Consider the following 54,531-nt stretch of genomic DNA (forward strand, 5'->3'; position numbering starts at 1 on the left):
GAGATGCGTCGGCAGATGGGTAATGTCCTCACCGTCGAAGATCACCTGACCGGCGCGCGCCTGCGGGCTGCCGCAAATGGTCATCATCAGCGTCGACTTGCCGGCGCCATTGGCGCCGATCAGGCTGACGATCTCACCCTTGTTGACCTCGACATCAACACCGGCCAGAGCCCGGATATTGCCATAATAGGTTTCGACACCCTGGACTTTGAGAAGCGATTCACCGGGCATCAGGCCGCTCCTCCGTCGAGTTCTTCCGCAATCACGTCTTCCACTTCATCATCCTCGACACCCAGATAGGCGGCGATGACCTTCGGGTCGTTCTTCACATGGTCCGGCGAACCGTCGGAAATCTTCTGGCCATATTCCAGAACCACAACATGGTCGGAAATCTGCATGACCACGGACATGTCGTGCTCGATCAGAAGCAGCGACGTGCCTTCATCGCGAATGCCGCGCAGCAGCGCATTGAGCGCCAGCGATTCCTTCGGATTGAGACCGGCGGCCGGCTCATCGAGGCACAGAAGCTCCGGCCCCGTGCACATGGCGCGGGCGATTTCCAGACGGCGCTGCGCGCCATAGGGCAGATCGCCGGCCGGATCGTCGGCGCGGTCGGTCAGATCGGCCTTGTCCAGCCAGTATTTGGCCTTTTCGATCGAGTCGTCCACCGCCCGCCGGTAAGCGGGCAGGCCGAGAAGACCGAGAATGGTGTAACCCGAGGCCTTCATCAGCGCATTGTGCTGCGCCACCAGCAGGTTTTCCAGAACCGTCAGACCCGAAAACAGGCGGATGTTCTGGAAGGTGCGCGCCACCTTCGCCTTCTTGGTGATCTCGAAATCCGGCAGGCGCTCGAGAAGATGCGCCTCGCCACTCTGCTGGCGCATGGTGATCATGCCCATGGTCGGCTTGTAGAAGCCGGTGATGCAGTTGAAGACCGTGGTCTTGCCCGCACCGTTGGGGCCGATCAGCGCCGTGATCTCGCCGCGCTTCGCCTCGAAGGAGAAGTCGTTGATGGCCATCAGGCCGCCGAAGCGCATCGAGAGATGTTCGACCTTGAGGATCGTATCGCCAGTGGTGTTTGGTGTCATGTTCGTCATTCCGGAAGCCATCAACCGTGACCTTCCTTGGTAAAGCTGCCGGAGACGGCCTTGCGTTCTTTAAGGAAGGCCGTGGGTTCACGCGAGCCGACGAAACCGCGCGGCTTGAACAGCATGACGATGACCATGGCGAGACCGAAGAGCAGCATGCGGTAAAGTTCCGGCGTGAAGTCAGGCCCGAAGACATGCTTCAGGAACTCCATCTCACGCAGAAGCTCGGTGCCGCCGACCATGACGAGCGCCGCAATGGCGATACCTGTCAGCGAGCCCATGCCGCCAAGTACGACGATGGCGAGGATGACGGCCGATTCCAGGAACACGAAGCTTTCCGGCGAAACGAAACCCTGCCGCGCGGCGAAGAACGAACCGGCGAAACCGCCGAACATCGCGCCCGTGGCAAAGGCGGTGAGCTTGGTGATGACGGTGTCGATGCCGAGCGAACGGCAGGCGATTTCGTCCTCGCGCAGCGCTTCCCATGCACGGCCGATCGGCATGCGGCGCAGCTTGATGGTGACGTAAGCCGTCAGCATGCACAGAAGCAGGATCACGTAGAACAGGAAGATCTTGTAATAGGCCGACGACATCGACAGGCCGAAGGCCTTGGCGAAATTGTTCGGCGCGGCGACATCGAAGGACCAGATGCCGAAGACCGAAGCCTTGGCGATGCCGGAAATGCCGAAGGTGCCCTTGGTGACGGCCGTCCAGTTCAAAAGCACGAGGCGGATGATCTCACCGAAGGCCAGCGTGACGATCGCCAGATAGTCGCCGCGAAGGCGCAGAACCGGGAAACCGAGAATGATGCCCCAGAAGCCGGCGAGAATGCCCGCCACCGGCAAAAGCACCCAGAAGGACAGGCCGAAATGGCTTGACAGCAGCGCGTAGGAATAGGCGCCGACCGCGTAAAAGGCCACATAACCGAGATCGAGCAGGCCGGCGAGGCCGACGACGATGTTCAGGCCCCAGGCCAGCATCACATAGATCAGGATCTGGATGCCGAAATTGTCGACGAATTTCAGCGAGCCCTGAAAGCCGAACAATTGCACGGCGATAACAGGATAAAGCAGCAGCAGGACGAGCGCCAGCTTCAGGAAGTGCTTGTGGAAAAATCCTTTTTCCTCGGAGATTTCCAGAATGCCACTTTTCGCCTTGGCAAGCCGGCGGCGGTCCAGCGACGGCTTGATGAAGCCGACCACGAGAAAGCGGCCGACCGCGGCAATGCCGACGAAGATCGCCAGAAGCCCCCAGCGGGTGCCCCAGATCAGCTGGTTGTTGATATCCTGATAGGTGACGATGCCGACATAAAGAATGAACATGCCGAACGAGATGAGGCCCGCAATCAGGCCCTCCTTCAGGGCCGTCGCCATCAGGCTCGGGCTGGAAGCGGCGTTTTCGGAAGCGATATTGGTCATGGGATCACACCTTCTCGACTTCCGGACGACCGAGAATACCGGTCGGCTTGAAGATCAGCACGAAAGCCAGAATGCCGAATGCCGCGACATCCTTGTAGGCGATGGAGAAATAGGCCGACCACAGCGATTCAATGAGACCGATCAGCAGACCGCCGAGAACAGCGCCCGGAAGCGAGCCGATGCCGCCGAGAACGGCCGCGGTAAACGCCTTGACGCCGGGAATGAAGCCGTCGCTGAACGAGGCAACGCCATAATACATCAGATACATGGTGCCCGCGACCGCAGCCAGCGCCGCACCCATGATGAAGGTGATGGAGATGGTCTTGTCGACATCAACGCCGAGCAATGCGGCCATCTTGCGGTCCTGTTCGGTGGCGCGCTGCGCCCGGCCGAGCGGGGTCTTGTTGACAATGTACCAGAAGGCGAAGAGCAGCACCGAGGTGACGACCATGATGATCAGCTGCTTCAGCGAGACGGTAATGGCGCCGAAATGATAGCTTTCCGTCACCATGGACGGGATCGGCTTGTTGCGCGGACCCTGGGTGACCTGGATGAAGTTGGACAGCGCGATCGACATGCCGATGGCAGTGATCAGCGGCGCCAGGCGGAACGAACCTCTGAGCGGGCGGTAGGCGACGCGCTCGATCACCCAGTTCCACAGGCCGGTCATCAGCATGGCGACGACCATCATCAGAAGCAGAAGAAGCGCCACCGGAATGCCGGCGACAAAAGATGTCACGATCAGGAAAACGATCAGGGCGGCGAAGCCGCCAAGCATGAAAATATCGCCATGGGCGAAGTTGATCATGCCGATGATGCCGTAAACCATCGTATAGCCGATAGCGATGAGGCCGTAGATCGATCCAAGAGTCAGCCCGTTGATGAGCTGCTGGATAAAATACTCCATGTCTTTCCCCCGGGCACGACCTCGAATGGGTCACGCCTCGTTATGTTAATTATAGGGGAAGCCTTTCAGGCAGACCCCCACCCTCAAAATGCATATCGTGTTCGTTAAAAATGTGAAGTCAAAAACGGGCGATCCTGCACAAAATTTGGAATTTCCACATGGACTGCCGCTTTCCCGGTCAAAAGAGCCATGATTTTGGCAGGAAGTGCTGAAAAAATGACGGTTGGATGCTTATTTTAGCATTGTCCAATGCCATTATTTGACGGGCAGCGGGCAAAGGAGTAGCGAATATCGGAACGGCGATATCCCGCAGACGGGATACAATTGGCAAAGAGATGATCGACATATTGACGAAAGCGGCGCTGGACGCCGGGCAGGCCATCATGGCGGTCCATCGCGCCGGCCCACATGTGTCATACAAGGACGACTGTTCGCCCGTGACCGAGGCCGACCAGCGTGCCGAGGTGATCATCCTTGCGGCGCTGGTCCTCCATTTTCCTGACATCCCCGTGGTGGCCGAAGAGGCTGTCTCAAACGGCATCCTGCCGGAAACCGGTGCGGAATTCTTTCTCGTCGATCCGCTTGACGGCACCAAGGAATTCATTGCCGGCAAGGACGATTTCACCGTCAATATCGCGCTCATCCGCAATGGCGTTCCGGTGGCCGGCGTCGTTTACGCCCCCTGCCGTGGACAGGCGTGGACGGGTGACGAAAACGCCGCCGAAAAGCTCGCAATATCAGGCGAAGGCGCAATCCTTTCGCGCCACCCCATCCGGGCGCGTCAGCGCGGCGCTTCACCCGTGGCGCTGATCAGCCGCTCGCATTGCACGGCGAAAACGGAAGCCTTCGTGGCCGAACACGGGCTGAAAGACTGCATTTCCGTCGGCTCCTCGCTGAAATTCTGCATGCTGGCGGAAGGCGCTGCCGATATCTACCCCCGCTTCAGCCGTACCATGATGTGGGACACGGCCGCCGGCGACGCCGTGCTGCGCGCCGCAGGCGGCAGGACGCTCGATTGCGAGGGCAGGCCCCTTGTCTATGCGGTGAGGGGCGATGGCGAGGATGCGCTGGCCAATCCGGACTTCATTGCCGAGGGGGCGATGGCGGTGGAACACGCGGGGTAACAGGCGCTCGGCGCGTTTCCTCGGCTCTTGCAAAGCGCGGATCGATCTCCGCTTCGGCGTATGAGGCTTCACCCCCCTCTGCCCTGCCGGGCATCTCCCCTTCAAGGAGGGAGATCAGCCGGAGGCACTACCACCACTTCATTCGCAAATGCTGAGATGGGCGAAGCCTGCCCGCGAGTCTATCTCCCCTGTTGAGGGGGAGATGCCCGGCAGGGCAGAGGGGGTAAGCCGCGCCCACCAAGGCCCAACAAAAAATAATCCATCCCCACTCATCCCCACCCCACGTCCCCCCGTCACAATGCCCCGCAAGGAAACACCACAACGCGGAAGGCACATCATGACGGAACAGACGGCGAGACTTCGGCTTCCTTACATCCTGCCCTCACAGGCCCAAAAACACGTCACCCACAACGAAGCCCTGCAAAGGCTGGATGCAATCGTGCAGCTCACCATCAAGGCTGCCGTTGCCGCCCCGCCCGAAAATGCGGCCGAGGGCGATTGTTTCCTGCTGACGCCGGACGCCGCCGGCGACTGGGCCGGCAAGGGCGGCAGGCTCGCGTTCCGGCAGGATGGCGCGTGGCTCTTTATAGTACCGCAGCCGGGCTGGACGGCATGGTTTGCGACCGAGAGCAAATATCGCCTGCTGCAAGACGGAAGCTGGCGCGACATGCCGCTGCCGGCCACCGGCCGGCAGGAGCGGCTGGGGATCGGCGCGGAGGCCGATGACACCAACCGGCTGGCGCTTGCCTCCCCCGCCAGCCTCTTTACCCATGCCGAGGAAGACGGCAGCCACCGCATGACGATCAACAAGGCGGCAAAAGCCGATACCGCCACGCTGCTGTTCCAGTCCGGCTGGAGCGGCCGGGCGGAAATGGGCCTTGCCGGCCATGACGGGTTTTCGATCAAGACCAGTGTGGATGGCACCTCCTGGCACACGGCGCTTCTGTGCAGCGGCGATGGCCGGGTCTCGATGCCCAACCGCCCACTCGCCGTCGCCGGCATGCCCTCTGGCACGACGAAACCCGCCAATGGCTCGGCGGCGGGTTTTTCCGTGCTCTTCATCGCCGAGGGCGGATTTGCGCTCGGGGAACCCGTGGGAACCGGCGGGCGTGAACTCGTCGTTCCGGCAAAGGGCCTTTATCTGGCAGCATTGTCGCTCGCCGTGGCCTCCTCCTCCGGCCACCGGGTGACGCTTTTCATCAACGGTGCGGCGGCCAGTTTCGGCATGACAGGAAATGCATCGACCTCAGGCACACAGCAGTCGGCAACATCGATCCTTCCGCTCGATGCCGGCGACCGCCTGCGGCTGCAGCATGAGGGAACGGCGGAATTTACCCAGGGCAGCGGGAAAACGTGCCTTTCGCTTGCGGCACTCTGACGGAAACAACCGATGAGAGAGAAAAATTGCGATTTTTGGAAAAATTTTTTCCCGGCAAAATAAGGCGACTCGAACAAATCAGGCGAAACCGTTCAAATTCTTAATAAATTGTCACGAGCTGCTTAGGCAATTTTTAAAGGTACCGGGATAGAGTTCCCGTCATATGGTCTTGAGTTTGTATAGAGTGTCCAATGACCGAAATGATACGCCCACGAGTTAAATATGTCATCGGCCCCGATGGCAGCCCTCTGACGATTGCGGATCTTCCGCCTGCCAATACCCGTCGCTGGGTCATTCGCAGAAAGGCGGAGGTGGTTGCCGCGGTACGCGGAGGACTGCTGAGCCTCGAGGAAGCCTGCGAGCGTTATACGCTCACCGTTGAAGAATTCCTGTCCTGGCAGTCCTCGATCTCCGATCATGGCCTCGCCGGTCTGCGCACCACGCGCATTCAGCAATATCGCCACTAAACAGTGCGCCGGCGCGGTAACGCGCCCCAAACCGAATTCCAGAACGCCCCGCCGGATCATCGACGGGGCTTTCGGTTTGATTTCGGATTTCTCCTGAAAACTGCCCGACAGAACCGGTGATTGTCGCCGGTTTGTGTCCGCTGCGTTCGCTATCGCGCTGTTTCAATTCAGGCGCAAGCCGTTAGAGTGGCGAAAACGAACAGCAATGCGGAGGCAGAGACCATGGACATCAAGACCACCGAAACCGGATCGCACGGCGAATATTCGGCGACAATCGACGGCCACAAGGCGGAGATGACCTATTCGCGCACCTCCCCTTCCCTCATCATCATCGACCATACCGGTGTGCCCGATGCGCTGCGCGGCAAGGGTGTCGGCCAGGCGCTCGCCGCCCATGCGATTGATGAAGCCCGCAAGGGCGGCTGGAAGATCATTCCGCTCTGCCCCTTCTTCAAGGCCCAGACATTGCGCCATGCCGAATGGGCGGATGTGATCCAGGGGTAAAATGGCAGACATAAAGAGCGTAATGGCAGCTATCTACGGGTGTTTTGGCCAAAACGGAGCATCCACACTCCGTCACCCCGGCCTTGAGCCGGGGTCCAGCAAGCTCAGTCATTGAGCTGAAAAGACTCTTCTCGTTGCGCAGGCGCGCGTCGGCTGGATGCCGGATCAAGTCCGGCATGACGGCGGAGAGATTTTCAGGTGTGCCAGCAATCACGCCACCTTCAACGGCGGCGTCCCGGCATGCATGCTCCGGCGGACTTCTTCACGGAATTCCAGCGTATCCTCTGCGCCATGCACCGCCACGGCATGTTGCACGGCCGCTTCCATAAGCTCTTCTTGAGAATCGGCGGAAATGGCAACGGTGCATCTGCTGTCACTGGGGAATTCACGGCAATCGATATATTGGCGGGCCATTTTTTCCTCCCTGCAATAGCCGCCCGCGCCTGCACGGGGCGCGTGCGCGTAAAAGCCTCCGGCTCACGGTCGGAACCCCCGTAAAATACGCCTTTCCCAACTTCCGGACAATCGAAATCGGGCATGACCGTCCCGGCGGGAAACACCGGCGACGCCGCAAAACAAAAGGCCGCCCTTAAGGAGCGGCCTTTTAAAAAAATGCATGGCGTCCCGTCATTGAAAGCCGCCTCCTGATCCACCGGCAGCCGTCAATGAGGACGATCATTCGTCAGCTTTTGCGCCTGTGGTCAGGCGCGGGCGCGGATGGCTCCGTCGCGGTTTTCCAGTGCGGCGGCCTTTTCATATTCGGCCTGCACCTCTTCCAGCGAAGCCTCGGCGGCCTCCTGCTGGGCCTTCAGCTCCCGGATCGAGACCTGAAGATTATCCGCCCGCTGGCGCGCGGCCTTGGCGAAGGTCGGATAGGCGAAATGTGTCGGATCGGTAATGCCCGACTTGCTCTCTTCCAGAGAGATCTGATGCACCAGTTCCTTTGCCATCCGCTCAAACTCGGACATCATCTGCTGCAGCTGGTTAAGCTGCCGGCGTTTTTCATTGACCTGAAATTCCTTCAGGCGAACCAGGCTGTCACGCGACTTCATACGCAATACTCCATGGATAGCGAGACCCGGATCAAAAAAGGCACTATGCCCCCTGACCGGCCCGTTTAACCCGCCCGTTTTTCCGTAAGGGTTGACCCCTGTCCCGGAATGATTCCCAAAAGTTACCCGACGTTAATAAAAAACCGCCGTCGTTAACCTTTCGTTTACGGGCATCGTTAATGATAAACACGATCATTTAAGGGTCGGTAAATGCCAGGTCCAAAAAAACGGGCCAGACGATGTAAGAGTCGATTGAATCACTTAGCGGGAAATCCTCACGTTGAGCTTCAATTTTGGCGATGGTGGATTCACGTGCAAAAACAGCGAAATGCCTTCTTTGCTTAATAAATTCGATACACCTTGCCAAAGGCAATTAGAATTTGTTAACCATTTGGTGGCAGCCTGCAAATCAGGCAACGTCTGGATCCGCATCGCGCGAGGCAATGATTTACCGGTTCGCGGGCGGCAAAGGGGATAATTATGCGGGTTCTACTTATTGAAGACGACAGCGCAACAGCGCAGAGCATTGAACTGATGCTCAAGTCGGAAAGCTTTAACGTCTACACGACCGACCTCGGCGAGGAAGGCGTGGACCTCGGCAAGCTCTACGATTACGATATTATTCTTCTCGACCTCAACCTGCCCGACATGTCGGGTTACGAGGTTCTGAGAACGCTTCGCCTCTCCAAGGTCAAGACGCCGATCCTCATCCTGTCCGGCATGGCCGGCATCGAGGATAAGGTTCGCGGCCTCGGCTTCGGCGCAGACGATTACATGACGAAGCCGTTCCACAAGGACGAACTTGTTGCCCGCATTCATGCCATCGTCCGCCGTTCCAAGGGCCATGCGCAGTCGGTCATCGCCACCGGCGAGCTTATCGTCAATCTCGATGCCAAGACGGTTGAAGTGGGCGGCCAGCGCGTTCACCTGACCGGCAAGGAATATCAGATGCTTGAGCTGCTTTCGCTGCGCAAGGGCACGACGCTGACCAAGGAAATGTTCCTGAACCACCTCTATGGCGGCATGGACGAACCGGAACTGAAGATCATCGACGTCTTCATCTGCAAGCTGCGCAAGAAGCTCGCAAACGCCGCCGGCGGCGCAAACTACATCGAAACCGTCTGGGGCCGCGGCTATGTTCTGCGCGAGCCTGACGGCGCCACGGAATTCCTCGAAACCGCCTGATCCAATCCGGAACAGGACAGTTTTTAAAAGACCCGCTGGAAACGGCGGGTTTTTTGTTGCGATTTTCTCTCCCTCATTGCTGTGCCTGTCACAGGAATCCAGCCATCCCAAGTCCTTGGGTTGAAAGGACTCTCCGCCGCGCAGACGCGTCGACCGGATTCCTGTGACAAGCACAGCAATGAGGAGAGAAAGACCTGGCCACGCATCGCCAAAGGACGCCGGTACATGAACCACGCCATCCCAACCCTCAAGACGGATCGCCTGACGCTGCGCCCGCTGACCATGGCGCATTTCCCCGCCTATCGGAACTTCATGACGTCGCCGCGCTCCATCGGTGTCGGCGGACCATACGACCTGCCCTCAACATGGGGCGTGTTCTGCCACGATCTCGCCAACTGGTACTTTTTCGGCCATGGCGCGCTAATGATCGAGCTTGGCGAAACGGGGGAATGTATCGGCCAGGTCGGCATCAATCACGGTCCGCTGTTTCCGGAAAAGGAACTTGGCTGGCTGCTTTACGAAGGCCATGAGGGGCGCGGTTATGCCGCTGAAGCCGCCTCGGCGCTGCGCGACTGGGCCTTCAGGACCCTGAGCCTGCCCACGCTTGTTAGCTACGTCTCGCCGCAAAACCGCAAATCAGCGGCCGTCGCCGAACGAATCGGCGGAAGGCTCGATCCGGCAGCACCTCGTTCCGATCCCGAAGACCTCGTTTATCGGCACTATCAGGTAAACGCTGTTTGAAAGAGGGACGCCTTGCGGCCATTACGGTCGCGAGGCGTCCCGAAAATCCAACTTAGCGCATTTCCACTTTCAGAAAGCCGAGGATTGCCTCCGCGATCTGCGCATGGATGGCCACGCGGTCCCTGCCGCCGCCATCCCGGCAGACGAAACCCTCACCCGGTGAAAGTTCCTCCACGATCTTTTCGCCGTTCGGCTTGCAAATCTGCATGAAGCTGAAATGGCTGGCATCCGGTATGTCCCGATAAACCGTCGTCGCCTTTGGCAGATGCCGGGCGATATATTCGGAATCGGCCTTGATAGCGGCGATCTCTGGTGTCTCCACACCTGCCGCCAGAACCAGAACCGGTACGCTGACGGCCTGCAGCGTTTCCGGCAGGAAACCCGCGGCCGGCCCGAGATCCAGCGCGATGGCAGCGCGGATGCGGGCATCCTTCAAATCCATCGAAAGCCGCGGATCGGCCTTGCCGTCACCGACAACCCCGACTTTGGCTAGCAGCCGGGGAGCCTTGCATTGCGGCGGGCGCTTCTCTGCGCCGCAATCCCTCAGGGCAAGATCGGCGCTGTATCGCGCGCCAACCAGTTCCATCGCGGTCCAGCCGCCGAGGGAATGGCCGATAACCGCGATGCGCGTCCCATCGATCCTGCCGGCGAATCGATCATCGCCAAGCAAGGCCGTCAGCGTTCTGCTGATGTCGCGCGGCCGTTCCCACAATGGAACGATCTCGGTCGCATTTTCTTCGGTAAATGATTCGCCGCCGTGATCCGGAGCGGCCACGACATAACCTTCCCGAACAAGCTCGCCGGCAATCCAGTTCAGGTTGCGCCAGCTACCGCCAAAACCGTGCGACAGCAGCACGAGCGGACGAGAATCCTTAAGAAAAGAGGCACCCGGTTGAACCTCAAGACCGTAAAATGCGGCATTTTCGCCGACGATCTCGCTTTTGCCCGAGGGCGCGGCCGGGTACCATAATGAAACGGCAAGCGTTCTCGCGCCCCCCTCATCCGGCAATTCGATCTGTTTAAAGCCGATACCGCTTTCCGCCCTTGCGGCCTGAGCAGTGGAAAAGATGACGAGTATCGCCAGAATGAAATAGCGCATGGGATGCTCCAGGAGTTGATATGGACCAACCCTTGGTTCAAACCGCCGCCTGCCGAGACCTCAAACAGGTTTCAGGTCGTCCTGAAACGCAATCGAGACAGCGGCTCGCTCGCAAACGCTTCCTGTTATGCCGAGCGCTAGATATCCGCGATCCGCTCGAAAAGCCGCACGGGACTGTCGCGGAAGGTCGTTTCCCGGAAAGGACAGAAGCCGAAACGGGCGGCGATCGCGAGCGACGGCGCATTCAGCGGATCGATCATGCAGACGATCCGGTTCGATATGCCCTTGGCATCAAACCAGCCAAGGGCGGCCTGTACCGCTTCGCTGGCCACACCCTTGCCGGTCAGATCCCTGTCAATCTTCCACATGGCCTCCGGCGCGGTGTCGAAATCCGCGCCATGTCCACGGCGCATATGGGCCAGCCCCACCTCGCCGACGATTCGTCCCGTGGCGGTTTCCTCCACCACGAAGGGGCCGAAACCGAAGACGGACCAGTGGCCGATGAAACGCAGAAGCCGCGCGAAGGCGAGTTCGGGATCGAGCGGCGCGATCGAGCTCACGCCCGGGATCGGATGAACATCCGCGCTCCAGAAGGAGCAATAACGTGCTTCGTCCTCGATGGCATGCGGCCGCAGCAGGAGACGCGCGGTTTCGACACGGATCATGAGACCTCCTCCTCTGAAAAGAAAAAGGCCGGGCACTGGCAAAAGCCGGCCCGACCCCTGATGGCGTCACTGTCGCATCGAAACGATCACTCCGTAATCGTCTTCGCCGTAAACACGATGCGATCGTCATGCACCTTGTATTCCACCGCCATATTGGCCTCTTCGGCCAGAAGCAGCGTGTAATAGGGCTGGACGGAATGGGCGTCGACCGCCTCTTCCAGCCTGCCTTCATAAATTTCCGCGAACTTGGCCGGCACGCGCATCATCCGGCCCTTGACGGTGATTTCGAACCTGGCGTCGCCGTCGGGGCTTTCCAGCAGCACATCCACATTGCCGCCACGCGGAATGGCGCCGTAAGCCACGAGGAAAAGGTTGAGCAGAAGTTTGACACGATTCTTCGCAACGATGGCGCGCGGGCCGTTCCAGCTCACTTCCGCCTTCTTTTCGGCGGCAGCGAAATCCTGGGCAGCCTTTTCGGCCTCACCGGTGTCGATGGACGCGCCGGCGGAGCCGGAAGCACCGAAAGCAAGGCGGGCGAACTTCAACCGCACGGATGCGTTAAGGGCTGACGTGCGGATGAGATCGAGCGCATCGTCATCCGTGCCGCCCTCGTCCAGAAGTTCGAGGCCGTTATTGATGGCGCCGACAGGAGAAATAACGTCATGGCACACACGGCTGCACAGAAGAGCCGCCAGATCGGGACCGGACAGCGTGATATTGAGTTTGCTGGTCATAAAATTCTCTCCTGCGCAAGGGAGGCGCGGACGGTGTGGAAATTGTTAAGCCATAATGACACCATATTTGGTAAACCGATTGTTAATAGGATGGTTTCAAAATGCCAAATGCCTTAACAGGCCACACTGGAGCCCCGTGTATCCGCAAGGATGCGCGAAACATGCTGTAGAACTTTGACTCTGCGCGACCGGCCCTTTCGAAAACCGATTCGGATTTTCGGGCTTATGCGCTAACGAAACAGACGGACGGACATGACGATGCGCCTTACGAAAACCCGCACCATTGCACGCCTCGGACTGGGAAAGATTGTCGCGCTCCTTGCGAGCCTCTTGATGTGGGTCGCACCGGCCTCGGCCCAGAACAGCGATCAATATTCGTTCCAGGAAGTCGTGGATGCAGGCCACGGATTCTTCGGTGAAACCACCGGCGGTCTTGCCAAGGTGGTGGAGCGCGCCTTCCAGCAATACGGTCTTCCAAACGGTTACATTCTCGGGCAGGAAGGCTCCGGCGCTTTCGTCGCGGGCCTCACCTATGGCGAAGGCACGCTTTACACCAAGAACGCCGGCCAGCACCCCGTCTTCTGGCAGGGCCCGTCGCTCGGCCTCGATTACGGCGGCCAGGGCACCCGCGCCATGATGCTGGTCTATAACCTGCCCTCCGTCGATGCGCTTTACCGCCGTTACGGCGGTGTGAGCGGCTCCGCCTTCATCGTCGCCGGCGTCGGCATGACCTATCTGAAGAGCAGCGACGTGACCCTCGCGCCCATCCGCACCGGCATCGGCGCGCGCCTCGGCATCAATGTCGGCTACCTGAAGCTCACCCAGCAGCCGACCTGGAACCCCTTCTGATTCGCTAAAGCCGGGGCGGGAGGAAATAACGGGCCGGTTTTGACGGTGCGACACCCCTCCCCACGGTTGCAATAATAGCGTAACGTGCTTTCGCGCCCCTCTTTCCGAATGCGCGCGTATCTGAGTTTCGGAGACTGTCCCGCGTGATCGAATATGCCATTCTCTTCGGATTGGGTTTTCTCACCGCAACCCTGCTGGCCCTGCTGATCGCACCCGCGATCCATCGCCGCATCGTCGCCTATACGGAAAACCGCATACGCGCGACAATGCCCATCAGCCCGCAGGAAGTCCGCGCCCAGAAGGACATGGCGCGTGCGCTCTACGCCGCCGAAAACGCCAAGGTCCGCCAGGAACTGGATACGGAACGGGAAAAGAACACCTCGCTGCGCCTCGCCAACGAAGCCGCTTCCAGCGATGCCTATCGCCTTGGCGAGCAGAATCGCAGCTTCTCCCTGAAAATCGAGGAGCTGACGCTGGAAATCGGCGAATTGCGCGCAGCGCTTGATGCCAGCGAAGAACGCGCCGGCATCATACAGGCGAACCTCGCACAACAGGAGCAGGCCGCCAACGAGCGCGCCAGCCAGATGTCCGATCTCACCGCCCGCCTCACCAATCTGACGCGCGAACTGGATGATTCGAAAATCCTCGCTGCCACCCGCGATCTGGAGGCAGAACAGGCCAAGCAGAGCGCCACGCGCTTCCGCAAGGAAGGCGAGACGGCGACCCGTGAACTGCAGGACGTGGCGGCCCGTAACAAGGAAGCCATGACGGCGGTTGCGCGCGAAAGCCGCAAGGTCACCCGGCTGGAAGAACAGGTCGCTACGCTCATGGCGAAAAACGCCGATCTCGACACGATGCTGACGCTGCGCAACCAGGAAGCCGCCCGTCTCAAGGAACAGCTTGCCGCAACCGGCGGCCGCGCCAACGACATGATCATTCGTCTGCCGAACCCTGCCGTGCCGGTTGAGAAGGCGGTAAACCCGCCGCCACAGCCGGCCCCAGCCGCCGCGCTTGAAGTCGCACCCGTCGCCGAAGCAGAGGCGACACCGGCGGTCGCCGCCGAGGAGGCAGCCATCTCACCGGTTGAGAAGACAACGGCGCCGGCGTCAGAAGGTCTGGAACAGGAAATCGAGGATATCCGCAATCAGGGCACCGCGCTCACCGAGCGCCTGCTGAATGTGCGCGGCACCGGCAATGACGAACCGATCCGCCGCGAAATCGCCCGCATCGCCGCTGAGATGATCGCGCTCACGGCGGCGCAGGAGGGCGAGACATCGCCCATTCCAGGGCTGCTTGCCAAGGCCTCCGGCTCATCGGGGCGGGACAGCCTTGCGAAGCGGGCGAAGGTGGTGATGGAGAAGCGGAAACACTGAGGGTGTGGTTTTACCCCCCTCTGCCCTGCCGGGCATCTCCCCCTCGGGGGGGAGATCGGCAAGAAGCACTAACATCACTTCATTCTCAAACGTCGAGATGGCCGAAACCTGGCCGCTTGTCGATCTCCCCCCTTGAGGGGGAGATGCCCGGCAGGGCAGAGGGGGGTAAACCACACCCACCGATGGCCTAAACCCGCCCGATCACCCCCGCCATCTGATAAAGCGCCAGCCCCGAAGCCGTCCCCGCATTCAAGCTATCCAGCTGCGGCGACTGCGCGATCCGTGCCGTATGAAACCGCGAGAGCACCGATTGCGGCAACCCCTCGCCTTCCGTGCCGATGACAAGCGCCATGCGCTCGGAGCGGGGGATATTGCGGATCTCGGTCTCGCCACCAGGCGAAAGGCTCCAGATCGCAAACCCGGCCTCAGAAAGCCGCTCCAGCATCTCCACCGCACCGCCGCCGCGATGATAGGGAACCGAAAGAACTGATCCGACGGAAACACGCAGCGCCTTGCGATAGAGCGGATCGCAGCAGGTCTCGTCGAGAAACACCGCATCGGCATAAAAGGCCGCCGCATTGCGGAACATCGCCCCGAGATTATCGTGATTGGAAATGCCGCAGCCCACGAGCACCAGCGAAGACGGAGGAAGCGCCGCCGTCATTTCGGTGAGCCCGCGATCCTGAACCCGGCGGCCGAGCGCCAGAATGCCGCGATGCAGGTGAAAACCGACAATGCCGTCAAGCACCGGCGCTTCAGCCACGTAAACAGGCACATCATCAGGGAAATCGGCAAGAATATCCGCAACACCGGACAGCCGGTTGCGCAGGATGAGGATGCTTTCCGCCGCAAAGGCACCGCCCGCTTTGTGGGCGGCGGCCAGCATGCGCAGCACCACCGTGCCTTCGGCAATGAAACGGCCCTGCCGGCCGGTGAGGTCGCGCTCGCGAATATCGCGAAAGGCGGCGATGCGCGGATCGGCGGGATCTTCGACCGGGATCAGCGCCCGCCCATCCAGCCGGTCAGCGCCCTCACTGGCCATCAACAGTCACATCGGCAAGGAACCGGCCGGCCGCGACGTTGAAGACCAGCGCCTTGCGGGTGCCATTGGCCAGCCGGCCGTAAAACAGCATGTCGCCGCCGGAATAGCTGACATTGTCGATCACAAAGCCTTGCGGCAGGCTCGCGGTGACGGCAAGCGGGCCATTACCGGTCGGGACGGCAAGGTTTGGCGCTTCGTTCTGGGTCTGAACCGCTTTCGACGGCCCCATCGCCTTGTAGACAACCGCACCGAAGACGGCCATAAGGCTGATAAACATCACGGAGCCCGACACGATCTGCAAACGGATCATCTTGCGGCGAACTTTTTCCATGGCCGGATCAAGCGGCTTGTCTTCCTGTTCGTCTTGCTCGATCTGCGTCATCGGGTTCCCTGAAATGCTGATGGATCGGAAAAATAAGAATGAACGACCCCTTTAAACAAGGCGGAGACGCAAGGAAAGTCCTGATTGCCGGGGAAGACGCCGAAGGCCGCCTCGATTCCTGGCTGGCGGGCGAGGTGAGCGGCGACTTCTCCCGCAGCCGCCTGAAGGCCCTGATCGAGCAGGGCGCGGTTTCTCTCAACGGCCAGCCGGTGACGGAGCCGAAAAAGAAGGTGCATCCCGGCGATCGCATCGAGATCGTGATGCCGGAACCGGAAGACCCGGAACCCAAGGGCGAGGACATTCCGCTCGACGTGGAATATGAGGATGAAGACCTGATCGTGCTCATCAAGCCCGCCGGGCTCGTCGTGCATCCGGGCGCCGGCAACTGGACGGGAACGCTGGTCAACGCCCTCATCCACCATTGCGGCGACAGCCTCTCCGGCATTGGCGGCGTCAAGCGGCCGGGCATCGTGCACCGGCTGGACAAGGAAACGTCAGGCGTCATGGTCGTGGCGAAGAACGACAATGCCCACCGGCATCTCGCCGCGCAATTTGCCGATCACGGCCGCACCGGACCTTTGGAGCGGGCCTACAAGGCCATCGTCTGGGGCCGCCCGCGCACCCTGCGCGGCACCATCGACGCAGCACTCGGCCGCAGTGCCGACCGCACCAAACGCGCCGTCAAACACGAGGATTCGGATGACGCCCGCGAGGCGATCACCCATTATGAGGTGATGGAGCGTTACCATGAACGACCGGACGCCACCTGCCTCGCCTCGATGGTGGAATGCCGCCTGGAAACCGGCCGCACCCACCAGATCCGCGTGCATATGGCCCATATCGGCAATCCGCTGATCGGTGATCCCGAATATGGCGCCGCCTTCCGCACCAAGGCGAACCTGCTCGAAGAACCGGCAAAAAGCACCGTTGGCCGCTTTCCGCGCCAGGCGCTGCATGCCTATCTGCTCGCCTTCGAACATCCCCGTACAGGCGAGGTGATGGAGTTCGAAACCGACCTGCCGGATGACATGGAAGCGCTGCTCGCCGCATTGCGCGGCTGAAAAACCTGCATGGCGCGGTCAAAAAAACTGCGCCATGTATTTCGCCGGAAGCCCCGGATAATAAAAAAAGATTAGCGGATAGCGATATTCCGCAGTCGGTCCTTTTTATAGACCGCCCCAATTTCGCTTCAATCGTCACACCTCCTCGGCCCCGCAAAGCTTGAAACCGCCGCCGTGAAAACCGTGGCCGCACAAGAGCTTGGCGACCACTGACGCCGCAGGAAACGCCGAACGTTCAATTCGCCTCCCTCGAACGGAACCGGCATGATGACGGGATCTCTCGCGAATGAATATCGAAGACCGCCGGTTTATATTTCAGGAGTTGCGCAGCGTCGAAGGCTATATCGATCCGCCCGATGCGCTTGTCTTCAAGGCGCTGTTGCAGGCGCAGACGAGCCGGGGGCTCGATGGCGGCATGGCGGAAATCGGCGTTTATTATGGCCGCTCCTATTTCCTGCTGCGCAAATTCGCCCAGGCACAGGAAAAGGTACTGGGCGTCGACCTGTTCGATCTCGACCCGCCCGAAGATGGCAGCCTCGATCAATATGAGCGCCTGATGGAAAACGGCCGCCGGCTGGGTTTTGCGATGGATAAGGAACTGATCATCAGGGGTGACAGCACCCGGCTGGCACCCGCCGACATCACCTCGAAGATCGGCCCGGCCCGTTTCTTCAGCATCGATGGCGGCCACCACCTGCACCATGTGCTGGCCGATGCAAAACTGGCGATGGAGGTGATCGCGCCGCACGGCGTCATCGTCTTCGACGACACCTTCAACCCCGCCTGGCCGGAGGTGACGGTGGGCGTCGCCGATTTCCTTCGCACCCATGGCCATAACCTCGTCTGCTTCGGCATGACCAAATACAAGACCTATGTCTGCCGGCGGGAATTTCACGCGACCTATGCCGGCGCGATTGCCGCCGATCCCGATCTGCAGGGGTTGGGCCATGTCGAGACGCAGTTCCTCGGCTCGAAGGTGGTTCGCCTTCATAATCCCATGCGCCGGCGGGTCATGTATGAGCTGATGGTGCGCTCCGGCCTTGGCGGTTTTTCGGAACGAATCTACCGTTCGAAAGTTAAACAGGTCAAAGAGGGTGTCGCCCCAACATAACGCATGTGTGAACGCAGCGTTCGCTTGAAACGCGGCGGACGCGTACATATCTGTCACATGGGTTCGTGCGGGGTCGGTAACGACCCGCCACTAGCGGTGTGCCTTGGGCGAGTAATCGCCAATCCATGAGGGTGCCGTTCCAGACCATAGATAAGGGGGTGCTTTATGGCCCGCAATAGTTTGCCTACGATTACGGCCGGCGAAGCCGGTCTCAATAGATATCTCGACGAAATCCGCAAATTCCCGATGCTGGAGCCGCAGGAAGAGTACATGCTTGGCAAGCGTTACGCCGAGCATGGCGACCGCGACGCCGCCCATAAGCTCGTCACCAGCCATCTGCGTCTCGTCGCCAAGATCGCCATGGGTTACCGCGGTTACGGCCTGCCGATCGGCGAAGTCGTCTCCGAAGGCAATGTCGGTCTGATGCAGGCGGTCAAGAAGTTCGATCCGGAACGTGGTTTCCGTCTGGCCACCTATGCCATGTGGTGGATCAAGGCTTCGATCCAGGAATATATCCTGCGCTCGTGGTCGCTGGTGAAGATGGGCACGACGGCCAATCAGAAACGCCTGTTCTTCAACCTGCGCCGGCTGAAAGGCCGCATCCAGGCGATCGACGACGGCGATCTGAAGCCGGAGCACGTCAAGGAAATCGCCACCAAGCTGCAGGTTTCCGAGGAAGAAGTCATCTCGATGAACCGCCGCCTGCACGGCGACGCGTCGCTGAATGCGCCGATCAAGGCGTCCGAGGGCGAATCCGGCCAATGGCAGGATTGGCTGGTGGATGACCATGAAAGCCAGGAAGCCGTGCTGATCGAGCAGGACGAACTGGAAACCCGCCGCCGCATGCTGGCCAAGGCCATGGGCGTGCTGAACGACCGCGAACGCCGCATCTTCGAGGCCCGCCGGCTTGCCGAAGACCCGGTGACGCTGGAAGAACTCTCCTCCGAGTTCGACATCAGCCGCGAACGCGTGCGCCAGATCGAGGTTCGCGCCTTCGAGAAGGTGCAGGAAGCGGTGCAGAAGGAAGCGCTGGAAGCCGCGCGTGCTTTACGCGTGGTGGATGCTTAAGGCGGCACTCTCTTAAGGAGAGCACGCCATCCACGAACGACATCATCCTCGGCCCTCGGCCGAGGATTTTTTATGTGTGAAAGCCAAACGGGGATAAATGTCCGGCAACGCCCGTTGCCAACCGTTGAGTCCTCACCATGACAACCCATCGACCGTCATACCGGCCTTGAGCCGGAATCCAGCCGACGCGCGTCTACGCGGCGAGAAGAGTCCTTTCAGCCCAAGGGCTAGGGCTGGCTGGATACCGGCTCAAGGCCGGTATGACGGAAGAGGGAATCTCGCCGGGCAATAAGCCAGTGCTTGGATATGTTGAAATGTTAAGGGCGGCCTGAGCCGCCCTTAAATCATCACTGTCCGGTCGCCGGCGCTGCCGCCGCCCATTCGCTGAGCGCCTTGTCGAAGGCGGCGATGCCGTCATTGCCCTTTTGCAGGGTCAGCAGCGCACGCCGGCCATTGCGGTACGACACCGGAATGTCGATCCAGTTGCGGCTCTTCAGCAGCTCCAGATTGGTCTTCATCGCATCCGGGAAGTCGTTGAGCGCGATCATGTGGAAATCGTCGGTGATCTTGGCCGGAACCGCGATCAGCGCGTTGCCGCGATCCTGCTCGGTGCTCTTCATCGCAATGCGCTGGACACTGTCGATGGCCCCACCTTCGAAGCCGGGCGAAACCGAGAAGACGATCTCGATCAGATGGCTCGCCGGCAGCGACGGATCGGTATTGCGCTTGAAGGTGATGAGCGCGCTGAGGCCACGGCCAGGAACCGTGATCTGGCCCTGCACGGTGGGCGAAGGTTTGCCTTCGCCGTCACTTTCCTGCTGCAGCGACCAGGAAACGCTGCCCTGAATGGCGGTCGGCACCGTCTGGCCCAGCACTTCCTCATAAAGGAACATGCGGTCACCGGTGGCGGCAGCGGCAGGCTGCTGTGCCGGCGGCGTACCCGCTGGGGTTCCGGCGGGTACGCCGGCATTATTGGCCGGAGCCTCGCCCGCGGGCGGCGGCGCGACATTCTGCTCATAGACCGACTGGCCTTCGGCCGTCACCGGCTGGCCGTTCGCACCGGCGGCAGGTCCCTCGTCACGCTCGGTGCCATCGGCCAGAAGCCGCTGGGTAAACTTGGTGCCGGTGACGGAGCCGTCATCGCCATGGGTCGGGGTCTGATGGTTGGTCGGGGTTGTCGGCTGCTGCCCGGTGGCGGGCGGCTGCTGGGTCGCCGGCGGTGTCGGCGTCTGCGCCTCACCCGTGCCGTTCGAAGAGGTCTGAGTGTTGCCGCCGTTCTGTGCGGAACTGACCAGCCCGCCGACCATATCGTTCAGCGCATCGCGGTTCATCCACACGGCATAACCGCCGCCGGCAAGCAGCGCCACGCCGACAAGGGCAAGCACCAGCGACGCATAGTTGCGACGCGGCTTCTTCTTGACCATATAGGCGGGCGTCGCGGCGGCAGCGCCCACGCCATTCGTTTCGTCCGAAGCCTGACGGGTGGACGGCGACGCGCCGTCATAACCGATCAGCTCGTCCAGATCGTCCCAGGGTGTGCGTTCCTTATTGTCCTTTGCCGCGGCCTGATCACCGAAGGGATCGTTATCCGCGCGCGGCAGCGCCGGCGCGTCCTTGGCGGGAATGGCAATATCCGCATCCTGGAAATAGGACGAGAAATCCTCGACCACGGCTGCCTTTTTCGGAGCCTGCTCTTCCGTCTGGCGATGTTCGTCAAAATCGTGCCGGCCACCAAAGGCGGGCGCGTGCTCCACGGCGGCAGGGCCCAAATGGTCGTCCGCCTCGCGACGCTCATCGTCTTCGTAAGGGGCCGGCTCGAAGCTTACTTCCGGTTCCTGATAATGCTGCGCAGCGTAACCGGCAACGAGCGGACGTTCGTCGGTCTCGTTGCGAACCTCTTCATATTCCTCGGCGGCCGGACGCAGATCGTCATCCCGCGCTTCATCGAGCTTGCGCCAGTCATCCTCATCCACCGGCTGTGCCCAATGGGAAGGAACGGAATCATCGGCGGGGCCGGGCGCCGTTTCAGGCTCCGGCTGTTGAGCCGGCTCTTCATCCGCCCGCGTGAAATAGGTGCCAACGGCCTCGTCGGAAACGTGTACCGGGGCCGGAGCGGCATGAACCGTTTCCGGCGCATCATAAAGCTCTTCCGGCTCGTGTTCGCCGTGACGCTGCTCCTCATCGGCAACGGCTTCGACGTGCCGGGGCTCTTCCTCTTCAGCCGGTTCTTCGTAAACCGGCTCCGGCTGTGCAGGCGCGGGCTCTTCATAGACCGGCTCGTGCCGTTCCTCTTCCTGCTCAGCCTGTTCCACAGGTTCGGCAGCGCGGGCCTCGTCTGCGTCGGCAGCATCCTGCTGGTAGTAGGATGCCGCCGTCTCTTCGGCTGCCGGGGAGATAGCGTCATCATCCTCAAGCGCGGGAAGCGCCTCGGCATATTCGCTGTCCACCTCGGCGATGGCGGCGTCCAGCTTGGCGATCTGCCGGCGCAACAATTCTTCCGGCGGACGTGGCTTCATATTCTCGAGTTGGCGCACAACCGCACTGCGCGCCTTGTCGTAAACCTTCGCCCGGTTTTCGGGAGTATTGTTCGCCAAGCCATCCACGGCCTTGCGAATGACTGCTACAAAATCCGCCATAAGCACTTTCTCGTCGTGACCGGCGACGTACCGGCCCGATATGGTTTATGAATCTAGATCGCCGAGGACATTAATCCTCAAACGGATCAGTCACAAGTATGGTGTCGTCACGCTCCGGACTTGTCGACAGAAGCGCGACAGGCGCCCCGATCAATTCCTCGACCTGACGGACATATTTGATTGCCTGAGCAGGCAAATCCGCCCATTTTCGGGCACCGACGGTAGATTCCTTCCAGCCTTCCAGCGTGACGTAGATCGGCTCGACGCGCGCCTGCGCGCCCTGGCTGGCCGGAAGATGATCGATTTCCTGCCCGTCCAGCTTGTAGCCGACGCAGATTTTCAGCTCATCGAGACCGTCAAGCACGTCAAGCTTGGTGAGTGCGATGCCGGTAATACCATTGGTGGCGACCGACTGGCGCACCAGTGCGGCGTCGAACCAGCCGCAGCGGCGCTTGCGGCCGGTGACGGTGCCGAATTCATGACCCTTTTCGCCCAGGAACTGGCCGATCTCGTCATTCAGTTCGGTCGGGAACGGGCCTTCGCCAACACGGGTGGTGTAAGCCTTGGTGATGCCGAGAATGTAACCCAGCGAACCCGGCCCCATGCCCGAACCGGCAGCGGCCTGGCCGGCAACCGTGTTGGAAGAGGTCACATAAGGGTATGTGCCATGGTCGATATCGAGCAGCGAGCCCTGCGCACCTTCAAACAGGATGCGCGCACCGGCGCGGCGCTTCTTGTCGAGCAGCAGCCACACGGTTTCGCTGAACGGCAGGATGCGATCGGCAATCGAGCTCAACTCTTCCATGATGGTTTCATGCGACACTTCAGCGGCGCCGAAACCACGACGAAGCGCATTGTGATGCGTCAGGATACGATCGACCTTGGCGGAAAGCGCCTCCATGTCGGCGAGATCCATGACGCGGATGGCGCGACGGCCAACCTTGTCTTCATAGGCCGGGCCGATGCCGCGGCGGGTGGTGCCGATCTTGGTGCCGCTGTTGGAGGCGGCGTCTTCGCGCATGCCGTCCAGTTCGCGGTGCAGCGAAAGAATGAGCGTGGCATTGTCAGCGATACGCAGGTTTTCCGGTGTCACCTTCACGCCCTGCGCTTCCAGACGGCCGATTTCGGCGATCAGCGCATGCGGATCGACCACGACGCCATTGCCGATGACGGCAAGCTTGCCGGGACGCACGACGCCGGACGGCAGAAGCGAAAGCTTGTAGCTGACACCGTCGATGACAAGTGTATGGCCGGCATTATGACCGCCCTGATACCGCACGACGACATCTGCCCGCTCGGACAGCCAGTCGACAATCTTGCCTTTGCCTTCGTCGCCCCATTGCGAGCCGACCACCACAACATTCGTCATTTCTTGCTTTCCTGCTCATGGCGCTTGCGCGCCCGATAACCCGATGGGAAACCCAAACCCGCGAATGTATACTGTGTTGTTTTACGGAAAGCGACCCTGTTTCTTATGGAGAATTTTGCTTTTTCCGTGACAAGGCGCGGATTTCCCGCATTATCTCGCCCCGTGGGGGCCAAGCGCGGGCGCAAGACCGCCATTCACCCCTTAGCCGTTTTCCCGCCCCGTGAAGAAGCGAAACATCAGCGTGCCCTCCAAAGCCTATATCGCCCTCATCATCGCCACGCTCTGCTGGGGCGGCAACACCGTTGCCGGCAAGCTCGCCGTCGGCCACATCAGCCCCATGGCCTTCACCTTCCTGCGCTGGGTCTTTGCCGTCGCCATCATCTTCGCCATTTCCGTGCCGCAGCTCATCAAGGACTGGCCGGTGGTGAAAAAGCGCCTGCCCTATTTCCTCGTGCTCGGCAGCGTCGGTTACACAGCCTTCAACGTGTTTCTCTACACGGCCCTGCAGCACACCTCGGCCATCAACGCCGCCGTCATCCAGGCCGGTATTCCCATGGTTATCTTCGTGCTGAACTTCATCCTGTTCCGCACCCGCGTGCTGTTCGGCCAGATCGCCGGTTTCTGCCTCACCATTTCAGGCGTGGCGCTGCTCGCGTCGCATGGCGATCCGGTCTCGCTGCTGCAGCTGGAAATGAATGTCGGCGACGCCGTCATGCTGCTCGCGGTTCTGGTCTATGCCATCTACACCGTCATTCTGCGCTGGAAACCCACGGTTGACTGGCGCACGCTGATGGCCATCCCCGCCTTTTTTGCCCTTCTCACCTCCGTCCCGCTGGTTTTCTGGGAAATGTCGCGCGACAGCGTCATCTGGCCGGATCAAAAGGGATGGGTGCTGGTGGTCTATGCCGCCATTTTTGCGTCCCTCATCGCGCAGATCCTCTACATCAAGGGTGTGGAACAGATCGGCGCCAACCGCGCCGGCCTCTTCATCAACCTCGTGCCCGTCTTCGGCACGCTGCTGTCCGTCTTCGTGCTCAGTGAAACCCTGCACACCTATCAGATCATGGCGCTCATCATGGCGCTGGCCGGCATTGCCGTGGCGGAACGAAAAAAATCGCCGGCTTCCTGAACCCATACGGGTCAGGAAAACCGGCGTAGTCTGGCAGGCATGAAAGAATGGAGCATCGGATCGAAAACTGTTTCCGATGCTCAAACCAAAGGTCAGAGCGCGGTTTCGCGCTCAGCCGGAGAAAGGACGGCGTTGCCGAGGACGATATCGCCCTTGTCGGTGGTAACGATCAGCACTTTTTCGAGCGATCCGTCATTGTTCAGCGAAAAGGCAAGGCGCAGGGCGCTCGAAGACCAGCCGGCGCCGGCGAGCGCAGCACGCTTGATCGCGGCGCAATCACCGCAATCGCCAAGGCTTAACGACGGCGTTGCCGGAACATCGGCTGCAAAACCGGAAAAATAATCATCGAGCGCACCCATTGTGGCGTTCACATCGCGGTTGACGCGCAGCAGTTCCTCGCGACGCTCGCCCGTCAGCGGCGCGGCGATGGTGGAAACGCATTGGCCGGCGGAAAGAACGCAGCCATCAAAACCGCCCTGCGCGGAAATGCCGATCTGTGTCACGGCGGACTTCTCGACGGCGGCAAAACCACGGGCAAAACCGGCAGCACCGGCCGCATCGGCATGGGTGGACATGGAAGCAACGGCAATTCCGCAGATGGCGGCAGCAATAATCTTCTTCAGCATTTCATACCCCGTTTTGCGATCCGCCGGCTTGTGCCGGTCTCGATTTCTGTTTCGTGGAAGCGTCTCTTTCAAAGGCCGCTCCCCGTCTGTGATCCCACAATGGCACACGACTGTTTTCAGCCGCTTTAAGCCGATTGCTACAATTTTATCGGTTTTCATTTTTGTACAGAGAACGCTTTTTTCGAATATGCGCCGGTATCGTTGCCGCGAATTCCGGGGCAACGTCGGGAAGCGATAAAGGGGCCGCATCGCTGCGGGGGTATCAAAGGGTAGTGCAGGGTTTGCAGACGATGCGGCCCCGGCTTCACATATGACCCGCCCGCCAAACCGGTTCCTGTTTGGAGGATGGGCATATGCCGGCCGCCTCAACCGTGACATCGGGAAACTCCCCGGTTTCGGCCGCCTGCCCCGCCCATCCTGCGCCGCGCGCACGCCTGATGACCGGGATGGGCCGAGTATAGCCGGGCCGGCGGGACCGGGGATGCGCGGGGATAAACGCATCTTGAAAAAGGCGCTCGGGAGGCGGTTTCGCCCCATCCCGGACACAGGAATTTTCAGCGGGTTAACAGGCCCTTGATCGGCGGCATTTGAATTAACCTTGTCTTAAAACCCGACGTTAATGGTTAGCAATTTAAGAATAGCGGAACGAAAGGGTTCCGTTATGCGTGGCGTATCTGCCGTTGTTTTCCTGATGCTCGTTCTCGCCGGCTGCGCCACCGCACCGTCGCAGGTGACCAATGCCTGTGCGATTTTCGAGCAGCGGAACGGCATCTTCAACAATTGGCGGCGCGATGCAAAAGCGGCCGAGCGCGAGTTCGGCGTGCCCGTGCCTGTCATGATGGCGACGATCTACACCGAATCCGCCTTCCGCCCCTATGCACGGCCGCCCCGCACCAAGCTTCTGGGCTTCATTCCGTGGAAACGCCAGTCGACGGCCTATGGTTATGCGCAGGCGCTTGATGGCACATGGAGTGTTTACCAGCGTGAAACAGGCCGCTGGTCGGCGAGCCGCACCGATTTCACCGACGCCATCCACTTCGTCGGCTGGTATCACGCCAAGAGCCGGCGCGAAAACGGCATTTCGCTGAACGACCCCTACAATCTCTACCTCGCTTATTATTCCGGCCATGGCGGTTATGCGAAGGGCAGCTGGCGCAACAATTCCGCGGTCCAGAAGGCCGCCCGCCGCTCCGCCAACATGGCGATGCGTTACGAGGCGCAGCTGCAGCAATGTGGATATCGCTGAGGCTGGGGCGGGAATAGCCTAGTCTGCGGTTGCTAGTGCCCAAACCTCTCCTCCGTCGTCCTCGGATCAAGCCCGAGGATGACGTCGAGTTTGTGTGACGCTTTGTCAGGAACTGACATGCGCCTGAGTTCCCCACCTGAGGGAGAAAGCCGATAGTAGCGGCGCACTTTACGCCCCATAAGCCGCCAGAAAACCCCTGACCGCATCGATCTCGCCGGAGCGGATTTCATGCCCACCCGGGTGCCACACGGTTTCCACCGTGCCGCCCTGCGCCTTGAGGTTCTGTTCCAGCGCCTTGGTCAGCGGTACGGGGCAGATCGGATCGCGCTCACCGGCGGTGATCAGCACCCGGCGCGTGGCTTTGGCGGGGGAGGTCTTCGGCTCGAACGGGATGAGCGGATGCATCAGCACCGCAGCATCGAAAAGCTCGGGCTGTTCGATCAGCACATTAGCAAGAATATTCGCGCCATTGGAAAAACCGAGGCCGATGACCGGACCGGCCTGATAATGCTCCCGGTTCGCCTTGACGAAATCGGCGAGCTTTTCGGTTGCGCGCTGAAGGTCGGCCATGTCGTAGACGCCCTCGCCCGTACGCCGGAAAAACCGCGCCGCGCCGTGTTCGGAAACATCGCCGACCGGCGAGAGAATGGTGGCCTCAGGCAACAGACGCGAGCCGAAATCGAAGAACTGGTTTTCATCACCGCCGGTGCCGTGCAGCAAGACGAAAAGCGGAGCACCCGCAACGCCGGCGCGGGATTTGTGGAAATAGCTGTCCTTGGTCATGGGAGAATCCTTTCTGAAAGGAGGAGATTCAACGGCTTCCGCGCGGCCTCTTCGGCCAGGCGGGGCGATCAGATGGAGCAAACGGATGCGGCTTGTTTCTTCTCCCCGCCGGGGAGAAGGTCGCGGCAGCGGGATGAAGGGGGCACGGGTGCGATCTATAGCTGACGTTGCCCCCTCATCCGACCCTTCGGGCCACCTTCTCCCCAAACGGGGAGAAGAAATACGTGGCAATGTCCTGCCAAACGCTATCGAGCGGTTAAACCGCCTTCTCGTCGCCCAGCGGCTCCAGATGCTCTTCCAGCACGGAGCGCAGATGCGCATGCTGGGTCGGCAGCTTCAGCGCCTCGCCGAGATGGGCGGTGTCCTCGTCGCGGTCGAAACCGGGCTCGTTGGTGGCCACCTCGAACAGCACGCCGCCCGGGGTGCGGAAATAGATCGCCCAGAAATAATCGCGGTCGATGACAGGCGTCACCTGATAGCCGGTATCCATCAGCGCTTTGCGCACCTCCAGCTGCTTTTCGCGGTTTTCGACCGCAAAGGCGATGTGGTGCACGGACCCTGCACCCAACCGCGCGCCAGAGATATTCGGCATGGTTTCGATGTCGATAAAGTCAGCACCGTTACCGCCGGGCATACCGAGGCGCAGAACGCCGTCCTGGCGATCCACTTCCTGATAGCCCATGAATTTCAAGAGCTCGGCCGTCGCACCTTCATCGCGAAGTCGCAACGAGGCACCCTGAAAGCCGTGGATCGCCTGATCCGCGCCGACGCCGTTGCCGATCCACTGCGCACGATTGTCGTCCCTGACTTCAACCAGCGCAAAACCGTCTCCATCGGGACCTGCGAAATGCAGGCGCTTGTTGCCAAAGGCTTCATCGGCCTTCAGGCCATCCACGCCGGCCTTGGAAAGACGGTCCTGCCAGTAGCCGAGCGATCCCTCGGGAACGGAAAACAGCGTCGTGCCCACTTCGCCGGTGCCGGGACGGCCACGAGCGATATGCGGGAACGGGAAATAGGTCATGACGGAGCCGGGCGTGCCGACTTCATCACCATAATACAGGTGATAGACGTCAGGCGCGTCGAAATTGACCGTCTTCTTCACCCGGCGCAGGCCGAGCGTATCGGTGAAAAAACTGTTGTTCTGACGCGCGCTCGCCGCCATCGACGTGACGTGGTGCAGGCCCTTGATCTGGTTGAGCATGATAAACCCCTTTTTGCCTGGCGAGCCTCATGGTTGGGCCTGCCCTGTTCATGGCGTAAAGATGGGGTAACAGCGCTCTCAGGCATAGAGTGGACAACGGGAACGGATTGTTCCCGAATGGTGAACGATAAAACCGACTGTTCAACGAGCCCGATGGGGCAGTTCAATGATCGTCAGCGACGCCCAGGGTCCAGTAGCCGACGGCGCGCAGCGACGCTTTCGGGAAAGAAATCTCGTCGGTGAGGAAGGATTTTGCCGCCCTCGCCTCGGATTTTTCGCAGGCGACAAAGACGTGCAGGCCTTCATGATCCGCGCTCCAGGCATGGTCGCGCAACGCCTTTTCAATGAGGCCGGCGGTGCCGGCGGGCTTGCCGCGGCGATAAAGCCATGTCCACTCGACATTCGCCGCGCAGACGATCTCCTGCCGCTCGGCTTCGTCATCGACTTCAGCATAGACGTTGAGCTTTTTCCCAGCCGGCATTTCGGCTGCCATGCGCAGCATCACCGGCAGCGCCGTCTCGTCACCGGCGAAGACATAACGCCCGGCTTCCGGGCAAACACCGCTCGGGCCGATGATGCCGAGAACATCGCCGGGCTTCGCCGTCGCACCGAAGGTCGCGCCCGGCATGTGGTCGCCCTCATGCATGACGAAGTCGATATCGACTTCACCACGCGCGATATCGCCAGAACGGATGGTGTAGACGCGCCGTGTGAGAAGATCATCGCCCGCCGGCCAGACGATCGCCCCGGTGGGCGCAAGATAAGGCCAGACCGGTGCGCGGGCCTGATCCGGCACCAGAAGCAGGCGCACATGCATGCCGCCGGTCAGCAGCCTTTCGATGCCGCTTTCGACCGATACCACCAGCCGGCGCATATGCGGTGTCAGATTATAGGCGCGGGCGACCTTGCCGACGAAAAGATTGGGCAGTTCACGCTGCTGCGCGCCATGGCCGCTCCAGCGGAAATCCAGCCCCGTCTCGCCGGAGAATTCGACGATATGCTCGGCCACCATGGCCTTTACCGACATCAATATATGTTCGGAAATGCAGCTGACCCTTGCAGCGAAATGGCCGCCTTCGGCGCTGAAGCTGCCATGGCCATATTCGGTCTTGAACCGCACTGTCGCACCGTCGCGTTCCATCTCCATATGCTCGGAAAAATGATCCTCAAAAGCATCGACGATCGACAGCGGATCGGACAGCGAGACAGAGGTTTCGGCAGACAGGAGAGACACGGGCATAATCCTTCACTTTGTAGTCCGGTTATCTTTAATCCCGACAACCGCAAAGCGTAAAGACATTTTATGAGTATCTAGAGAAGGTTTTTGTCACTGCCCGCCGTTTCAGGCAATTGCCAGTCGATCGGCTGGCGGCCATGGGAGACGAGAAAGGCGTTTGCCTTGGAAAAATGGCCATTGCCGAAAAAGCCGTTATGGGCCGAAAGCGGGGACGGATGCGGCGAGCGCAGCACGAGGTGCTTGCGCTGGTCCACGAAGGCCGCCTTCTTCTGGGCATAGGAGCCCCAGAGCAGGAAGACGACATGGTCGCATTCGTCGTTGACAGCGCGGATGACGGCGTCGGTGAATTTTTCCCAGCCCTGCCCCTGATGCGAGGCGGCGCGGGACTCTTCCACTGTCAGCACGCTATTGAGCAGAAGCACGCCCTGTTTCGCCCAGCTTTCCAGAAAGCCGTGACCCACCGGGCGAATGCCGAGATCGGCCTGCAATTCCTTGTAGATATTGACGAGCGAAGGCGGAATGCGCACGCCTGGCTGGACGGAAAAGCACAGCCCATGCGCCTGGCCAAGCCCGTGATAGGGATCCTGGCCTAAAATGACGACCTTCACCTCATCGAGAGGCGTGAGATCGAGAGCGCGGAAATATTCCGCGCCCTTCGGGAAGATGCGCTTGCCGGCGGTCTTTTCGGCAAGCAGGAACTCTTTCAGCTTGAGCATGTAGGGGCTGGCGAATTCGCCGGAAAGAACGCGCTTCCAGCTGTCTTCGAGTTTGACGCCTGCCTCTGCCATGCCTGCCTCCATCAGAGCTTATTTGAACCGGTTGCCGCGCTGCAGCACTTCGATCTTGTAACCATCGGGATCGCAGATGAAAAAGTATTTTGCGAAAGGCTGGCCCTTATAATCGGCCTCGATGATCTTGCCGGGAGAAAGGCCGACCTCGATGAAGCGCTGGTGTTCGGCGTCCACATCGGCAACGCTGACGGCAAGGTGGCCATAACCGTCGCCCAGCGCATAGGGCACTTCGCGGCCACGGTTGACGGTCAGTTCCAGCTCGAAATCGCCCTCGGCATTGCTGAGATAGATCAGCGTGAAATTCTCGAACTCGGCGCGTTCCGCAATTTCAAGGCCGAAAGCCTGTTTGTAAAATTCCACCGAACGCTTTTCGTCCAGCACCCGGACCATCGAGTGGATCAGCTTGGCCATGGTGTTTTCCTTCTTCTTCCTGTTGACGGCCCGGTTATGCTCCGGGCATCGCGGCCCAAGGGGATAAAGACTGAGCGTCGCGCTTTCAACCCTAAAGGCACTCTGCGACAGGACGTAGCGGCCCGATCACGGCAAATGTGATGGCAAAAAACCCTTGGTTTTTCAGGTGCGGCCGGAACCTGCGGCAACGGGACCGCATGGTTTTGGGCCCGCCGCTCTATCCTGAGTGCTGAACTCATGATACCGGCTAGGCATGCGCCTTTTATACCTCTGTCTTGGCTGGCTAATGGTCGCGACCGGCATTGTCGGCGCGTTTCTTCCCGTTTTGCCCACCACGCCGTTCCTGCTTCTGGCGCTCTGGTGTTTTTCGCGCTCTTCACCAAAACTCGAGGCGTGGCTGCTGGCCCACCCCAGATTCGGCCCTTCCCTGCAGCGATGGCGCGAACGCGGCGCAATCGCCCGCAACGCCAAGATCGCGGCGCTTTCGGCCATGTCCGTCAGCTACGCCGCTTTCTGGTTCCTGAGCGAGCCGCCGCCGCTACGGGCAGCCATCGTCGCCGCCGTCATGCTGGGCTCTGCGCTCTTCATCGCCACGCGCCCGGAAAGCTAAGAGCGCTCCTAACGATGCCGCGACTGCGGCAGCACGTAGGGAATACGCCGCGCGGGCAACCGGCCGACGACGCCGCCAATGCCATAAACCCTGGCGATGGTCTCGTCGTTGATCGTTTCCAGCGAAGGACCGCTCGCCGTCACCCGGCCGCCATGCATGACGATAAGTTGATCGGCAAATTCCGCCGCAAGATTGAGATCGTGGAGGATGGCGAGCACCAACCCACCGCCGCTTGCAAAGTCGCGCGCCGTTTCCAGCACGGCGATCTGGTGGCCGATATCGAGGCTGGCCGTCGGCTCGTCGAGGAAGAGCGCCCGCGCCTCACCATTTTCCACCGGAAAAGGCACCTGCGCCAGCGCCCGGGCAAACTGCACCCGCTGCTGCTCGCCGCCTGAGAGCATGTTGTAGGACCGCTGCTCGAAACCGCGCAGCCCGGCCTTGGCAAGCGCCCGGCGGGCCTGCTCTTCCGGCGCGCGCGACCCCTGTGCGACAGCCCCCATGCGCACGATTTCGAGCGCCGTGAAAGGAAACGCAAGCTGGGTGCTCTGCGGCAGCACGGCCCTGAGACGCGCAAGCTGGACCGGTGTGAAGGCCGGCAGGTCGATGTCATTATAGGCCACCGAGCCGCTCTCGGCGCGCATCTCGCCCGAGAGAACCTTCATCAGCGTGGATTTGCCGGCACCGTTGGGGCCGATGATGACATTGACCTTGCCGGGCTTCAGATCGACGCTGACCGTGTCGAGCAGCCGGCGGCCGGAGCGGATGAGGGTGAGGTTTTCGGCCCGGATCATGACATGTTCCGCATGGAAAAGCCGCCGCGTCCCAAGAGCAGGAACAGGAAGACCGGCGCGCCGATGAGCGCCGTGACGACGCCGATCGGCAGTTCCGCAGGTGCGGCCACCGTGCGGGCGAAACTGTCGGCCAGCAGCAGAAGCGCCGCCCCGCCAAGTGCCGACGCCGGCAGCAAAAAGCGGTGCGACGGGCCAATGGCAAGGCGAAGCAGATGCGGCACGACGATGCCGACGAAGCCGATGGAACCGGCCGCCGCCACACTCGCCCCGCAGGCGGCGGCAACGGCCAGAATGACGATCCGTTTTAGCCGCTGCACCGGAATGCCCATGTGAAAGGCAGCCGCATCCCCGAGGATCAGCGCATCGAGCCCGCGGGCAACGAAGGGAATGATGGCGAGAACGACGATGATGAAAGGCAGGGTCGCGAGCACCTTGGCGGGCGTTGCACCGCCGAGCGAACCGAGCGACCAGAAGGTGATGTCGCGCAGCGCCCGGTCATCCGCCACGAAAATCATCAACCCGGTCAGCGCGCCGCTGATTGCCGCCACCGCAATGCCGGCCAGAATGAGCGTGGTGGTGGAGGTCGCGCCGTCCTTGGTGGCGATCAGGTAAAGCACCCAGGTGTTCAGCAGCCCGCCGAAGAATGCCATGATGGGCAGGAAATGCGGGCCGAAAAACACCGCCACCGTGGCAAGCGCGCCTTCCCCAAGGGAAATCGCCGCGACCGCAAACAGCGCCGCACCCGAGGTGACGCCGACAATGCCGGGATCGGCCAATGGATTGCGGAACAGGCCCTGCATCATCGCCCCTGAAACGGCAAGCCCGGCGCCGATCAACATGCCGAGCGCGGTGCGCGGCAGGCGCACGGCCTCGAGAATGATCCTGTCGCGCGCATCGAGCTGATCCGCGCCGCCGGTAAGATAGGCAATGAGCTCTGAAATGCCGACGCCCGTGGGTCCGCTGACAAGCGACACGCCACAGGCAAACAGCAGGATGCCGACGAGCACGGCAAGGGCGACAACCCCCTGGCGGGATCTGTCGCCGGCAACGCCGCCCTCGGTGGAACTCAAGATCGCAAGGCTCACGGCTTCACCACGTCAGGGTAGAGCTTGTTTGCCAACTCGCGACCGGCGGCAGGCGTGCGCGGGCCGAAACCGATGAGATAAAGCCCATCCATGCTGATGAGCGTCTTGCTTGCGGCAGCAGGCGTGGACTGGAAAGCGGGAAGCGCGAAAGTCTCATCCGCCTTGGCGGCGTGGTCGCCGCGCGCCATGGTCAGCACCACGTCGGGTGCCGCAGCAATGACCGCCTCATCCGTCAGCGGCTTGTAACCCGTGATCTCCTGAGCCGCATTGATGCCGCCCGCCATTTCGATGATCGCCGCCGCTTCGGTATCCTTGCCCGCCGCCATGATGCGGCCGCCGGCGGTGGAGAGCACGAAGAGAACACGCTTCCTGCCCTTTTCCGGGATGGCGGAGACATCCTTGGCGAGTGCATCGAGCCCAGCCCTGGTCTCGGCAGCCAGCGCCTTCGCCTTGTCCGAGAGACCCACGGCCGCGCCGACATCCTCGATCTTCTTGGGAATGGCGTCGCCGCTCGGCGGCGTATCGACGGTGACGAAAGGCACCGCACTTGCCTTCAGGATGGCGATGACATCGGCCGGGCCGGAGCCGTCTTCCGAAAGAATGAGATCCGGCTTCTGCGACAGGATGCCTTCCGACGACAGCGCTCGCATGTAACCGATGTCAGGCTTGGCGAGCGCATCGGCCGGATAGCTGCTGGTGCTATCGCGCGCCACGATACGATCTCCTGCACCCAGCGCATAAAGGATTTCCGTCACCGTGCCGCCCACTGCGACGATGCGTTTCGCCTCCGGATTACCCTTGTCCGAAGCCATGGCAGCCGGCGCGGCAAAGGTGATTGCGGCGGGCACGAGGGCGGCGAGAACGAAGGAACGAAGGCGGGAATTCAACATGGCGTTATCCTGAAACACGACCCGGCGCCGGTTTGCCCGCGCCACTAATCTTGAGTTCTTTACACATGTTTATACACCGCGCAATCGATAAGTGGAGTAAATTTGTTCGCTTTGTCGTGAACCCCTTCCCAACCCCATCCGGGCCGGATATCCTGACTGAAACAGGAAACTTAAAGGGAGACTTTCATGTTTATCGCAATGAACCGCTTTCGTGTCGTGCCGGGTTATGAAGACACCTTCGAATCCATCTGGCGCGAGCGCAAATCGCACCTGAGCGAATTGCCGGGCTATATCGAATTTCACATGCTGAAAGGCCCGAAGGCGGACGACCATACGCTTTACGCCTCGCACACCGTCTGGGCCACCAAGGACGACTTCCTTGCCTGGACGAAATCCGAACAGTTCCGCGCCGCCCACGCCAAGGCCGGCGAAAACCGCGGCAAGGTGGAATATCTTTCCGGCCCGCATTTCGAAGGCTTCGACGTCATCATCCATGAAGACAAGAATGGCGAGCGCCGTTCGATTGCCGCCTGAGGCCGTCCGATGAGCATTGCAGCCCAGAAGACCGATGACGACAGGCAGGCCCGCGCCGCATCAGCCCTTGCCGAAAAGCCCGATGGCATCGTGGAGGCCATTGCCGCCAAGGCCGAGGTGACGCCTGCCGAAATCCTGGCGATCCTGCCCGAAGGTGCGGCCGTTTCCGCCGCCGCCGACCAGTTCGACGCCATCTGGAACGAGATGCGCGGATGGGGCGAAGTCCTGATGATCGTGCAGACCGGCGACATCGTGCTGGAAGTGCCCGGCCACCTGCCGGAAGGCAGCGAAAGCCATGGCTGGTTCAACATCCACGGCGACAGCCCCATCGGTGGTCACATCAAGAAGGACAATTGCGCCGGCATCACCTTCGTCGATCGCGGCTTCCACGGTCGTCGCTCCTGTTCCGTCTGGTTCATGAACGCCGCCGGCGGCGCCATGTTCAAGATTTTCGTCCGCCGCGACGAGAACAAGGAACTGCTGGCCGGGCAACTCGCGAAGTTCGAAGCGCTGCGGAACGGTTTCCGCGGCTGAGCAGGCGCAGGGCTGCCACGGCAAAGTAGCAGCCTCTTCCGAGATCGATTATCCACCGACGGAAGGACACTGCCTCAAAATAAATAATTATCGTTTTACAATAAAAAATGTTGAAAAATCGATGTTCCTGATTGAGATTGGCCGCCGTCGGCCGATCCAGCCGTCATTTGAAAAAAGGAATCTCGATGATGAAGAAATTATTCACCGCCGCCGTGGTGAGCGTGGTGCTGCAGGCCTGCCTTGTCTCACTCCCCGCGCAGGCAGCGGGTGGTCAGGACCCGGCCTCCGCGGAACGCACACTCAGAACCGTTCTCGAGGAAGCACGCAGCGGCAACCTCAACCTCTCGCGCTTCGAAGATGACATCGTCGCCGATGTCCGGGCCAATGCGGGCGCGGTTTCGGATGAAATCAGACGCCGTGGCAAGGTGACGGCCATGCAATATCTCGGAAGACAGGCGACCGAGGCGGGTGATCTTCACAGATTCAAGGTCACCTTCGAAAAGGGCCAGATGCGCTGGTCGCTCATTCTCAACACGCGCGGCCAGATCGCCAATATCGACATGGAAGCCCCCTGACCCCTTTTTCGTGTGCCGGTGGGATGCAAAGCGCGCCCGCCGGCAGGCATGAGCGGCATCATCAGCCCAGCAAGATGGCCTGCGGTCTCGATTGACGTTATAAATTTATCGTCTTACAGGAATTAAAGGACAAAAAACCACCGGATCACCTGATGACAGACCCATCCATCAGCCGCCGCATCGCCCGTGTCAGCCGTATCCTGATATGGCTTTCCTTCGTTTTTGCAGGCACCCTCATCGCCGCTTATGTCGCCATATGGGCCGATACGGAAACCCTGCGGACGGTGATTGAAGGGCAGATCCTGCCGCCTGCCACACCTTACCTGCTCACCGACACCGTGCGTGTCACCGGTTTTGTCGTCGGGCTTCTGCCGCTTCTGGCCGTGCTTAGCGGGCTCTGGTTTGCCGTCCTTCTTTTCCGGCTTTTCGAAAGGGGCGAGGTCTTTACGCAGACGTCAGGCAAAAGGCTGATCCAGGTCGGTGTCGCGCTTGCCGCATTGCTGCCGGCACAGATCGTCATGACCGGCTCTGCTTCCTTTCTGCTGACGGTGGGCAATCCCGTTCCGAGCATCTCCTTTTCTTTTGAGAGCACGCAGATGCTTGTGGGCTTTGCCGGCGGGTTGATGATTGTCGTTGGCTGGGTGCTGGGGGAAGCGACGCGCATCGCCGACGAAAACCGCGAATTCATCTAGGAAACGACCGTGCCGATCATCGTCAATCTGGATGTCATGCTTGCAAAACGGAAGATGCGATCAAAGGAGCTCGCGGCCCGTATCGGCATTACCGAACAGAATCTTTCAATCCTGAAATCCGGCAGGGCGAAAGGCGTGCGCTTCGAAACCCTCGAAAAGATCTGCGAGGCGCTGGACTGCCAGCCCGGAGACCTTCTCGAATACAGGCACGGCCCCTCTGTCGTCACCGAGGAGGTGACGGACGAAACCTGAAAGCGACGGGCAGTCCCGTCGGTTCATCGCCCGTTCAGTGCCGTTTTCTATCATCCGTTGAAATTCGAACGGAACCAGCACGGAGCAAGCACCATGACCGACCACCGACCTCTTCTTTCGCGCCGCAGTTTCGCCGGGCTTGTCGCGCTTGCGCCGCTTTTTGCGGCAAGTGGTGCGGTCGCCGCGCCGGCAAGCCTGCGTGGCAGCGTCTCCTATCGCGAGCGCATCGCCCTGCCGCCGGGCGCGACCGTCACCGTGCGCCTGATCGATGTTTCGCTGGCGGATGCGCCGTCGCAGACGATTGCCGAAACCACCATCCGCCCGCGTGGCCAGGTGCCGGTGCCTTTTGTACTGCGTTATGACGACCGCGACATTCGTGGCCGCCGTTCCTATGCGCTGAGCGCCGAAATCCGCGACCGCGACCGTCTGCTCTTCACCACCACCCGCCGTTACTCCGTCCTGACCGGCGGTCGCGACGATACCGATCTCGTGCTGGAGCGTGTCGGCGCGGGTCCGGGCAGACCGGAGCCGGAAGCCGGCATCGATGGACGCTGGCTGGTGCAGGAGATCCGCGGCGAACGGATTCGCGGCCGCCGCCAGGCGACACTGGAAATTACCCGCGAGGGCCGCGTTTCCGGCAATGCCGGCTGTAACGGCATCGGCGGCGAGGTGAAGATCAGCCGCAACCGCGTCGATTTCGGCCGGATGATCTCCACCCAGATGGCCTGCGCGCCCGACATCATGCGCCAGGAGCGGCAGTTCATCGAAGCTCTGGAAGGCGCGCGCTCCTTCCGGCTGGAACCGCGTCGCGGCACGCTGGAACTGATCGACGGCCGCGGCCGCCCGGCCATGCGTCTGCGCCGCGCCTAACCGGCGCAGCCCTCCCCCTCAGAATGCCGGCGCCGCCGTGCTGGCCATGGAACATTCCATGTCGCTTCCGGCACGGCGCGCGCCCGTTTCCCGCCCTATGACTTTGGCTACGTCGCCTTGGCGCTTTGCTCCGCCGCCAAGCTGCGCTATGGAACGCGCCGAACTGTGCCGGCCGATGCCGGCGTGAAGTCTTTGAGGGAAAACGAATGACATCCTATGTTCTGACCGTAGCCTGCAAATCGACCCGTGGCATCGTCGCCGCGATTTCCGGTTATCTGGCGGAAAAGGGCTGCAACATCGTCGACAGTTCGCAGTTCGACGACCTCGAGACCGGCAAGTTCTTCATGCGCGTCTCCTTCATTTCGGAAGAAGGCGCTTCCCTTGAAGCCATCACCGAAGGCTTTCAGCCGGTGGCGAAAAAATTCGGCATGGAAGCGGATATCTATCCGGACGGCCAGCGCATGAAGGCAATGCTGATGGTGTCGCGTTTCGGCCATTGCCTCAATGACCTCCTCTATCGCTGGAAGATCGGCGCGCTGCCGATCGATATCGTCGGCGTCGTCTCCAACCATTTCGATTACCAGAAAGTGGTGGTCAACCACGACATTCCCTTCCACCACATCAAGGTGACGAAGGAGAACAAGCCGAAGGCCGAAGCGCAGCTGATGGACCTGGTCGAAACGAGCGGCACGGAACTCGTGGTGCTGGCCCGTTACATGCAGGTTCTGTCCGATGACCTCTGCCGCAAGATGTCGGGCAAGATCATCAACATCCACCACTCCTTCCTGCCGAGCTTCAAGGGCGCAAACCCCTACAAGCAGGCCTATGAGCGCGGCGTGAAGCTTATCGGCGCAACGGCGCATTACGTCACCGCCGATCTCGACGAAGGCCCGATCATCGAGCAGGACACGGTGCGCATCACCCATGCACAATCGGCCGACGACTATGTCTCGCTTGGCCGCGACGTGGAAAGCCAGGTGCTGGCTCGCGCCATCCACGCCCATATCCACCACCGCACCTTCATCAACGGCAACCGCACGGTCGTCTTCCCGCCGAGCCCCGGCAGCTATGCTTCCGAGCGGATGGGGTGAAACCTTCGTCATTGACGAAATGACAACCACAGTTTACATTGCACCATGCTCACGATCCGGGAAACAAGCGAGTTTGCCGACTGGCTGGCGGGTCTGCGCGATGTGCAGGCGCGCGCCCGCATCGCACGCCGCATTTACCGGCTGGCGGACGGCAATCCCGGAGACGTGAAACCGGTTGGCGAAGGCGTCAGCGAACTCAGGATCGACCTTGGACCCGGATATCGGGTCTATTTTGTCCGGCACGGCGATGTCGTCATCATATTGCTGTGTGGCGGCGACAAGGCATCGCAACCCCGCGACATCGCCAGAGCCAAGAAACTGGCCAGAGCGCTCAAGGAGTGAGACCATGCCACTTGTGACACGCGATTACGATGCTGCCCGCTACCTTGATAGTGACGAATCGCTTGCCGCTTACATCGCCGACGCCACAGAGAGCGGCGATGCACAGGAGCTCGCCCATGCGCTGGGCGTCGTGGCGCGGGCCAAGGGTATGACTGACCTTTCGAGACAAACCGGCCTTCCCCGCCAGACCTTGTACAAGGCGCTGAGCGGCGAGGGAAATCCGGAACTGGCGACGATTGCCAAGGTCGCCGACGCGCTGGGCTACAGGCTCTCGCTGGTGGCGAAACCGCCTGCAGACACGGCCGCCTGATAAACCCGGCGGGCTACGGCGCCTTTTCCACGCCACCAAACACCACCCGCGCCCTCAAACCGCGCCCGCCCGCGCCGTCCTCCAGCATCAGTCGCCCGCCAAAAAGCCCGGCGATCTCCTCGATGATCGCAAGGCCGAGGCCGGCGCCGGGGGCGGCGTTGGCTTCGCCGCGGGCGAAGCGCTGGCGCACCATGGCGCGTTTTTCCGGGGGTATGCCGGGGCCGTTATCTTCCACTTCCAGCCAGACAGCGCCCGCTTGCCTGCCGACGCGCACGGTGACTTCCGCCCCGCGCCCGGCATAATTGATGGCATTGGAAACGAGATTGCCGATCAGTTCGCCGATTAGGAGCGGCTCGGCGGGAATTGTCGCTTCGCCTTCACCTTCGAAACCGAGATCGATGCCGGCGTCGGCCGCGCGCGGCACGAAATCGGCGGTTACGTTCTGCGCGACGGCCACCAGGTCTATCGCGGAAAAATCATGTTTTTCGCTCGAACCGGCGGCATCGATATTGGCCATGCGCAGCAGCTGGGCGAGGATATGTTCGGCATGGGCCACCGAAGCGCCGCCCTTCAGCGCCGCCGCCTGCGCCTCTTCAAGGCTTGCGGCGCGGGCGGAAAGGGCCAGCTGGGTGCTGATGATGGCGAGCGGCGTGCGCAGCTGATGGCTGGCATTGCCGGTGAAATGCCGGAGCGCATCGAGCGCCGATTGCAGCCGCACCATGAAGGAATTGACCGTCTCAACCAGATTTTCCACCTCCACCGGCACGGATTGGCGGATGGGGTGCAGGTCGTTCGGGCTGCGCTCGGCAATGGCTTCGCTGAGCCGGTAAAGCGGCCGGAGCGAAATCGTCACCGCGATCCAGACGATGATCGCAGCCCCCACGATCATCAGAAGCAGGCGAAGCGCGGACCGCAGGATGATCGCCTGCGCCAGCTGGCTGCGGGCAATCGTGGTTTCGGCAACGGTGACGGAAAAGGGCACGGAATTGATGCCGGTGGAAGCGAAACGCCTGATAGCGGCGATGCGGATCGGTTCATCGCGGAACACGGTATCGCGATAGGCGGGCGTATCACCCGCCGGGTTCGCAACCGTCGGCAGGTTCTGGTAACCCGTGAGGAATTGCCCGTTCGGCCCATCGACGCGGTAGAATACCCGGTCCTGCGCCGCCGATGTCAACATCTCCAGCGCGACATAGGGAATATCCACTTCCAGTGACCCGTCCTCGGCAACCACCACGCGTTCGGCAATGGCCAGCGCCGAACCTGAGAGCACCCGGTCGGAGACGACATTGGCGGTGTTGACCGCCTCCCGCCAGGTATCGGTGAGCGCAACGCAGCCGATAATGGCGGTGGAGATGAGAAGCCAGCCTAGAAGTCGCCGCCTGAGCGAATAGGCGGCCTGTATCATTCAGCCATCTCCGGCAGCTTTTCGAGATAATAACCGATACCGCGCGCCGTCTTGACCGTCAGCCCGTGGGGCGCGAGCCGCTTGCGCAGGCGGCTGACATATTGCTCGATGGCATTGGCGGAAATATCGTCGTCGAAGCCGGTCAGCGACTGCACGATCGCCTCCTTGGCGACAACCTTGCCGGCCCGCATGAACAGCACCTCAAGCAGCGCCACCTCGCGCGCCGGAATATCGAGCGGGCGCCCATCTGCGGAAAAGGTGCGGGAATTGAGATCGAAAAGCACCTTGCCGAAACTGAGGGCGGAGGAACGCAAGCCGGCATTGCGGCGCAGCAGCACCCGCACACGGGCCTCGAATTCCGTGATGTCGAACGGCTTGATCATGTAGTCGTCGGCGCCGAGATCGAGCCCCTTGACCTTTTCTTCCGGCGTGCCGCGCGCCGTCAGTATCAGCACCGCCGCCTTGTCCTGACGCGAGCGCATGGAGCGCAGCACCTCGATGCCATCCATTTCCGGCAGGTTGAGATCGAGAATGACGAGGTCGAAACTTTCCGCTGCAATCGCCGCATCGGCGGAAGCGCCATCGGAAACCACGTCCACCGCATAACCGCTGCCGCGCAGAAGTGCGGAAAGCCCTTCCGACAGCACCTGATTGTCCTCGACCAGCAAAATACGCAAATCTTCCTCCCGCAATCCGCCGAATTTAACCAAGCCCTTGCCGCTTGTGAATGGCAAGCGCGTGCGGCATGATCTTTTCCATGCGTATCTGCCTTTTTCTCTGCCTCTGTCTTTGCATGGCCTCGCCCGCGCTTGCGCAGGTCGCCATTTTTCCCGCCCCATCAGGCAAGGCGGGTGCGGAAACGCTGGTGGTCTATTCCTCGCTGGATGAGCCGCTGGCGACGCCGATGATCGAGGGTTTCCAGAAGGCCAATCCCGATATCGCCGTCCACTACGAGGATATGCTAACCGGCGAAATCTACGACCGCATCGTGAAAGAAACCGATGCGGGCAAGAAGACCGCCGATTTCGCCTTTTCCTCCGCCATGGATCTGCAGGTGAAGCTGAGCAATGACGGTTATGCGCAGCGCTCCGATCTTGCCATGAGCGCCCGCTGGCCCGCCTGGGCGAACTGGCGCAACACCGCCTATGCGCTGACCTTCGAGCCGGCTGTTTTCGTCTATCACAAGCCGAGCTTCACCACGGAAAAGCCGCCCGCCACCCGCGCCGAATTTGTCGATTATCTCGAACGCCACGCCAGGCAAGTGCATGGCCGCATCGCAACTTACGACATCGAACGCTCCGGTGTCGGCTTCCTGTTCATGTCACGCGATCAGGAGCAGTTCGGCGATATATGGAACGTCATCAAGGCCATGGGCGCGGCGGGCGTGAAGGTCTACTCCACCTCCTCCGCCATTCTGGAGCGGGTCTCCGACGGCCGCTTCGTGCTGGGATACAACATTCTTGGCTCTTATGCGGCCGACTGGGCCTCGCGCCACCCCGATGTCGGCATCGTGCTGCCGAAAGACTATACCGTGGTCATGTCGCGTATCGGGCTGGTGCCGGAAGCCGCCGCCAACCCGGCGCTCGGGCGTCGTTATCTCGAGTTCTTCATGTCCAAGGAGGGCCAGACGATCATGGCCCGGCAATTGCAGATTCCCGCCGTCAGCCCTGAGGTGGCGGGCGAAAACACCGCCAACACCATGCAGGCCATCCACGGCGCACAATTGCGCCCCGTACCCGTCAGCCCCGGCCTGATGGTCTATCTGGATCAGGTGAAACGCAGCCGCCTGATCGAGCGCTGGAACGAGGCGCTTCGCTCACAGTAGTTCGAGGATGCCGGGTGCGCTCACCTCCCTCATCCCTGGGCTTGTCACAGGGATCCAGCCAGCCCAAGTCCTTGGGTTGAAAGGAGTCCTTCCGCCGCGCCGGCGCGCATCGGCTGGATTCCCGTGACAGGCACGGGAATGAGGGTGGAGCAAGCTTCAAAAGCGCAAAACAAAGTCGCCCACACACGCCACAGTAGACGTCCGACGGAAATTAATAGAGAGTAAATGAGCAAGGACTTGCGTAGCGTCAGTTAGATGACAGCTTTTTGTGATGCTCTGCAATCCTTCTTCATTCCGTGGAGGCGGAAGAAGATGCGGGAGGAAATCCAGGACGATTGCCAAGCACCACGCTGACTATTCAGCGCCGGCACAGACGCGTCCTGAAAGCCCCCCGCATAAACGAAAAACGACGCCCAAAAAGGGCATCCTGAGGAGGGTTTTCTACGTGAAACATTTTCTTATCGGCACATTTCTGGCGGGCATGATCGCTCTTCCGGCCGCTGCAGCGGATTACACCATCATTGCCCCGGCCAATCCCGGCGGCGGCTGGGACCAGACCGCGCGTTCCCTGCAGAGCGTGCTGCAGGAAGAAGGCATTTCCAAGAGCGTTCAGGTACAGAACGTACCGGGCGCCGGCGGCACCATCGGTCTTGCGCAGTTCGCCAGCCAGCAGAAGGGCAACCCGAACGCCCTCATCGTCGGCGGTTACGTGATGGTCGGCGCCATCCTCACCAACAATGCGCCCGTCACGCTTAAGGAAGTAACGCCGATCGCCCGTCTGACCGGCGAATATGAAGCCATCGTCGTTCCGGCATCCTCGCCGCTGAAGACCATCGGCGACCTCGTCGACCAGCTCAAGAAGGACCCGGGCAGCGTTTCCTGGGGCGGCGGTTCCGCCGGCGGCACCGACCATATCGCCGTTGGCCTGATCGCCAAGGCGGCCGGCGTCGATCCGACCAAGATCAACTACATCGCTTACTCCGGCGGCGGCGAAGCGCTTGCCTCGATCCTCGGTTCGCAGGTAACGGCCGGCATTTCGAGCTACGGTGAATTCGAAAGCCAGGTGAAGGCCGGCACGCTGCGCCTGCTCGCGGTTTCCAGCGAAGAGAAGCTGGAAGGTGTCGACGCACCGACCTTGAAGGAAAGCGGCCTTGATGTCGTCGTCCAGAACTGGCGCATGGTCGCCGCTCCTCCCGGCCTGACGCCGGAACAGGAAAAGGCCGTTAATGCGGACATCGAGAAGTTGGTGAAATCCGCCAAGTGGCAGGAAACCCTGAAGACCAAGAGCTGGATGGACACCTATCTTGCCGGTGACGAATTCAAGGCGCAGCTCGCCAAGGATACCGACGCCACCGCCGCCATCCTCAAAGACATCGGACTGGTAAAATGAGCCAGGGTTCCAACCCTTCTGAGCATCAAAAGCGCCGCCCTGACTGGGCGGCGCTGGCGATCGCCGTCTTCCTCGTCCTCATCGCAAGCGTGATCTTCTGGGACAGCGCCCGTCTCGCCAGCGTCACCGGTTATTCGCCGGTCGGCCCGGCAACCGTGCCTTACGCCATCGGCTTCTGTCTCATCGGCCTGGCGCTCTGGACGGCCATCGAAGCATGGCGCGGCGATTTTCCCGAACGCGACAGACAGGAAATTGCCCCTGTTATCTGGGTTGTCGCCGGTCTTGCCGCGCAGATGCTGCTGCTGAAGGTGGCGGGTTTCTCCATTGCCACCGGCCTGCTTTTTGCCTTCACGGCGCGCGCCTTCGGCAAACGCAAGCTCTGGTATTCGATCCCCATCGGCATCGCCCTCAGCTTCGTCATCTGGTTTATTTTCGCGCGGCTGCTGCAGCTTTCACTGCCCGCCGGGCCTCTGGAACGGCTGTTCTTCTGACGGCCATTCCGACCAAAATTCGAGATCACAGGAAACCGCAGGCGCGCGATGACGCATACGCCAGCCGTTCCGCCCGACAGGGGGACATCTGTCCATGAGTACCTTTGAATTCCTGCTGCACGGTCTTGAGGTTGCCGCCCAACCCATGAACCTGCTCTATGCGCTGATCGGCGTCACACTCGGCACCGCCGTCGGCGTTCTGCCCGGCATCGGGCCGGCGCTGACCGTCGCGCTGCTTCTGCCCGTCACCTACAGGCTCGATCCCGCTGGCTCGCTCATCATGTTCGCCGGCATCTATTACGGCGGCATGTATGGCGGATCGACCACCTCGATCCTGCTCAACACGCCGGGCGAAAGCGCCTCGATCGTCACCGCGCTCGAAGGCAACAAGATGGCCCGCAAGGGCAGAGGCGGCCCGGCCTTGGCCACCGCCGCCATCGGCTCCTTCGTCGCCGGCCTCATCGCCACCATCGCGCTCGCGTTTATCGCGCCATACATCGTCAAGCTGGCGTTGGTCTTCGGCCCGCGTGAATATTTCGCGCTGATGGTGCTGGCCTTCGTGACCGTTTCCTCCGCTTTCGGAGATTCGGCGTTGCGCGGCCTCACCTCGCTGTTCATCGGCTTTGCCCTTGCCATCGTCGGCATCGACCAGCTGACCGGCCAGACCCGCATGAGCTTCGGCATTCCCGATCTGCTTGACGGCGTGGAAGTAACGACGCTTGCGGTGGCCATGTTCGCCATCGGCGAAACACTGTTCATCGTCGCGCAGGGCAGCACCGGCCCGGACAAGGTCGAGGCCGTCAAGGGTTCGGTCTGGATGAGCGCGCAGGACTGGGCGCGTTCCTGGAAAGCCTGGCTGCGCGGCACGCTGATCGGCTTTCCTATCGGCGCCATGCCAGCGGGCGGTGCTGAAATCGGCACCTTCCTGTCCTATGCCACCGAAAAGAAGCTGACCAAATATCCGGAAGAATTCGGCCATGGCGCCATTGAAGGCGTGGCTGGTCCGGAAGCCGCCAACAACGCGTCCGCCGCCGGTACGCTGGTGCCGCTGCTGACGCTCGGCCTGCCGACGACGGCGACCGCCGCCATCATGCTCGCCGGTTTCCAGCAATACGGCCTGCAGCCCGGCCCGCTGCTGTTCGCCACCAATCCGCAGCTGGTCTGGGGCCTGATCGCCAGCCTGTTCATCGCCAACCTGATGCTGCTGGTGCTCAACCTGCCGCTGGTCGGCCTGTGGGTGAAGCTGCTGACCATTCCGAAGCCATGGCTCTATGCGGGTATTCTGTTGTTCGCGACGCTCGGCACCATCGGCGCCAACCCGTCCGTGTTCGAACTCGGCATGCTGCTCGCCTTCGGTATCCTCGGTTACATCATGCGCATCTTCGGTTATCCGATTGCACCTGCGGTGGTCGGTCTCATCCTCGGCCCGCTTGCGGAACAGCAGCTGCGCCGCGCGCTCGCCATCGGCCAGGGCGACCCGACGGTGCTGTTCACCTCACCGATTGCCGTTGGCCTGTTCCTTGTCGCGGCAGCCGCCTTCATCATTCCGCTGATCATGCGTATTCGCGGCCGCGGCGAGGTGCTGACGCAGCTTGCCGCCAACGAGGACTGATAAACCGGAAACCTCCCAGGGCAACTGGCCCCGTATCTTCGGATGCGGGGCTTTTTTATTCACGCCAACGGGATGTGTGGCGCAGACGCGGCCATGATATGATTCCGCTCCAAACGCAGGAGAAAAACATGCGCAAGATCGCGATCTTGATGGTTCTGGCCCTCGTCGGCTGCGCCACCGCCGCACCCGACGTGGAGCCCATTCCCGGCAGCATCACCTATGGCGGACAGCCCCGCACCAAATTGACCAAATCTCCCATCGGCAGCACGCTCAGTAATGAATTCGTCATGGGCGACGGACGGCTGGCGATTGAGACCTACCGAATACAGCCAGACCGCTCCCTGAAGCTGGAGAGACGCGAAATCGTTGGTGACTGGCCGCCGGAGTGAGCGCGGCTGTCGTGACGGGTAAAACAGACGGATAAAAGGGCACCCACGACATTGGCCCCGGCCTCTCCTCACCCTCAACGTCATCCTCGGGCTTGACCCGAGGATCCATCACCCCAGCACAGTGGATCCTCGGGTCAAGCCCGAGGATGACCGGGAAGAGGTTTGAGCAAATGTTTCACTGTCCCCACATTTCCCGCTCACCGCAATTCAGAACCGTTCTAAAACATATTTTTGATTTCCGCATACCTTGCCAATAAAGCTGATAGCGAACGTCAAGTTAACCCTGCGGGAGCACTTCCGCCGGTTCAGAACCATATTGCAAGGGACATATAAGTGGCCATCAACTTCACCTTCCCCGTTCGGCTGCTGGCGGCAGCGGCCTTCAGCCTTGGCGCGATGACTGCGGGCGCTGAGGAAATGACGATCAAGCACGCGCAGGGCGAGACCGTGCTGAAGGCGGCACCGAAGAAGGTTCTGGTTCTCGATATTCCCTCGCTCGACAATCTCGATGCGCTCGGCGTCGAGCCAACAGGCGTCGTCGGCTCCAACCTGCCGACCTACCTGCAGAAATATGCCGACGGCAAATATCTGAAGGTCGGCACGCTGTTCGAACCCGACTACGAGGCTATCAATGCGGCGGAAGCCGATCTCGTCATCGTCGGCGGCCGTTCGCGGGCGAAATATCCTGACGTTGCGAAGATCACGCCCGCCATCGACATGTCGATCGATTCCAAGGAATTCATCAACAGCGTCAAAGGCAACATCACCAAGCTCGGCGATATCTTCGGCAAGCAGGAAGAAGCAAAGAAGCTGGATGCCGTCATCGATGAGAAGGTCGCGAAGCTGAAGGAGATCGCTCCCAACTCCGGCACGGCGATGATCCTCGTCACCAATGCCGGCAAGGTCGGCGTTTACGGTCCAAGCTCGCGCACCGGCTGGCTGCACACCGAAATCGGCTTCAAGCCCGTTGCCGCCGATATTGACGACCGCTTCGACCGCGGCGACGTCGTGTCCTTCGAATATCTGGCCGAGGTCAACCCCGAATGGCTGTTCGTGATCGACCGCGATGCCGGCATCGGCCGCGCCACCGATCCGGGCAAGGCAGCCGCGCAGGTGCTGGATAACGAGCTGGTGCACCAGACCAATGCCTGGAAGAAAAAGCAGATCGTCTATCTCGACCCGCAGGCGGCCTATATCGTCAGCAGCGGTTATACGGCGCTCACCACCCTGCTCGATCAGGTCTACAAGGCCGTTTCCGAGAAGAAGTCGTAAAAACTGCTGGGCACTCGCTCCTGAAGGCTGCTCCACACTCCCAGTCATCCTCGGGCTTGACCCGAGGAGGACCAAGGAGAGGTCGGACGCCTGTTTCGGCAGCCTGCCAAGCCACCGGGAGCTTTCGCTATTTTCGAAATACCACCAACGTGAAATCCCTGTCTCTCATCCTTGCCCTTCTTCTGGCGCTGACACTCGCAATCGTCAGCCTGTTCGTCGGTGTGAGCAACGTTTCTCTGGCCACGCTTTTTGCACCTGACACAAGCACGGATGCACTGCGCGTGCTGCTCGTCAGCCGCATTCCGCGCACGCTGGCGCTGATACTGGCCGGAAGCTCGATGGCGATTGCCGGTCTCATCATGCAGATGCTGGTGCGCAACCGTTTCGTGGAGCCTTCGACGGCGGGCACCACCGAATCCGCCGGTCTCGGCCTGCTCACCGTCACCCTGATTGCACCCGACACGCCGATCTTCGGCAAGATGCTGGTGGCCGCCGTTTTCGCGCTCGCCGGCACCGCGCTGTTCCTGCGTATCCTGAGACAAGTGCCATTGCGGGACGTGCTGCTGGTGCCGCTGATCGGCATCATGCTGGGCGGCGTCATCTCCGCCGTCACCACCTTCTTCGCCTATCGTTTCGATCTCTTGCAATCGCTCGGCGCATGGATGACGGGGGATTTTTCCGGCGTGCTGCGCGGCCGCTATGAATTGCTCTGGGTCGGTTTCCTCTTCGCCATTGCCGCCTATCTCGCCGCGGACCGGTTTACGGTGGCTGGCATGGGGCGCGACTTCACCACCAATCTCGGCCTCAACTATCGCCGGGTGATGGCGCTCGGCCTCACCATCGTCTCGCTGGTCAGCGCCGTTGTCGTCGTCACCGTCGGCATGATCCCCTTTCTCGGGCTGATCGTGCCGAACGTCGTCAGCCTGATGATCGGCGACAATATGCGCCGCTCGGTTCCATGGGTGGCGACGCTTGGCGCAGTCTTCGTTCTCTCCTGCGACATCATCGGCCGAACCGTGCGCGCGCCTTATGAAATACCGATCGGAACCGTGGTCGGCGTCATCGGCAGCGTGCTGTTCCTTTATCTCCTGCTGCGGAAACGCCACCATGCGTGAGAGAAACCCCGAAAGGCGCGCAAAAACCGTTCTGCTCGTGCTTGCGGCATTCGCGCTCCTCTCCATGGCCGCCTTCATGACGCTCGGCGCAAAGGGAAGCTGGAGCTTCGTGCTGCCGTTTCGCGGCATCAAGCTTCTGTCGCTTTTGCTGGTGGCCTATGCCATCGCGGTCTCCACCGTGCTGTTCCAGACGGTCACCAACAATCGTATCCTCACCCCTTCGGTCATGGGCTTCGATTCGCTTTACGTGCTGATGCAGACGGGGCTGATTTTCGTCTTCGGCTCGGCAACCGTCGTGATGATCGATCCGCAACTGAAGTTTCTCGTCGAAACCGGGCTGCTCGTCGCCTTTTCCGCCCTGCTCTATCGCTGGCTGTTCGTCGGCGCGGAACGCAGCCTGCATCTTCTCGTACTGGTCGGCATCGTCTTCGGCGTGTTTTTCCGCAGCCTCTCGGGCTTCATGCAGCGCGTGCTCGACCCCAATGAATATACGGTGCTGCAGGATGTGCTGTTCGCCAGCTTCAATTCCATCGATCCAACCCTTCTCATGGTCTCCGCCGTCATCATCGGCGTGGTGACCATCATCGGGCTGAGGCTCATGCACACGCTCGATGTCCTCTCGCTCGGCCGTGCGACGGCCATCAGCCTCGGCGTCGAATACAAGCGCACGGTCACCATCATCCTCGTTCTGGTCTCCGTGCTCGTTGCCGTCTCCACCGCGCTTGTCGGCCCGGTCATGTTCTTCGGGCTGCTGGTTGCGGCCCTTGCCCATTATCTCACCGGCAATGGCAAGCACGCATATGTGCTGCCGGCCGCGATCCTCATCGCCGTGATCTGCCTCGTGGGCGGTCAGGTGGTGCTGGAGCGGATATTCGCCTTCGATACGGCGCTCTCGATCATCATCGAATTTCTGGGCGGCATCGTCTTTATCGGTCTTATTCTGAAACGAGGTGCGCGATGATCATCGCCAATCAGATCAGCAAATCCTATGGCGACACGGTTGTGATAGACGGCGTCTCCGTCTCCATTCCGGCAGGCGGCGTCACCTCCATCATCGGGCCGAACGGGGCGGGAAAATCGACGCTGCTTTCCATCGTGGCGCGGCTGATGTCGATGGATGCCGGGACCGTCACGGTCGACGGGCTCGATGTTACGAAAACCGCTTCCGACACGCTGGCGAAGCGGCTTTCTATCCTGCGGCAGGACAACCACATCTCCTCGCGCCTGACGGTGCGCGACCTCGTCGATTTCGGCCGCTACCCCTATTCAAAGGGCCGCCCCACCATCGAGGACAAGGTCCATATCGACCGGGCGTTGGAATATCTGCATCTCGAACCCCTTGCCGGCCGGTTTCTGGATGAGCTTTCCGGCGGCCAGCGCCAGCGCGCCTTCGTGGCCATGGTGCTGTGTCAGGATACGGATTATGTGCTGCTCGACGAACCGCTCAACAATCTCGACATGAAACACGCCTCCAGCATGATGAAGATCATGCGCAAGGCCGCCGACGAGCTGAAAAAGACCGTGGTTCTGGTGCTGCACGACATCAACTTCGCCTCCTGGTATTCCGACACCATCATCGCCATGCGCGAGGGCCGCATCTGCCATCACGGACCTGCAGAAGAGATCATCCGCCCCGAGATTCTCCAGGAAATCTACGACATGCCGATCCGCGTCAATGAGATAGACGGCCGGCGCATCTGCCTGTTTTACGAATGACATGATGATTGTGCAGGATTTTTACTGTCCCAGTGCTTAGCATGGAACAGGGCCACAGGCCCGGACGTTAAACGACGGACTTTTCCAAAGCGGCATTCCGTCCGCAACTTCAGGAGACATCGATGAAGACGCACAAGACGAAGAACGACCTGCCTTCCAACGCCAAGTCGACCGTAATCGGCATTCTGAATGAATCGCTCGCTTCCGTCATCGACCTTGCGCTCATCACCAAGCAGGCGCACTGGAACCTCAAGGGCCCGCAATTCATCGCCGTCCATGAACTTCTCGATACGTTCCGCACACAACTCGACAATCACGGCGACACGATTGCCGAGCGCGTCGTCCAGCTTGGCGGCACGGCGCTTGGCAGCCTGCAATCCGTCTCCTCGACGACCAAGCTCAAGGCCTATCCGACCGATATCTACAAAATCCACGACCATCTGGATGCGCTGATCGAGCGTTATGGCGACGTGGCGAACATGATCCGCAAGGCCATCGACGATTCCGACGAGGCCGGTGATCCGACGACGGCCGACATCTTCACCGCCGCCTCGCGCGATCTCGACAAGTCGCTTTGGTTCCTGGAAGCGCATGTGCAGGAAAAGAGCTGAGCGGAAAAATCCGCCACCCCAACAACAAAGCGCCCGGATGATCCGGGCGCTTTTTTCTCGTATTCAAGCGTCAGTGGCGCCGCAGAACGGCAAGCCCGATGTCCCGCAGCATCTCGTGATCGAGAATGCCCCGCTGGGCGCTGCGGATAAGAACCGCTGCGCACTCATTGGCAACGTGGCTACTGCGATCTTGAAAACACTCGAAACATACGCCATCGAAAATATTCTGCAGATCGGTAATCTGCTCCGGCGACAATTGTGCGCCAACCCGTTCAAAAGCTGCGTACGACAAGGCTCATCCTCCTGATGATATGCCAAGTATCGTTTCTTTTTTTTCGTGGACATCAAATTTGTACACCCGAACGAATCACTTGTCGAATCAGATTTTAACCAAATGTAAATAGGTTATTTTCTGGCCTCCTCCACCGCCATATTCCGTAGGAAGGAGATAAAACCCAATCGAAACAACATCTTCTCCCTGGCGCGCTCTTGTTTCGGTTCCCGGCCGCCCTTGCACTGCGGAAAAACGTGCAGCCGCGTGGATTTCCACCGAAACCGCAAAAGAAACTGTTGCATTCCAAAAACGATTGAGCGATATAGCACCCGTCGCCGCTTCGGTGGCCCACGGTTCAGCGAACTACCCCGGACCGGTGGATTTGAGCGGGTGTAGCTCAGGGGTAGAGCACAACCTTGCCAAGGTTGGGGTCGAGGGTTCAAATCCCTTCGCCCGCTCCAGTTTTCCCAGCAGATACAGAACTATCAAAAAAGAATTTCAGCTCTGCACCATGATTGGCTGTGCCACAGGCATGGCGTTCAGCCGCATTGCGCGTTGAACAGAGGCCGGAAGATGCCACTGATCACCTCACTCCATCAAAGTATTATTCATTACTTTTACATAATTTATTCAAAGTAAAAATGAATATTAAATGCATATCCGCTAATAATACATAATTATTTCTTAATTTGCCAAGTATATAATTCCCCATCAAAGTGCATGATGCCGACACAGAACCCATGAAGGGATCAATTTCCTATCGGAGTTGTTGCCATGAGAAATATTCCTGTCGTTGGAAAATTCCTGACGGTATTTGCGCTGTTCGGCATTTGCGCAATCTTGATCGCGGCTTATTCCGCAGTGCAGATCAAGACAATCGACAAGAGCTATAGCGACCTTATCGAGCATGACAGCGCGGCAGCCCTCAACCTGGCACTGGCAAACCATGCCTTGTTGAACGGACGCGCCGCTTTGGCCGATATGATGATTGCCTTTACGGAAGAGGGCAATGCCGCCGCCGAAGTCGAGGCAAAGGCCACGCGTGGGGAATTTGCCCAGTTGATGGATAAGGCCATCGCCTCGGTCCCCGGTGACAGCCGTCTGCCCGCACTCAAGGACGAAGCGCTGAGACTCTACAATGTTACGTGCAAGAATGCCTGGAATCTGGGCCGCACCGCATCGAACGTGGAGGAGGCACTGGCATCGCAAAAGGCATTCGGCATGGAATGCCAGCCGGTCTTCGCCAGGATCGGCGCGAAACTGACGCAGATCGCCACGGAAATCACAACCCGCAACGACACGGAGAGCGGCGCTCTGACGGAGACGAGCGACCAGACCGCGCTGATTACCGTCGTAGCGGTCATCCTCGGTTTCCTTACGGTGGTCGTCGCCGGATATTTCGCGATCCGCACCTGGCTTGTCACGCCGATGCAGGGGCTTGCCGGCACCATGCAGAGGCTTGCCAATGGCGACCTTTCCGCCAACATCGACGGAACGGACCGGCGCGATGAGGTCGGCACCATGGCCAAGGCCGTGCAGATCTTCAAGGACAACGAGCTGAAGGCCCGCCGGCTGGAAGCGGATGCGGCCCAGGTGCGCGACCAGTCCGAAGCGGACCGTCAAAGGGCCGCCGATATAGACCGCAGGCGCGCGGCGGAAATGGCGGAGGCGACAAGCGGTCTGGCAGGCGGCCTGAAGCATATGGCCGACGGCGACCTCTCCTATCAGCTGACGACGCCTTTCGCGGCGGATTTCGAAAGCCTGCGGGCGGACTTCAATATGGCCGTCGGTCAGTTGAACAAGACATTGCTCTCGGTTGCCGAGGTCACGGCGACGATCGATGGCGGCTCGCAGGAACTGAATTCGAGTGCGGGAGACCTGTCGCACCGTACCGAAACACAGGCCGCTTCGCTGGAGGAAACAGCCGCCGCGCTCGACCAGATCACCAGCAACGTCAGCAATTCGACGAAGCGCACGGAAGAGGCGCGAAGCGTGGCGGTGGAGGCGAACCGATCGGCGCAAACCTCCGGTCAGGTCGTCGCAAATGCGGTTGACGCCATGAAGCGCATCGAGAGCTCCTCAAGCCAGATTTCCAACATCATCGGCGTCATCGACGAGATTGCCTTCCAGACCAACCTTCTGGCGCTCAATGCAGGGGTCGAGGCGGCCCGTGCGGGTGAGGCGGGCAAAGGTTTTGCGGTTGTCGCGCAGGAAGTGCGTGAGCTGGCGCAGCGTTCGGCGCAGGCAGCCAAGGAAATCAAGGAGCTTATCCGCAACTCCGCCGACGAGGTTCAAAACGGCGTCAAACTCGTGACCGCCACGGGCGATGCCCTGAAGGTTATTGAAGGCCACGTCATCGCCATCAATACGCAGCTCGACGCCATCGCAACCTCCGCAAGGGAGCAGTCGGTCGGCCTGGCCGAGGTCAACAGCGCGGTCAACCAGATGGATCAGGTGACGCAGCAGAATGCCGCGATGGTCGAAAGGGCCAAGGCCTCCAGCACATCGCTTGCCGGCGATGCCGAGACGCTCCGCGAAATCATCGGCCAGTTCAGGCTCGACGGCACCGCCGCAACCGCCCGCAAAACCCGAAACGCCCATCAGCCATCGACGCAGCTGCGCGTTGCGGACAATGCCCAGCCGAGACCATCGCCGGCACGGCGCATGATGGGCCAGGTGGCCGCGGCACTCGGCGTATCCACCGCGTCAAAAGAGCAGAGCTGGGCGGAATTCTAATACCATCCACTCAAAAGACACCCGGATCACTATCCGGGTGTCGTGAAGTTGGTGACAAAGGTTGAAAATCTCTCCTCCGTCATGCCGGGCTTGACCCGGCATCCAGCCATGGCGCGTCGGCGCCATGAAAGGAATCTTCCGCGATCAATGACTTGATCGCACTGGACCCCGGATCAAGTCCGGGGTGACGTCCCATGCCCGCCCTGATAATCAGGCAACCTCGTCCCACTCAGGCGCGAGCCCATCCGGCGAGACAATACGGCCATCCTGCTTGGCGAGCGCATGGATCGTCGCCATTTCATCGGCCGAAAGCTCGAAATCGAAGATGGCGAGATTTTCATCGACACGGGCTTCGCTGACCGTTTTCGACAGGGCGACGACACCCTGCTGCTGCACGAGCCAGCGCAGCACCACCTGCGCCACAGACTTGCCCCGGCTT

The 54,531-nt window shown here is 60.7% G+C and carries 60 protein-coding genes and 1 tRNA gene (2 of these 61 cut by a window edge); 35 read left to right on the forward strand and 26 right to left on the reverse strand.

Annotated elements, in window-relative coordinates; translation table 11 throughout:
* The 4 genes in view from AC5I5B_RS04620 to AC5I5B_RS04635 are tightly spaced (at most 4 nt apart) and all read right to left on the reverse strand, a layout consistent with a single transcriptional unit that may run on beyond the window.
* Window positions 1–231, reverse strand: partial view of an ABC transporter ATP-binding protein gene (locus AC5I5B_RS04620; RefSeq protein ID WP_004430059.1) — the 5' end (the start) only. Its footprint begins 498 nt before the window's first position; 231 of the gene's 729 nt are visible here — the first part of the coding sequence; it begins with the start codon at window positions 229–231; its stop codon lies beyond the left edge, outside the window.
* The gene (locus AC5I5B_RS04625; protein WP_004430053.1) at window positions 231–1,109 is read right to left on the reverse strand and encodes an ABC transporter ATP-binding protein; all 879 of its coding nucleotides are present in this window, start codon (window positions 1,107–1,109) and stop codon (window positions 231–233) included. Before AC5I5B_RS04625 ends, AC5I5B_RS04620 begins: the two co-directional genes overlap by 1 nt.
* The gene (gene livM / locus AC5I5B_RS04630; protein WP_495752374.1) at window positions 1,109–2,506 is read right to left on the reverse strand and encodes a high-affinity branched-chain amino acid ABC transporter permease LivM; all 1,398 of its coding nucleotides are present in this window, start codon (window positions 2,504–2,506) and stop codon (window positions 1,109–1,111) included. The genes AC5I5B_RS04625 and livM overlap by 1 nt, the downstream gene beginning before the upstream one ends.
* 4 nt (window positions 2,507–2,510) lie before the next feature.
* On the reverse strand, window positions 2,511–3,413 hold the full coding sequence (locus AC5I5B_RS04635) for a branched-chain amino acid ABC transporter permease (RefSeq protein ID WP_004430050.1): 903 nt from the start codon (window positions 3,411–3,413) through the stop codon (window positions 2,511–2,513).
* Window positions 3,414–3,748: 335 nt separating this feature from the next.
* Here AC5I5B_RS04635 and cysQ point away from each other — a divergent pair, with 335 nt between their 5' ends.
* From cysQ to AC5I5B_RS04655, 4 genes are all read left to right on the forward strand, one after another.
* Window positions 3,749–4,537: a 3'(2'),5'-bisphosphate nucleotidase CysQ gene (gene cysQ, locus AC5I5B_RS04640; protein ID WP_495752375.1), complete on the forward strand. Its 789-nt coding sequence runs from the start codon at window positions 3,749–3,751 to the stop codon at window positions 4,535–4,537.
* Window positions 4,538–4,874: 337 nt separating this feature from the next.
* A complete protein-coding gene (locus AC5I5B_RS04645; RefSeq protein WP_262514095.1) occupies window positions 4,875–5,915 on the forward strand; it encodes a DUF2793 domain-containing protein in 1,041 nt (346 codons plus the stop codon).
* A gap of 191 nt (window positions 5,916–6,106) precedes the next feature.
* Complete coding sequence (gene sciP / locus AC5I5B_RS04650) at window positions 6,107–6,382, forward strand: CtrA inhibitor SciP (RefSeq protein WP_004430042.1); 276 nt, start codon at window positions 6,107–6,109, stop codon at window positions 6,380–6,382.
* Between the two features lie 222 nt (window positions 6,383–6,604).
* A complete protein-coding gene (locus AC5I5B_RS04655; protein ID WP_003522924.1) occupies window positions 6,605–6,886 on the forward strand; it encodes a GNAT family N-acetyltransferase in 282 nt (93 codons plus the stop codon).
* Between the two features lie 210 nt (window positions 6,887–7,096).
* Here AC5I5B_RS04655 and AC5I5B_RS04660 read toward each other — a convergent pair whose 3' ends face one another.
* The gene (locus AC5I5B_RS04660) at window positions 7,097–7,300 is read right to left on the reverse strand and encodes a DUF1059 domain-containing protein (RefSeq protein ID WP_004430026.1); all 204 of its coding nucleotides are present in this window, start codon (window positions 7,298–7,300) and stop codon (window positions 7,097–7,099) included.
* A gap of 287 nt (window positions 7,301–7,587) precedes the next feature.
* Window positions 7,588–7,938, reverse strand: a complete 351-nt coding sequence (locus AC5I5B_RS04665; RefSeq protein ID WP_003491821.1) for a flagellar export protein FliJ — start codon at window positions 7,936–7,938, stop codon at window positions 7,588–7,590.
* 480 nt (window positions 7,939–8,418) lie between these two features.
* Between AC5I5B_RS04665 and ctrA the strand changes: the two genes are divergently transcribed.
* Entirely contained in the window at window positions 8,419–9,123 is a 705-nt protein-coding gene (gene ctrA / locus AC5I5B_RS04670) for a response regulator transcription factor CtrA (RefSeq protein WP_003522926.1), read from the forward strand.
* Between the two features lie 225 nt (window positions 9,124–9,348).
* Window positions 9,349–9,864, forward strand: coding sequence for a GNAT family N-acetyltransferase (locus AC5I5B_RS04675; protein ID WP_087744881.1), 516 nt, complete (start codon window positions 9,349–9,351; stop codon window positions 9,862–9,864).
* A 52-nt stretch (window positions 9,865–9,916) separates the two neighbouring features.
* Here the strand turns inward: AC5I5B_RS04675 and AC5I5B_RS04680 are convergent, their stop codons facing one another.
* The 3 genes from AC5I5B_RS04680 to chpT all read right to left on the reverse strand — a co-directional run bounded on the left by AC5I5B_RS04680 (window position 9,917) and on the right by chpT (window position 12,362).
* On the reverse strand, window positions 9,917–10,963 hold the full coding sequence (locus tag AC5I5B_RS04680) for an alpha/beta hydrolase family protein (RefSeq protein ID WP_161974130.1): 1,047 nt from the start codon (window positions 10,961–10,963) through the stop codon (window positions 9,917–9,919).
* A 137-nt stretch (window positions 10,964–11,100) separates the two neighbouring features.
* Entirely contained in the window at window positions 11,101–11,628 is a 528-nt protein-coding gene (locus tag AC5I5B_RS04685; RefSeq protein ID WP_004430003.1) for a GNAT family N-acetyltransferase, read from the reverse strand.
* A gap of 86 nt (window positions 11,629–11,714) precedes the next feature.
* Entirely contained in the window at window positions 11,715–12,362 is a 648-nt protein-coding gene (gene chpT, locus AC5I5B_RS04690) for a histidine phosphotransferase ChpT (protein ID WP_060723657.1), read from the reverse strand.
* Window positions 12,363–12,614: 252 nt separating this feature from the next.
* Here chpT and AC5I5B_RS04695 point away from each other — a divergent pair, with 252 nt between their 5' ends.
* Both AC5I5B_RS04695 and AC5I5B_RS04700 read left to right on the forward strand, forming a co-directional pair.
* On the forward strand, window positions 12,615–13,211 hold the full coding sequence (locus AC5I5B_RS04695; RefSeq protein ID WP_020011624.1) for a DUF1134 domain-containing protein: 597 nt from the start codon (window positions 12,615–12,617) through the stop codon (window positions 13,209–13,211).
* A gap of 143 nt (window positions 13,212–13,354) precedes the next feature.
* Window positions 13,355–14,584, forward strand: a complete 1,230-nt coding sequence (locus tag AC5I5B_RS04700; RefSeq protein WP_112958707.1) for a coiled-coil domain-containing protein — start codon at window positions 13,355–13,357, stop codon at window positions 14,582–14,584.
* A gap of 187 nt (window positions 14,585–14,771) precedes the next feature.
* On the opposite strand, the gene AC5I5B_RS04705 is transcribed toward AC5I5B_RS04700, so the two are convergent.
* A complete protein-coding gene (locus AC5I5B_RS04705; RefSeq protein WP_111834093.1) occupies window positions 14,772–15,626 on the reverse strand; it encodes a TrmH family RNA methyltransferase in 855 nt (284 codons plus the stop codon).
* Window positions 15,616–16,008 carry a membrane protein gene (locus AC5I5B_RS04710; protein ID WP_020011627.1) on the reverse strand — a complete coding sequence of 131 codons (393 nt, stop codon included), beginning with the start codon at window positions 16,006–16,008 and terminating at the stop codon, window positions 15,616–15,618. The genes AC5I5B_RS04705 and AC5I5B_RS04710 overlap by 11 nt, the downstream gene beginning before the upstream one ends.
* Window positions 16,009–16,046: 38 nt before the next feature.
* Between AC5I5B_RS04710 and AC5I5B_RS04715 the strand changes: the two genes are divergently transcribed.
* The 3 genes from AC5I5B_RS04715 (at window position 16,047) to rpoH (ending at window position 19,248) form a co-directional block, all read left to right on the forward strand.
* A complete protein-coding gene (locus AC5I5B_RS04715; protein ID WP_004429992.1) occupies window positions 16,047–17,069 on the forward strand; it encodes an RluA family pseudouridine synthase in 1,023 nt (340 codons plus the stop codon).
* Window positions 17,070–17,355: 286 nt separating this feature from the next.
* Window positions 17,356–18,180, forward strand: coding sequence for a class I SAM-dependent methyltransferase (locus tag AC5I5B_RS04720; protein ID WP_111834092.1), 825 nt, complete (start codon window positions 17,356–17,358; stop codon window positions 18,178–18,180).
* Window positions 18,181–18,345: 165 nt separating this feature from the next.
* Window positions 18,346–19,248, forward strand: coding sequence for an RNA polymerase sigma factor RpoH (gene rpoH, locus AC5I5B_RS04725; protein ID WP_003491840.1), 903 nt, complete (start codon window positions 18,346–18,348; stop codon window positions 19,246–19,248).
* A gap of 347 nt (window positions 19,249–19,595) precedes the next feature.
* Here the strand turns inward: rpoH and AC5I5B_RS04730 are convergent, their stop codons facing one another.
* Window positions 19,596–21,884 carry a hypothetical protein gene (locus tag AC5I5B_RS04730; protein ID WP_162695492.1) on the reverse strand — a complete coding sequence of 763 codons (2,289 nt, stop codon included), beginning with the start codon at window positions 21,882–21,884 and terminating at the stop codon, window positions 19,596–19,598.
* Between the two features lie 70 nt (window positions 21,885–21,954).
* Window positions 21,955–23,253 (reverse strand): adenylosuccinate synthase, encoded by a 1,299-nt coding sequence (locus AC5I5B_RS04735; protein ID WP_060723663.1) that lies wholly within the window; start codon window positions 23,251–23,253, stop codon window positions 21,955–21,957.
* Window positions 23,254–23,494: 241 nt separating this feature from the next.
* Here AC5I5B_RS04735 and AC5I5B_RS04740 point away from each other — a divergent pair, with 241 nt between their 5' ends.
* Window positions 23,495–24,382, forward strand: a complete 888-nt coding sequence (locus AC5I5B_RS04740; RefSeq protein ID WP_162686294.1) for a DMT family transporter — start codon at window positions 23,495–23,497, stop codon at window positions 24,380–24,382.
* Window positions 24,383–24,474: 92 nt separating this feature from the next.
* Here the strand turns inward: AC5I5B_RS04740 and AC5I5B_RS04745 are convergent, their stop codons facing one another.
* Window positions 24,475–25,008, reverse strand: a complete 534-nt coding sequence (locus AC5I5B_RS04745; protein WP_111834090.1) for a transglutaminase-like cysteine peptidase — start codon at window positions 25,006–25,008, stop codon at window positions 24,475–24,477.
* A 661-nt stretch (window positions 25,009–25,669) separates the two neighbouring features.
* Between AC5I5B_RS04745 and AC5I5B_RS04750 the strand changes: the two genes are divergently transcribed.
* The gene (locus AC5I5B_RS04750; protein ID WP_004429977.1) at window positions 25,670–26,254 is read left to right on the forward strand and encodes a transglycosylase SLT domain-containing protein; all 585 of its coding nucleotides are present in this window, start codon (window positions 25,670–25,672) and stop codon (window positions 26,252–26,254) included.
* Window positions 26,255–26,422: 168 nt separating this feature from the next.
* On the opposite strand, the gene AC5I5B_RS04755 is transcribed toward AC5I5B_RS04750, so the two are convergent.
* The 5 genes from AC5I5B_RS04755 to AC5I5B_RS04775 all read right to left on the reverse strand — a co-directional run bounded on the left by AC5I5B_RS04755 (window position 26,423) and on the right by AC5I5B_RS04775 (window position 30,677).
* A complete protein-coding gene (locus tag AC5I5B_RS04755; protein ID WP_111834089.1) occupies window positions 26,423–27,037 on the reverse strand; it encodes an alpha/beta hydrolase in 615 nt (204 codons plus the stop codon).
* Between the two features lie 256 nt (window positions 27,038–27,293).
* Entirely contained in the window at window positions 27,294–28,238 is a 945-nt protein-coding gene (locus AC5I5B_RS04760) for a VOC family protein (protein ID WP_004429973.1), read from the reverse strand.
* A gap of 163 nt (window positions 28,239–28,401) precedes the next feature.
* Window positions 28,402–29,478 carry a siderophore-interacting protein gene (locus AC5I5B_RS04765; RefSeq protein ID WP_111834088.1) on the reverse strand — a complete coding sequence of 359 codons (1,077 nt, stop codon included), beginning with the start codon at window positions 29,476–29,478 and terminating at the stop codon, window positions 28,402–28,404.
* A gap of 71 nt (window positions 29,479–29,549) precedes the next feature.
* On the reverse strand, window positions 29,550–30,263 hold the full coding sequence (gene ung, locus AC5I5B_RS04770; RefSeq protein ID WP_031233587.1) for a uracil-DNA glycosylase: 714 nt from the start codon (window positions 30,261–30,263) through the stop codon (window positions 29,550–29,552).
* Between the two features lie 18 nt (window positions 30,264–30,281).
* Window positions 30,282–30,677 (reverse strand): VOC family protein, encoded by a 396-nt coding sequence (locus AC5I5B_RS04775; RefSeq protein ID WP_004429967.1) that lies wholly within the window; start codon window positions 30,675–30,677, stop codon window positions 30,282–30,284.
* A 253-nt stretch (window positions 30,678–30,930) separates the two neighbouring features.
* Here AC5I5B_RS04775 and AC5I5B_RS04780 point away from each other — a divergent pair, with 253 nt between their 5' ends.
* Window positions 30,931–31,287: a YbaN family protein gene (locus tag AC5I5B_RS04780; RefSeq protein ID WP_020809365.1), complete on the forward strand. Its 357-nt coding sequence runs from the start codon at window positions 30,931–30,933 to the stop codon at window positions 31,285–31,287.
* Between the two features lie 8 nt (window positions 31,288–31,295).
* Here the strand turns inward: AC5I5B_RS04780 and AC5I5B_RS04785 are convergent, their stop codons facing one another.
* The 3 genes from AC5I5B_RS04785 to AC5I5B_RS04795 are packed head-to-tail and all read right to left on the reverse strand — an operon-like array spanning window position 31,296 to window position 34,053.
* A complete protein-coding gene (locus AC5I5B_RS04785) occupies window positions 31,296–32,078 on the reverse strand; it encodes a heme ABC transporter ATP-binding protein (protein ID WP_111834087.1) in 783 nt (260 codons plus the stop codon).
* Window positions 32,075–33,163, reverse strand: a complete 1,089-nt coding sequence (locus tag AC5I5B_RS04790; protein WP_060723669.1) for a FecCD family ABC transporter permease — start codon at window positions 33,161–33,163, stop codon at window positions 32,075–32,077. Before AC5I5B_RS04790 ends, AC5I5B_RS04785 begins: the two co-directional genes overlap by 4 nt.
* Window positions 33,160–34,053: a heme/hemin ABC transporter substrate-binding protein gene (locus tag AC5I5B_RS04795; protein WP_111834086.1), complete on the reverse strand. Its 894-nt coding sequence runs from the start codon at window positions 34,051–34,053 to the stop codon at window positions 33,160–33,162. The genes AC5I5B_RS04790 and AC5I5B_RS04795 overlap by 4 nt, the downstream gene beginning before the upstream one ends.
* A 186-nt stretch (window positions 34,054–34,239) precedes the next feature.
* On the opposite strand from AC5I5B_RS04795, the gene hmuQ reads away from it, so the two are divergent.
* The 9 genes from hmuQ (at window position 34,240) to AC5I5B_RS04840 (ending at window position 39,253) form a co-directional block, all read left to right on the forward strand.
* Window positions 34,240–34,587: a heme-degrading protein HmuQ gene (gene hmuQ / locus AC5I5B_RS04800; protein ID WP_004429958.1), complete on the forward strand. Its 348-nt coding sequence runs from the start codon at window positions 34,240–34,242 to the stop codon at window positions 34,585–34,587.
* A gap of 9 nt (window positions 34,588–34,596) precedes the next feature.
* Window positions 34,597–35,121 (forward strand): heme utilization cystosolic carrier protein HutX, encoded by a 525-nt coding sequence (gene hutX / locus AC5I5B_RS04805; protein ID WP_020809370.1) that lies wholly within the window; start codon window positions 34,597–34,599, stop codon window positions 35,119–35,121.
* A gap of 185 nt (window positions 35,122–35,306) precedes the next feature.
* Window positions 35,307–35,696 (forward strand): hypothetical protein, encoded by a 390-nt coding sequence (locus tag AC5I5B_RS04810; protein WP_233282764.1) that lies wholly within the window; start codon window positions 35,307–35,309, stop codon window positions 35,694–35,696.
* A gap of 152 nt (window positions 35,697–35,848) precedes the next feature.
* The gene (locus AC5I5B_RS04815; RefSeq protein WP_060723673.1) at window positions 35,849–36,388 is read left to right on the forward strand and encodes a DUF2975 domain-containing protein; all 540 of its coding nucleotides are present in this window, start codon (window positions 35,849–35,851) and stop codon (window positions 36,386–36,388) included.
* 9 nt (window positions 36,389–36,397) lie between these two features.
* Window positions 36,398–36,640: a helix-turn-helix domain-containing protein gene (locus AC5I5B_RS04820; RefSeq protein WP_080866411.1), complete on the forward strand. Its 243-nt coding sequence runs from the start codon at window positions 36,398–36,400 to the stop codon at window positions 36,638–36,640.
* A gap of 93 nt (window positions 36,641–36,733) precedes the next feature.
* Window positions 36,734–37,510 carry a YbaY family lipoprotein gene (locus tag AC5I5B_RS04825; protein ID WP_020809374.1) on the forward strand — a complete coding sequence of 259 codons (777 nt, stop codon included), beginning with the start codon at window positions 36,734–36,736 and terminating at the stop codon, window positions 37,508–37,510.
* Between the two features lie 206 nt (window positions 37,511–37,716).
* Window positions 37,717–38,601, forward strand: coding sequence for a formyltetrahydrofolate deformylase (purU, locus tag AC5I5B_RS04830; protein ID WP_087744912.1), 885 nt, complete (start codon window positions 37,717–37,719; stop codon window positions 38,599–38,601).
* Window positions 38,602–38,646: 45 nt separating this feature from the next.
* Window positions 38,647–38,943, forward strand: coding sequence for a type II toxin-antitoxin system RelE/ParE family toxin (locus AC5I5B_RS04835; protein WP_020011654.1), 297 nt, complete (start codon window positions 38,647–38,649; stop codon window positions 38,941–38,943).
* A gap of 4 nt (window positions 38,944–38,947) precedes the next feature.
* Window positions 38,948–39,253 (forward strand): addiction module antidote protein, encoded by a 306-nt coding sequence (locus AC5I5B_RS04840; protein ID WP_004429917.1) that lies wholly within the window; start codon window positions 38,948–38,950, stop codon window positions 39,251–39,253.
* A 13-nt stretch (window positions 39,254–39,266) separates the two neighbouring features.
* Here AC5I5B_RS04840 and AC5I5B_RS04845 read toward each other — a convergent pair whose 3' ends face one another.
* Both AC5I5B_RS04845 and AC5I5B_RS04850 read right to left on the reverse strand, forming a co-directional pair.
* Window positions 39,267–40,661, reverse strand: a complete 1,395-nt coding sequence (locus tag AC5I5B_RS04845; protein ID WP_111834085.1) for a sensor histidine kinase N-terminal domain-containing protein — start codon at window positions 40,659–40,661, stop codon at window positions 39,267–39,269.
* Window positions 40,658–41,338 (reverse strand): response regulator, encoded by a 681-nt coding sequence (locus AC5I5B_RS04850; RefSeq protein ID WP_003491888.1) that lies wholly within the window; start codon window positions 41,336–41,338, stop codon window positions 40,658–40,660. Before AC5I5B_RS04850 ends, AC5I5B_RS04845 begins: the two co-directional genes overlap by 4 nt.
* Window positions 41,339–41,388: 50 nt before the next feature.
* Between AC5I5B_RS04850 and AC5I5B_RS04855 the strand changes: the two genes are divergently transcribed.
* The 10 genes from AC5I5B_RS04855 (at window position 41,389) to dps (ending at window position 51,082) form a co-directional block, all read left to right on the forward strand.
* The gene (locus AC5I5B_RS04855) at window positions 41,389–42,486 is read left to right on the forward strand and encodes an ABC transporter substrate-binding protein (RefSeq protein WP_371412712.1); all 1,098 of its coding nucleotides are present in this window, start codon (window positions 41,389–41,391) and stop codon (window positions 42,484–42,486) included.
* A gap of 481 nt (window positions 42,487–42,967) precedes the next feature.
* A complete protein-coding gene (locus tag AC5I5B_RS04860; protein WP_153463847.1) occupies window positions 42,968–43,876 on the forward strand; it encodes a Bug family tripartite tricarboxylate transporter substrate binding protein in 909 nt (302 codons plus the stop codon).
* Window positions 43,873–44,367, forward strand: a complete 495-nt coding sequence (locus AC5I5B_RS04865; RefSeq protein WP_004429909.1) for a tripartite tricarboxylate transporter TctB family protein — start codon at window positions 43,873–43,875, stop codon at window positions 44,365–44,367. Before AC5I5B_RS04860 ends, AC5I5B_RS04865 begins: the two co-directional genes overlap by 4 nt.
* 94 nt (window positions 44,368–44,461) lie before the next feature.
* Entirely contained in the window at window positions 44,462–45,979 is a 1,518-nt protein-coding gene (locus AC5I5B_RS04870) for a tripartite tricarboxylate transporter permease (protein WP_004429907.1), read from the forward strand.
* A 128-nt stretch (window positions 45,980–46,107) separates the two neighbouring features.
* On the forward strand, window positions 46,108–46,368 hold the full coding sequence (locus AC5I5B_RS04875) for a hypothetical protein (RefSeq protein WP_060723731.1): 261 nt from the start codon (window positions 46,108–46,110) through the stop codon (window positions 46,366–46,368).
* A 333-nt stretch (window positions 46,369–46,701) separates the two neighbouring features.
* A complete protein-coding gene (locus AC5I5B_RS04880) occupies window positions 46,702–47,640 on the forward strand; it encodes a siderophore ABC transporter substrate-binding protein (RefSeq protein ID WP_020808784.1) in 939 nt (312 codons plus the stop codon).
* A 149-nt stretch (window positions 47,641–47,789) separates the two neighbouring features.
* A complete protein-coding gene (locus AC5I5B_RS04885) occupies window positions 47,790–48,755 on the forward strand; it encodes an ABC transporter permease (RefSeq protein WP_004429900.1) in 966 nt (321 codons plus the stop codon).
* The gene (locus AC5I5B_RS04890; protein WP_099085885.1) at window positions 48,748–49,716 is read left to right on the forward strand and encodes an iron chelate uptake ABC transporter family permease subunit; all 969 of its coding nucleotides are present in this window, start codon (window positions 48,748–48,750) and stop codon (window positions 49,714–49,716) included. Before AC5I5B_RS04885 ends, AC5I5B_RS04890 begins: the two co-directional genes overlap by 8 nt.
* Window positions 49,713–50,471 (forward strand): iron ABC transporter ATP-binding protein, encoded by a 759-nt coding sequence (locus AC5I5B_RS04895; protein ID WP_111834084.1) that lies wholly within the window; start codon window positions 49,713–49,715, stop codon window positions 50,469–50,471. Before AC5I5B_RS04890 ends, AC5I5B_RS04895 begins: the two co-directional genes overlap by 4 nt.
* A 122-nt stretch (window positions 50,472–50,593) precedes the next feature.
* The gene (gene dps, locus AC5I5B_RS04900) at window positions 50,594–51,082 is read left to right on the forward strand and encodes a DNA starvation/stationary phase protection protein Dps (protein WP_004429894.1); all 489 of its coding nucleotides are present in this window, start codon (window positions 50,594–50,596) and stop codon (window positions 51,080–51,082) included.
* Window positions 51,083–51,152: 70 nt separating this feature from the next.
* On the opposite strand, the gene AC5I5B_RS04905 is transcribed toward dps, so the two are convergent.
* Window positions 51,153–51,374 (reverse strand): hypothetical protein, encoded by a 222-nt coding sequence (locus tag AC5I5B_RS04905; protein WP_004429892.1) that lies wholly within the window; start codon window positions 51,372–51,374, stop codon window positions 51,153–51,155.
* A gap of 368 nt (window positions 51,375–51,742) precedes the next feature.
* On the opposite strand from AC5I5B_RS04905, the gene AC5I5B_RS04910 reads away from it, so the two are divergent.
* A tRNA-Gly gene (locus AC5I5B_RS04910) sits at window positions 51,743–51,817 on the forward strand.
* Between the two features lie 313 nt (window positions 51,818–52,130).
* Window positions 52,131–54,092 carry a methyl-accepting chemotaxis protein gene (locus tag AC5I5B_RS04915; RefSeq protein WP_111798237.1) on the forward strand — a complete coding sequence of 654 codons (1,962 nt, stop codon included), beginning with the start codon at window positions 52,131–52,133 and terminating at the stop codon, window positions 54,090–54,092.
* A 210-nt stretch (window positions 54,093–54,302) separates the two neighbouring features.
* Here AC5I5B_RS04915 and AC5I5B_RS04920 read toward each other — a convergent pair whose 3' ends face one another.
* A protein-coding gene (locus AC5I5B_RS04920) for an aldo/keto reductase (protein ID WP_129565100.1) crosses the window boundary here: on the reverse strand, window positions 54,303–54,531 show its 3' portion. It continues 605 nt past the right edge of the window; 229 of the gene's 834 nt are visible here — the last part of the coding sequence; the start codon falls outside the window, past its right edge; its stop codon occupies window positions 54,303–54,305.

The sequence above is a fragment of the Agrobacterium sp. genome (genome assembly GCF_059499945.1).

What these genes read in the sequence shown, in the direction of transcription:
- AC5I5B_RS04625 (WP_004430053.1), bottom strand. Translation starts at nt 1,109, where the DNA reads ATGGCTTCCGGAATGACGAACATGACACCAAACACCACTGGCGATACG.
- livM (WP_495752374.1), bottom strand. Translation starts at nt 2,506, where the DNA reads ATGACCAATATCGCTTCCGAAAACGCCGCTTCCAGCCCGAGCCTGATG.
- AC5I5B_RS04635 (WP_004430050.1), bottom strand. Translation starts at nt 3,413, where the DNA reads ATGGAGTATTTTATCCAGCAGCTCATCAACGGGCTGACTCTTGGATCG.
- cysQ (WP_495752375.1), top strand. Translation starts at nt 3,749, where the DNA reads ATGATCGACATATTGACGAAAGCGGCGCTGGACGCCGGGCAGGCCATC.
- AC5I5B_RS04645 (WP_262514095.1), top strand. Translation starts at nt 4,875, where the DNA reads ATGACGGAACAGACGGCGAGACTTCGGCTTCCTTACATCCTGCCCTCA.
- sciP (WP_004430042.1), top strand. Translation starts at nt 6,107, where the DNA reads ATGACCGAAATGATACGCCCACGAGTTAAATATGTCATCGGCCCCGAT.
- AC5I5B_RS04655 (WP_003522924.1), top strand. Translation starts at nt 6,605, where the DNA reads ATGGACATCAAGACCACCGAAACCGGATCGCACGGCGAATATTCGGCG.
- AC5I5B_RS04660 (WP_004430026.1), bottom strand. Translation starts at nt 7,300, where the DNA reads ATGGCCCGCCAATATATCGATTGCCGTGAATTCCCCAGTGACAGCAGA.
- AC5I5B_RS04665 (WP_003491821.1), bottom strand. Translation starts at nt 7,938, where the DNA reads ATGAAGTCGCGTGACAGCCTGGTTCGCCTGAAGGAATTTCAGGTCAAT.
- ctrA (WP_003522926.1), top strand. Translation starts at nt 8,419, where the DNA reads ATGCGGGTTCTACTTATTGAAGACGACAGCGCAACAGCGCAGAGCATT.
- AC5I5B_RS04675 (WP_087744881.1), top strand. Translation starts at nt 9,349, where the DNA reads ATGAACCACGCCATCCCAACCCTCAAGACGGATCGCCTGACGCTGCGC.
- AC5I5B_RS04680 (WP_161974130.1), bottom strand. Translation starts at nt 10,963, where the DNA reads ATGCGCTATTTCATTCTGGCGATACTCGTCATCTTTTCCACTGCTCAG.
- AC5I5B_RS04685 (WP_004430003.1), bottom strand. Translation starts at nt 11,628, where the DNA reads ATGATCCGTGTCGAAACCGCGCGTCTCCTGCTGCGGCCGCATGCCATC.
- chpT (WP_060723657.1), bottom strand. Translation starts at nt 12,362, where the DNA reads ATGACCAGCAAACTCAATATCACGCTGTCCGGTCCCGATCTGGCGGCT.
- AC5I5B_RS04695 (WP_020011624.1), top strand. Translation starts at nt 12,615, where the DNA reads ATGACGATGCGCCTTACGAAAACCCGCACCATTGCACGCCTCGGACTG.
- AC5I5B_RS04705 (WP_111834093.1), bottom strand. Translation starts at nt 15,626, where the DNA reads ATGGCCAGTGAGGGCGCTGACCGGCTGGATGGGCGGGCGCTGATCCCG.
- AC5I5B_RS04710 (WP_020011627.1), bottom strand. Translation starts at nt 16,008, where the DNA reads ATGACGCAGATCGAGCAAGACGAACAGGAAGACAAGCCGCTTGATCCG.
- AC5I5B_RS04715 (WP_004429992.1), top strand. Translation starts at nt 16,047, where the DNA reads ATGAACGACCCCTTTAAACAAGGCGGAGACGCAAGGAAAGTCCTGATT.
- AC5I5B_RS04720 (WP_111834092.1), top strand. Translation starts at nt 17,356, where the DNA reads ATGAATATCGAAGACCGCCGGTTTATATTTCAGGAGTTGCGCAGCGTC.
- rpoH (WP_003491840.1), top strand. Translation starts at nt 18,346, where the DNA reads ATGGCCCGCAATAGTTTGCCTACGATTACGGCCGGCGAAGCCGGTCTC.
- AC5I5B_RS04730 (WP_162695492.1), bottom strand. Translation starts at nt 21,884, where the DNA reads ATGGCGGATTTTGTAGCAGTCATTCGCAAGGCCGTGGATGGCTTGGCG.
- AC5I5B_RS04735 (WP_060723663.1), bottom strand. Translation starts at nt 23,253, where the DNA reads ATGACGAATGTTGTGGTGGTCGGCTCGCAATGGGGCGACGAAGGCAAA.
- AC5I5B_RS04745 (WP_111834090.1), bottom strand. Translation starts at nt 25,008, where the DNA reads ATGCTGAAGAAGATTATTGCTGCCGCCATCTGCGGAATTGCCGTTGCT.
- AC5I5B_RS04750 (WP_004429977.1), top strand. Translation starts at nt 25,670, where the DNA reads ATGCGTGGCGTATCTGCCGTTGTTTTCCTGATGCTCGTTCTCGCCGGC.
- AC5I5B_RS04755 (WP_111834089.1), bottom strand. Translation starts at nt 27,037, where the DNA reads ATGACCAAGGACAGCTATTTCCACAAATCCCGCGCCGGCGTTGCGGGT.
- AC5I5B_RS04760 (WP_004429973.1), bottom strand. Translation starts at nt 28,238, where the DNA reads ATGCTCAACCAGATCAAGGGCCTGCACCACGTCACGTCGATGGCGGCG.
- AC5I5B_RS04765 (WP_111834088.1), bottom strand. Translation starts at nt 29,478, where the DNA reads ATGCCCGTGTCTCTCCTGTCTGCCGAAACCTCTGTCTCGCTGTCCGAT.
- ung (WP_031233587.1), bottom strand. Translation starts at nt 30,263, where the DNA reads ATGGCAGAGGCAGGCGTCAAACTCGAAGACAGCTGGAAGCGCGTTCTT.
- AC5I5B_RS04775 (WP_004429967.1), bottom strand. Translation starts at nt 30,677, where the DNA reads ATGGCCAAGCTGATCCACTCGATGGTCCGGGTGCTGGACGAAAAGCGT.
- AC5I5B_RS04780 (WP_020809365.1), top strand. Translation starts at nt 30,931, where the DNA reads ATGCGCCTTTTATACCTCTGTCTTGGCTGGCTAATGGTCGCGACCGGC.
- AC5I5B_RS04785 (WP_111834087.1), bottom strand. Translation starts at nt 32,078, where the DNA reads ATGATCCGGGCCGAAAACCTCACCCTCATCCGCTCCGGCCGCCGGCTG.
- AC5I5B_RS04795 (WP_111834086.1), bottom strand. Translation starts at nt 34,053, where the DNA reads ATGTTGAATTCCCGCCTTCGTTCCTTCGTTCTCGCCGCCCTCGTGCCC.
- hmuQ (WP_004429958.1), top strand. Translation starts at nt 34,240, where the DNA reads ATGTTTATCGCAATGAACCGCTTTCGTGTCGTGCCGGGTTATGAAGAC.
- hutX (WP_020809370.1), top strand. Translation starts at nt 34,597, where the DNA reads ATGAGCATTGCAGCCCAGAAGACCGATGACGACAGGCAGGCCCGCGCC.
- AC5I5B_RS04810 (WP_233282764.1), top strand. Translation starts at nt 35,307, where the DNA reads ATGATGAAGAAATTATTCACCGCCGCCGTGGTGAGCGTGGTGCTGCAG.
- AC5I5B_RS04815 (WP_060723673.1), top strand. Translation starts at nt 35,849, where the DNA reads ATGACAGACCCATCCATCAGCCGCCGCATCGCCCGTGTCAGCCGTATC.
- AC5I5B_RS04825 (WP_020809374.1), top strand. Translation starts at nt 36,734, where the DNA reads ATGACCGACCACCGACCTCTTCTTTCGCGCCGCAGTTTCGCCGGGCTT.
- purU (WP_087744912.1), top strand. Translation starts at nt 37,717, where the DNA reads ATGACATCCTATGTTCTGACCGTAGCCTGCAAATCGACCCGTGGCATC.
- AC5I5B_RS04835 (WP_020011654.1), top strand. Translation starts at nt 38,647, where the DNA reads ATGCTCACGATCCGGGAAACAAGCGAGTTTGCCGACTGGCTGGCGGGT.
- AC5I5B_RS04840 (WP_004429917.1), top strand. Translation starts at nt 38,948, where the DNA reads ATGCCACTTGTGACACGCGATTACGATGCTGCCCGCTACCTTGATAGT.
- AC5I5B_RS04845 (WP_111834085.1), bottom strand. Translation starts at nt 40,661, where the DNA reads ATGATACAGGCCGCCTATTCGCTCAGGCGGCGACTTCTAGGCTGGCTT.
- AC5I5B_RS04855 (WP_371412712.1), top strand. Translation starts at nt 41,389, where the DNA reads ATGGCAAGCGCGTGCGGCATGATCTTTTCCATGCGTATCTGCCTTTTT.
- AC5I5B_RS04860 (WP_153463847.1), top strand. Translation starts at nt 42,968, where the DNA reads ATGATCGCTCTTCCGGCCGCTGCAGCGGATTACACCATCATTGCCCCG.
- AC5I5B_RS04865 (WP_004429909.1), top strand. Translation starts at nt 43,873, where the DNA reads ATGAGCCAGGGTTCCAACCCTTCTGAGCATCAAAAGCGCCGCCCTGAC.
- AC5I5B_RS04870 (WP_004429907.1), top strand. Translation starts at nt 44,462, where the DNA reads ATGAGTACCTTTGAATTCCTGCTGCACGGTCTTGAGGTTGCCGCCCAA.
- AC5I5B_RS04875 (WP_060723731.1), top strand. Translation starts at nt 46,108, where the DNA reads ATGCGCAAGATCGCGATCTTGATGGTTCTGGCCCTCGTCGGCTGCGCC.
- AC5I5B_RS04890 (WP_099085885.1), top strand. Translation starts at nt 48,748, where the DNA reads ATGCGTGAGAGAAACCCCGAAAGGCGCGCAAAAACCGTTCTGCTCGTG.
- AC5I5B_RS04895 (WP_111834084.1), top strand. Translation starts at nt 49,713, where the DNA reads ATGATCATCGCCAATCAGATCAGCAAATCCTATGGCGACACGGTTGTG.
- dps (WP_004429894.1), top strand. Translation starts at nt 50,594, where the DNA reads ATGAAGACGCACAAGACGAAGAACGACCTGCCTTCCAACGCCAAGTCG.
- AC5I5B_RS04915 (WP_111798237.1), top strand. Translation starts at nt 52,131, where the DNA reads ATGAGAAATATTCCTGTCGTTGGAAAATTCCTGACGGTATTTGCGCTG.